57 protein-coding genes and 1 riboswitch are annotated in these 42,878 nt (G+C 32.3%); of the genes, 56 read left to right on the forward strand and 1 reads right to left on the reverse strand.

Going from position 1 to position 42,878, the window contains the following annotated elements; genetic code table 11:
• The first annotated feature begins 424 nt into the window (after positions 1-424).
• From rpsJ to V7Q02_RS11175, 49 genes are all read left to right on the forward strand, one after another.
• On the forward strand, positions 425-736 hold the full coding sequence (rpsJ, locus tag V7Q02_RS10935; protein WP_431732549.1) for a 30S ribosomal protein S10: 312 nt from the start codon (positions 425-427) through the stop codon (positions 734-736).
• Between the two features lie 90 nt (positions 737-826).
• Positions 827-1,456, forward strand: coding sequence for a 50S ribosomal protein L3 (rplC, locus tag V7Q02_RS10940; protein ID WP_333861057.1), 630 nt, complete (start codon positions 827-829; stop codon positions 1,454-1,456).
• 24 nt (positions 1,457-1,480) lie between these two features.
• The gene (gene rplD / locus V7Q02_RS10945) at positions 1,481-2,101 is read left to right on the forward strand and encodes a 50S ribosomal protein L4 (protein ID WP_333861058.1); all 621 of its coding nucleotides are present in this window, start codon (positions 1,481-1,483) and stop codon (positions 2,099-2,101) included.
• Positions 2,101-2,397 (forward strand): 50S ribosomal protein L23, encoded by a 297-nt coding sequence (gene rplW / locus V7Q02_RS10950; protein ID WP_333861059.1) that lies wholly within the window; start codon positions 2,101-2,103, stop codon positions 2,395-2,397. The genes rplD and rplW overlap by 1 nt, the downstream gene beginning before the upstream one ends.
• Before the next feature lie 58 nt (positions 2,398-2,455).
• On the forward strand, positions 2,456-3,289 hold the full coding sequence (gene rplB / locus V7Q02_RS10955; RefSeq protein ID WP_333861060.1) for a 50S ribosomal protein L2: 834 nt from the start codon (positions 2,456-2,458) through the stop codon (positions 3,287-3,289).
• A 136-nt stretch (positions 3,290-3,425) separates the two neighbouring features.
• Positions 3,426-3,713 carry a 30S ribosomal protein S19 gene (gene rpsS, locus V7Q02_RS10960; protein ID WP_333861061.1) on the forward strand — a complete coding sequence of 96 codons (288 nt, stop codon included), beginning with the start codon at positions 3,426-3,428 and terminating at the stop codon, positions 3,711-3,713.
• Positions 3,714-3,736: 23 nt separating this feature from the next.
• Positions 3,737-4,072 carry a 50S ribosomal protein L22 gene (rplV, locus tag V7Q02_RS10965; protein WP_333861062.1) on the forward strand — a complete coding sequence of 112 codons (336 nt, stop codon included), beginning with the start codon at positions 3,737-3,739 and terminating at the stop codon, positions 4,070-4,072.
• A gap of 15 nt (positions 4,073-4,087) precedes the next feature.
• On the forward strand, positions 4,088-4,759 hold the full coding sequence (gene rpsC / locus V7Q02_RS10970; protein ID WP_333861063.1) for a 30S ribosomal protein S3: 672 nt from the start codon (positions 4,088-4,090) through the stop codon (positions 4,757-4,759).
• Between the two features lie 17 nt (positions 4,760-4,776).
• Positions 4,777-5,220, forward strand: a complete 444-nt coding sequence (gene rplP, locus V7Q02_RS10975) for a 50S ribosomal protein L16 (protein WP_333861064.1) — start codon at positions 4,777-4,779, stop codon at positions 5,218-5,220.
• Positions 5,210-5,425 (forward strand): 50S ribosomal protein L29, encoded by a 216-nt coding sequence (gene rpmC / locus V7Q02_RS10980; protein ID WP_333861106.1) that lies wholly within the window; start codon positions 5,210-5,212, stop codon positions 5,423-5,425. Before rplP ends, rpmC begins: the two co-directional genes overlap by 11 nt.
• Positions 5,426-5,444: 19 nt before the next feature.
• Positions 5,445-5,699 (forward strand): 30S ribosomal protein S17, encoded by a 255-nt coding sequence (gene rpsQ, locus V7Q02_RS10985; RefSeq protein ID WP_333861065.1) that lies wholly within the window; start codon positions 5,445-5,447, stop codon positions 5,697-5,699.
• 25 nt (positions 5,700-5,724) lie between these two features.
• Positions 5,725-6,093, forward strand: coding sequence for a 50S ribosomal protein L14 (rplN, locus tag V7Q02_RS10990; protein WP_011988813.1), 369 nt, complete (start codon positions 5,725-5,727; stop codon positions 6,091-6,093).
• Between the two features lie 18 nt (positions 6,094-6,111).
• Positions 6,112-6,429: a 50S ribosomal protein L24 gene (gene rplX, locus V7Q02_RS10995; protein ID WP_333861066.1), complete on the forward strand. Its 318-nt coding sequence runs from the start codon at positions 6,112-6,114 to the stop codon at positions 6,427-6,429.
• Between the two features lie 23 nt (positions 6,430-6,452).
• Complete coding sequence (rplE, locus tag V7Q02_RS11000) at positions 6,453-6,998, forward strand: 50S ribosomal protein L5 (protein WP_333861067.1); 546 nt, start codon at positions 6,453-6,455, stop codon at positions 6,996-6,998.
• 12 nt (positions 6,999-7,010) lie between these two features.
• Positions 7,011-7,196 (forward strand): type Z 30S ribosomal protein S14, encoded by a 186-nt coding sequence (locus tag V7Q02_RS11005; RefSeq protein WP_011988816.1) that lies wholly within the window; start codon positions 7,011-7,013, stop codon positions 7,194-7,196.
• A 32-nt stretch (positions 7,197-7,228) separates the two neighbouring features.
• Entirely contained in the window at positions 7,229-7,627 is a 399-nt protein-coding gene (gene rpsH, locus V7Q02_RS11010) for a 30S ribosomal protein S8 (RefSeq protein ID WP_333861068.1), read from the forward strand.
• Positions 7,628-7,703: 76 nt separating this feature from the next.
• Positions 7,704-8,246 (forward strand): 50S ribosomal protein L6, encoded by a 543-nt coding sequence (gene rplF, locus V7Q02_RS11015; protein ID WP_333861069.1) that lies wholly within the window; start codon positions 7,704-7,706, stop codon positions 8,244-8,246.
• An 18-nt stretch (positions 8,247-8,264) separates the two neighbouring features.
• Complete coding sequence (rplR, locus tag V7Q02_RS11020; protein ID WP_333861070.1) at positions 8,265-8,624, forward strand: 50S ribosomal protein L18; 360 nt, start codon at positions 8,265-8,267, stop codon at positions 8,622-8,624.
• A 17-nt stretch (positions 8,625-8,641) separates the two neighbouring features.
• A complete protein-coding gene (gene rpsE, locus V7Q02_RS11025; RefSeq protein WP_333861071.1) occupies positions 8,642-9,139 on the forward strand; it encodes a 30S ribosomal protein S5 in 498 nt (165 codons plus the stop codon).
• A gap of 12 nt (positions 9,140-9,151) precedes the next feature.
• Positions 9,152-9,331, forward strand: coding sequence for a 50S ribosomal protein L30 (rpmD, locus tag V7Q02_RS11030; RefSeq protein ID WP_333861072.1), 180 nt, complete (start codon positions 9,152-9,154; stop codon positions 9,329-9,331).
• A 23-nt stretch (positions 9,332-9,354) separates the two neighbouring features.
• A complete protein-coding gene (gene rplO / locus V7Q02_RS11035) occupies positions 9,355-9,795 on the forward strand; it encodes a 50S ribosomal protein L15 (RefSeq protein ID WP_333861073.1) in 441 nt (146 codons plus the stop codon).
• Between the two features lies 1 nt (position 9,796).
• The gene (gene secY, locus V7Q02_RS11040) at positions 9,797-11,077 is read left to right on the forward strand and encodes a preprotein translocase subunit SecY (protein ID WP_333861075.1); all 1,281 of its coding nucleotides are present in this window, start codon (positions 9,797-9,799) and stop codon (positions 11,075-11,077) included.
• Positions 11,078-11,098: 21 nt separating this feature from the next.
• Complete coding sequence (locus V7Q02_RS11045) at positions 11,099-11,752, forward strand: adenylate kinase (protein ID WP_333861076.1); 654 nt, start codon at positions 11,099-11,101, stop codon at positions 11,750-11,752.
• Positions 11,749-12,498 carry a type I methionyl aminopeptidase gene (gene map, locus V7Q02_RS11050; protein ID WP_333861077.1) on the forward strand — a complete coding sequence of 250 codons (750 nt, stop codon included), beginning with the start codon at positions 11,749-11,751 and terminating at the stop codon, positions 12,496-12,498. The genes V7Q02_RS11045 and map overlap by 4 nt, the downstream gene beginning before the upstream one ends.
• Before the next feature lie 101 nt (positions 12,499-12,599).
• Entirely contained in the window at positions 12,600-12,818 is a 219-nt protein-coding gene (infA, locus tag V7Q02_RS11055) for a translation initiation factor IF-1 (protein WP_011988826.1), read from the forward strand.
• An 18-nt stretch (positions 12,819-12,836) separates the two neighbouring features.
• Positions 12,837-12,950, forward strand: coding sequence for a 50S ribosomal protein L36 (gene rpmJ, locus V7Q02_RS11060; protein ID WP_011988827.1), 114 nt, complete (start codon positions 12,837-12,839; stop codon positions 12,948-12,950).
• 186 nt (positions 12,951-13,136) lie between these two features.
• Complete coding sequence (gene rpsM / locus V7Q02_RS11065) at positions 13,137-13,508, forward strand: 30S ribosomal protein S13 (protein WP_011988828.1); 372 nt, start codon at positions 13,137-13,139, stop codon at positions 13,506-13,508.
• A gap of 23 nt (positions 13,509-13,531) precedes the next feature.
• Positions 13,532-13,930, forward strand: coding sequence for a 30S ribosomal protein S11 (rpsK, locus tag V7Q02_RS11070; RefSeq protein WP_011988829.1), 399 nt, complete (start codon positions 13,532-13,534; stop codon positions 13,928-13,930).
• Positions 13,931-13,952: 22 nt separating this feature from the next.
• The gene (gene rpsD / locus V7Q02_RS11075) at positions 13,953-14,573 is read left to right on the forward strand and encodes a 30S ribosomal protein S4 (protein ID WP_333861078.1); all 621 of its coding nucleotides are present in this window, start codon (positions 13,953-13,955) and stop codon (positions 14,571-14,573) included.
• Positions 14,574-14,638: 65 nt separating this feature from the next.
• Positions 14,639-15,586: a DNA-directed RNA polymerase subunit alpha gene (locus V7Q02_RS11080; protein WP_333861079.1), complete on the forward strand. Its 948-nt coding sequence runs from the start codon at positions 14,639-14,641 to the stop codon at positions 15,584-15,586.
• Between the two features lie 46 nt (positions 15,587-15,632).
• Entirely contained in the window at positions 15,633-15,974 is a 342-nt protein-coding gene (rplQ, locus tag V7Q02_RS11085) for a 50S ribosomal protein L17 (protein WP_333861081.1), read from the forward strand.
• 118 nt (positions 15,975-16,092) lie between these two features.
• On the forward strand, positions 16,093-16,938 hold the full coding sequence (locus V7Q02_RS11090; RefSeq protein ID WP_333861083.1) for an energy-coupling factor transporter ATPase: 846 nt from the start codon (positions 16,093-16,095) through the stop codon (positions 16,936-16,938).
• Positions 16,923-17,777 carry an energy-coupling factor transporter ATPase gene (locus V7Q02_RS11095; RefSeq protein ID WP_333861084.1) on the forward strand — a complete coding sequence of 285 codons (855 nt, stop codon included), beginning with the start codon at positions 16,923-16,925 and terminating at the stop codon, positions 17,775-17,777. Before V7Q02_RS11090 ends, V7Q02_RS11095 begins: the two co-directional genes overlap by 16 nt.
• A gap of 12 nt (positions 17,778-17,789) precedes the next feature.
• Positions 17,790-18,602, forward strand: coding sequence for an energy-coupling factor transporter transmembrane component T family protein (locus V7Q02_RS11100; RefSeq protein ID WP_333861085.1), 813 nt, complete (start codon positions 17,790-17,792; stop codon positions 18,600-18,602).
• Entirely contained in the window at positions 18,599-19,333 is a 735-nt protein-coding gene (gene truA, locus V7Q02_RS11105; RefSeq protein ID WP_333861086.1) for a tRNA pseudouridine(38-40) synthase TruA, read from the forward strand. The genes V7Q02_RS11100 and truA overlap by 4 nt, the downstream gene beginning before the upstream one ends.
• Before the next feature lie 179 nt (positions 19,334-19,512).
• A complete protein-coding gene (gene rplM, locus V7Q02_RS11110) occupies positions 19,513-19,947 on the forward strand; it encodes a 50S ribosomal protein L13 (protein ID WP_333861087.1) in 435 nt (144 codons plus the stop codon).
• Positions 19,948-19,971: 24 nt separating this feature from the next.
• Positions 19,972-20,364 carry a 30S ribosomal protein S9 gene (rpsI, locus tag V7Q02_RS11115; RefSeq protein WP_011988838.1) on the forward strand — a complete coding sequence of 131 codons (393 nt, stop codon included), beginning with the start codon at positions 19,972-19,974 and terminating at the stop codon, positions 20,362-20,364.
• Positions 20,365-20,727: 363 nt separating this feature from the next.
• Entirely contained in the window at positions 20,728-21,363 is a 636-nt protein-coding gene (gene cwlD / locus V7Q02_RS11120) for an N-acetylmuramoyl-L-alanine amidase CwlD (protein WP_333861107.1), read from the forward strand.
• Positions 21,364-21,542: 179 nt separating this feature from the next.
• Positions 21,543-22,520, forward strand: a complete 978-nt coding sequence (locus V7Q02_RS11125; protein ID WP_333861088.1) for a GntR family transcriptional regulator — start codon at positions 21,543-21,545, stop codon at positions 22,518-22,520.
• A 94-nt stretch (positions 22,521-22,614) separates the two neighbouring features.
• Positions 22,615-23,904, forward strand: coding sequence for a methylaspartate mutase subunit E (locus V7Q02_RS11130; protein ID WP_333861090.1), 1,290 nt, complete (start codon positions 22,615-22,617; stop codon positions 23,902-23,904).
• A 40-nt stretch (positions 23,905-23,944) separates the two neighbouring features.
• Entirely contained in the window at positions 23,945-24,787 is an 843-nt protein-coding gene (locus V7Q02_RS11135; RefSeq protein ID WP_333861092.1) for a fumarate hydratase, read from the forward strand.
• 51 nt (positions 24,788-24,838) lie between these two features.
• Positions 24,839-25,405, forward strand: a complete 567-nt coding sequence (locus V7Q02_RS11140; protein WP_333861093.1) for a Fe-S-containing hydro-lyase — start codon at positions 24,839-24,841, stop codon at positions 25,403-25,405.
• Between the two features lie 176 nt (positions 25,406-25,581).
• A complete protein-coding gene (citX, locus tag V7Q02_RS11145) occupies positions 25,582-26,277 on the forward strand; it encodes a citrate lyase holo-[acyl-carrier protein] synthase (RefSeq protein ID WP_333861094.1) in 696 nt (231 codons plus the stop codon).
• 96 nt (positions 26,278-26,373) lie between these two features.
• Positions 26,374-27,081 (forward strand): tetratricopeptide repeat protein, encoded by a 708-nt coding sequence (locus tag V7Q02_RS11150; protein ID WP_333861095.1) that lies wholly within the window; start codon positions 26,374-26,376, stop codon positions 27,079-27,081.
• Positions 27,082-27,209: 128 nt separating this feature from the next.
• Positions 27,210-28,826 carry a phosphoenolpyruvate--protein phosphotransferase gene (gene ptsP / locus V7Q02_RS11155; protein WP_333861096.1) on the forward strand — a complete coding sequence of 539 codons (1,617 nt, stop codon included), beginning with the start codon at positions 27,210-27,212 and terminating at the stop codon, positions 28,824-28,826.
• A gap of 104 nt (positions 28,827-28,930) precedes the next feature.
• Positions 28,931-29,707 carry a DUF4652 domain-containing protein gene (locus tag V7Q02_RS11160; protein ID WP_333861097.1) on the forward strand — a complete coding sequence of 259 codons (777 nt, stop codon included), beginning with the start codon at positions 28,931-28,933 and terminating at the stop codon, positions 29,705-29,707.
• Positions 29,700-30,923 (forward strand): tetratricopeptide repeat protein, encoded by a 1,224-nt coding sequence (locus V7Q02_RS11165; protein WP_333861098.1) that lies wholly within the window; start codon positions 29,700-29,702, stop codon positions 30,921-30,923. Before V7Q02_RS11160 ends, V7Q02_RS11165 begins: the two co-directional genes overlap by 8 nt.
• An 86-nt stretch (positions 30,924-31,009) precedes the next feature.
• Entirely contained in the window at positions 31,010-31,327 is a 318-nt protein-coding gene (trxA, locus tag V7Q02_RS11170; protein ID WP_333861099.1) for a thioredoxin, read from the forward strand.
• Between the two features lie 57 nt (positions 31,328-31,384).
• Positions 31,385-32,239 (forward strand): NAD(P)/FAD-dependent oxidoreductase, encoded by an 855-nt coding sequence (locus V7Q02_RS11175; protein ID WP_333861100.1) that lies wholly within the window; start codon positions 31,385-31,387, stop codon positions 32,237-32,239.
• Between the two features lie 96 nt (positions 32,240-32,335).
• Here the strand turns inward: V7Q02_RS11175 and V7Q02_RS11180 are convergent, their stop codons facing one another.
• On the reverse strand, positions 32,336-32,800 hold the full coding sequence (locus V7Q02_RS11180; protein ID WP_333861108.1) for a cell wall hydrolase: 465 nt from the start codon (positions 32,798-32,800) through the stop codon (positions 32,336-32,338).
• 61 nt (positions 32,801-32,861) lie between these two features.
• Positions 32,862-32,996, reverse strand: a riboswitch (cyclic di-AMP (ydaO/yuaA leader).
• Positions 32,997-33,132: 136 nt separating this feature from the next.
• On the opposite strand from V7Q02_RS11180, the gene cdaA reads away from it, so the two are divergent.
• The 7 genes from cdaA to V7Q02_RS11215 form a co-directional block, all read left to right on the forward strand.
• Entirely contained in the window at positions 33,133-33,984 is an 852-nt protein-coding gene (gene cdaA, locus V7Q02_RS11185) for a diadenylate cyclase CdaA (protein WP_333861101.1), read from the forward strand.
• The gene (locus tag V7Q02_RS11190) at positions 33,951-35,201 is read left to right on the forward strand and encodes a CdaR family protein (protein ID WP_333861102.1); all 1,251 of its coding nucleotides are present in this window, start codon (positions 33,951-33,953) and stop codon (positions 35,199-35,201) included. The genes cdaA and V7Q02_RS11190 overlap by 34 nt, the downstream gene beginning before the upstream one ends.
• On the forward strand, positions 35,185-36,786 hold the full coding sequence (locus V7Q02_RS11195; RefSeq protein WP_333861103.1) for an NAD(P)/FAD-dependent oxidoreductase: 1,602 nt from the start codon (positions 35,185-35,187) through the stop codon (positions 36,784-36,786). The genes V7Q02_RS11190 and V7Q02_RS11195 overlap by 17 nt, the downstream gene beginning before the upstream one ends.
• Before the next feature lie 634 nt (positions 36,787-37,420).
• On the forward strand, positions 37,421-38,770 hold the full coding sequence (gene glmM / locus V7Q02_RS11200) for a phosphoglucosamine mutase (protein ID WP_333861104.1): 1,350 nt from the start codon (positions 37,421-37,423) through the stop codon (positions 38,768-38,770).
• 629 nt (positions 38,771-39,399) lie between these two features.
• On the forward strand, positions 39,400-41,226 hold the full coding sequence (gene glmS / locus V7Q02_RS11205) for a glutamine--fructose-6-phosphate transaminase (isomerizing) (protein ID WP_333861109.1): 1,827 nt from the start codon (positions 39,400-39,402) through the stop codon (positions 41,224-41,226).
• 304 nt (positions 41,227-41,530) lie between these two features.
• Complete coding sequence (locus tag V7Q02_RS11210) at positions 41,531-41,947, forward strand: transposase (protein WP_333861105.1); 417 nt, start codon at positions 41,531-41,533, stop codon at positions 41,945-41,947.
• Between the two features lie 316 nt (positions 41,948-42,263).
• On the forward strand, positions 42,264-42,878 hold a 615-nt coding region (locus V7Q02_RS11215), incomplete at its 3' end, for a reverse transcriptase domain-containing protein (protein ID WP_333861110.1).

The following is a 42,878-nucleotide window of genomic DNA, read 5'->3' on the forward strand; positions in this document are numbered from 1 at the left end:
AGAAGGCGGCAGAACAGTTGGTTCAGGTGTTGTTACTACAGTATCTGAATAATTAAGCATATGAAAATTCAAAAGTGTAGATGTGTTTTCATGAAAAGGAAAGAGGCAGCTCTTTCCTTAATTCAACAAATTAATTTTTGATTAATACAATTTGTTTACCTATTTAAAAGTATAAATTTTTACTTGTCAGAAATAAGAATTTAGTGTATACTTAAGAAGTTGTGAGGTTATAACAGCGATGAGGCGAGAGGTTGCCGGGCTTCCGGGTAATTCTTGACTGAGTATGCCAAAGTCTTGAACTAGGCGACGGTTATTTTATAACCTGTTATTTGCGTGAAAATACATGAAACGCCTGGAACAGTTTATAGAATATATCCGCTGTTGTACGTAAGAAGTATAGCGTGCATGAAAAGGAGGGAAAAAAATAATGGCAAAACAAAAAATAAGAATAAGGCTGAAAGCTTTCGATCATACCATACTTGATCAATCATCTGAAAAGATAGTTGAAACTGCCAAGTCTACAGGAGCAAAGGTAGCAGGACCTGTGCCGTTACCTACAGAAAAAGATGTGGTTACAATTCTAAGAGCCCCACATAAATATAAAGATTCAAGGGAGCAATTTGAGATAAGAACTCATAAGAGACTTATAGATATAATAAGTCCATCCCCAAAAACTGTTGATGCTTTAATGAGACTGGATTTACCGGCAGGTGTCGATATTGAGATAAAATTATAAAAATGTTGTTATTGTAATAAATTATTATTACTAACTATTATGACCGTTTATTTTAAACGATCCGCTAATATGTTTAGGAGGTGTATGTAAATGAAAAAAGCTATATTAGGTAAAAAGTTGGGCATGACCCAGATATTTAATGAAAATGGTAAAGTGATTCCTGTCACAGTAATTGAGGCAGGTCCTTGTGTAGTGGTACAAAAGAAGACTGAGGAAAAAGACGGTTATAAATCTATACAGATTGGTTTTGGGGATATAAGAGAAAAACTTGTAAATAAACCATTAAAAGGTCATTTTGCAAAATCGGGAGTTTCACTGAAAAGATTTTTAAAAGAATTTAAACTCGATAATATAGATGAATATGAAATAGGGCAAGAAATAAAAGCAGATATTTTTGCAGAAGGAGATAGGATTGATGTATCTGGTATCTCCAAAGGTAAGGGATTCCAAGGAGTAATAAGAAGATGGAATGCTCAAAGAGGTCCTATGTCCCATGGTTCAAAATTTCATAGGGCTGTTGGTTCTATGGGAGCTTCTTCTGATCCATCAAGGACTTTTAAAAATAAGAAAATGCCAGGACATATGGGAAATAAAAATACTACTGTATTAAATTTACAGGTTGCAAAAGTTATTCCTGAAAAAAATATTATTTTAATAAAGGGTGGAGTACCAGGCCCAAACAAGAGTTTTGTATCAATAAAAGATACGGTTAAGGCTTAATTTTATTAGAAAGGAGGATACAGAATGCCTATAGTAGGATTATTTAATAAAGAAGGTCAAAAAATTACAGATTTTGAGTTGTCAGACAAAGTATTTGGAGTTGAAGTAAATCAATATGTTATGCACCAAGTAGTTGTAGCGTTACTTGCCAATAAGAGACAGGGAACACAGTCAGCAAAAACTAGAGCTGAAGTTTCCGGAGGTGGAATCAAGCCTTGGAGACAAAAGGGTACTGGTAGAGCAAGACAGGGTTCTATAAGATCACCTCAATGGATTCATGGTGGTGTAGTTTTTGCAGTTAAGCCTAGAAGTTATAGGATTTCAGTTCCTAAATCGGCAAAAAGATTAGCTATGAAATCTGCTCTATCAAGTAAAGTTGAAGAAAATGAGATGATAGTTCTTGAAAATTTAGAGATGAATGCTCCAAAAACAAAAGAAATGGTAAAAATATTAGACGCTTTTAAAGCAAAAAAAACATTAATTGTTACAGCAGAATCAAACCAAAATGTATATAAGTCAGCAAGGAATATACAGGGAGTATCAGTAATTCCTGTTAATAATTTAAACGTATATGATTTATTAAAGTTTGATAAGCTTATAATAACTAAGGATGCTGTATCAAAAATTGAGGAGGTGTATGCATAATGAAATATACCAATTATGATATCATAAGAAGGCCTGTTATAACGGAAAAAAGTATGGCCGCTATGAATGAAAAAAAATACACCTTTATAGTTGATATACGTGCCAATAAGTCAATGATAAAGAGAGCTATTGAGGATGTATTTGGAGTAACTGTTGAAACTGTAAATACATCAAGATATAAAGGAAAGAAAAAAAGAGTGGGTGTCCATATAGGAAAAAGACCAGATTATAAAAAAGCTATTGTTAAACTTACAGAGGAAAGTAATACAATAGAATTTTTTGAAGGAATACAATAATAGATAAAGCAGTTATTGGAGAAGTCCAGATAAGCGAAAAAAGGAGGGAATACCGATTATGGCAGTTAAGGGATTTAAACCTACCACACCTTCAAGAAGACATATGACTGTAAATACATTTGAAGAAATAACTACAGATACACCAGAGAAGTCACTTCTTGTAGCTTTAAAAAGAAGTGGTGGTAGAAATGCTCACGGTAAAATAACAGTTCGTCATATAGGTGGCGGAGCAAAACGAAAATATAGAATAATAGATTTTAAAAGAAATAAAGATGGAATACCAGCAAAGGTATCAACTATAGAATATGATCCTAACAGATCAGCATTTATAGCTCTTGTGACGTATGCAGATGGTGAAAAAAGATATATAATAGCTCCAGTTGGGTTAAAGGTTGGCGATGTTATAGTATCAGGTGCAGAGTCAGATATAAAGGTAGGAAATTGTCTTCCAATTGTTAATATACCTGTAGGTACGACAATTCACAATATAGAATTACAGGCAGGAAAGGGAGGCCAACTTGTGAGATCTGCAGGGACATCAGCTCAGCTTATGGCCAAAGAAGGTAAATATGCTACATTGAGACTTCCAAGTGGTGAAGTGAGATATGTAAGAATAGAATGTAGAGCAACAATAGGAACAGTTTCAAATTTAACACATGAAATAATTAACATAGGTAAAGCAGGTAGAAAAAGACATATGGGAATAAGACCTACAGTTAGAGGTTCAGTAATGAATCCTAATGACCATCCACATGGTGGTGGAGAAGGAAAATCACCGGTAGGACATCCGGGGCCACTTACTCCATGGGGTAAACCTGCATTAGGATTAAAGACCAGGAAGAACAAGAAGTATTCAGATAAATTCATAATTAAGAGAAGGAATAAAAAGTAATTTGAAGAGAATATATATTCTCTTCGTTGGTTTAAGTGAAAAGATTGAATTTATACTATTATAATAGAGATAAATTATTTTTATGTGAATTTAGTAAGGTTTTATATTGATATATTTCATGAAAGGAGGCTAAAAAGTGAGTAGATCAGTAAAAAAAGGACCGTTTGTCCAAGAATCACTTTTAAAGAAGATAAATGAGTTAAATAAAAAAGGTGAGAAAAAAGTTATAAAAACTTGGTCACGAAGTTCAACTATATTTCCTCAGATGATAGGTCATACTATAGCAGTGCATGATGGAAGGAAACATGTTCCTGTATATATATCAGAAGATATGGTAGGACACAAATTGGGAGAGTTTGCATTAACTAGAACATATAGGGGACACGTTGATAAAACTGAAAAAACAACTCGTGTTTCTAGATAGTTTGAAAGGAGGGAATAGGTAAGATGGAAGCTAAAGCTATAGCTAAATATGTAAGAATGTCCTCAATGAAAGTAGGAGTTGTACTTAATTTGGTGAGAGGTAAAAATGTAAATGAAGCTTTTGCCATATTGAAATATACTCCAAGAGATGCGGCTGTAGTAGTTAATAAACTTTTAAAGTCAGCAGTTGCTAATGCAGAAAATAATTTGGATTTAAATAGAGATACTTTGTATATTTCAGAAGCATATGCTTGTGAGGGACCTACATTAAAAAGATTTCAACCACATGCTCAAGGAAGGGCTTTTAGAATTAATAAAAGAAGTAGTCATATAACTTTAATAGTTAAGGAAAGAGAGTAAGAAGGAGGGAAACAGATGGGACAAAAAGTACATCCGCACGGCTTAAGGGTTGGTATAATTAAAGAATGGGATGCCAAATGGTATGCAGATAAAAAAAATTTTGCAGATAATCTAATTGAAGATAATAAGATTAGAAAATTTGTAAAGAAAAGAGGCGCTGTAGCTGGAATTTCAAAGATTCAAATTGAAAGGGCAGCTAAAAGAATTAAATTAAATATATTTACAGCTAAGCCTGGAATGATAATAGGAAAAGGCGGCCAAGGAATTGAAGCTTTGAAAACAGAATTGAAAAAAATAGTTCCAGACAAGGTTATACTTATAAATATAGTTGAGGTAAAGGTAGCGGAGGCTGATGCTCAACTTATGGCAGAAAATATAGCATTGCAACTTGAAAAAAGGATTTCTTTTAGAAGAGCAATGAAACAGACAATACAAAGGGCAATGAAATCAGGAGTTAAAGGAGTTAAAACTACATGTTCAGGAAGACTTGGCGGTGCTGAAATAGCAAGATCAGAATCTTACCATGAAGGAACAATTCCACTACAGACTTTGAGAGCCGATATAGATTATGGGTTTGCAGAAGCGGATACCACATACGGTAAAATAGGAGTAAAGGTGTGGGTATATAAAGGAGAAGTGCTTCCAGTAAAAAAACCTATTGAGAATAAGGAAGAAGCTAAAGCATAGGGAAGGAGGAATAACATATGTTAATGCCTAAGAAAGTGAAGCATCGTAAGGTACAACGAGGTAGAATGAAAGGCAAAGCTACAAGGGGTAATTCTATAGCATATGGAGATTACGCTATACAGGCTACAGAATGTGCATGGATAACAAATAATCAGATAGAATCAGCCAGAATAGCTATAAATAGATATATTAAAAGGGGAGGAAAACTTTGGATAAAAATTTTTCCTGATAAGCCTGTTACAGAAAAACCTGCAGAAACACGTATGGGTTCTGGTAAGGGTTCACCGGAATATTGGGTAGCAGTTGTTAAACCAGGCAGAATACTGTTTGAATTATCAGGTGTGCCAGAGGAGACAGCCAGAGAAGCAATGAGACTTGCATCACACAAATTACCTATAAAAACTAAATTCGTGACAAAAAGAGATTTTGAAGAAGTGGGTGGTGAAAGCGATGAAGGCTAAAGAATTACAGGAACTAAGAAAAGGTAGTAGCCCTCAAGACTTACAGGCAAAGGTACAAGATCTTAAATCGGAATTATTTAATTTAAGGTTTCAATTGGCAACAGGCCAGTTGGAGAATCCGATGAGAATAAGAGAAGTTAAAAAATCTATAGCCCAAATTAAGACCATCCTTAGAGAAGAAGAGCTAAGGGCGTTTGAACAATAGTTTGAAAGGAGGTTTATTCGTGGAAAGAGGATATAGAAAGACAAGAATAGGAACAGTTACTTCTGATAAGATGGATAAAACTATAGTGGTGGCAGTTGAGAATAAAGTTCGTCATCCACTATATGGTAAAATAATTAAAAAGACTAGTAAATTTAAAGCCCATGATGAAAATAATGAAGCAAGAAATAATGATAAAGTATTAATAATGGAAACTAGACCTTTATCAAAAGATAAAAGATGGAGGCTTGTAGAAATAGTAGAAAAAGCTAAATAGTATAGCTGAAAGGAGGGTGTTTTTAATGATTCAGCAACAGACATTATTGAAAGTTGCAGATAATTCTGGCGCCAAGGAAATTATGTGTATAAGAGTTTTAGGTGGATCTAAGAGAAAATGGGGAAACATTGGTGATATAATAGTTGCTAGCGTTAAAAGTGCAACACCAGGCGGTGTTGTTAAAAAAGGAGAAGTTGTAAAAGCTGTTATTGTTAGATCTGCAAGAGGCTTAAGAAGAACAGATGGTTCATATATAAAATTTGATGAGAATGCTGCTGTTATAATAAAGGAAGATAAACAACCGAGAGGAACGCGTATCTTTGGACCGGTTGCAAGAGAACTAAGGGATAAAGATTTTACAAAAATATTATCATTAGCACCTGAAGTTCTATAAAGTAAGGAGGTGGCTGCAATGGCAAAAGTACATGTTAGAAAAAAGGATACCGTAATGGTTATTTCAGGAAAAGATAAAGGTAAAACAGGAGAAGTTTTAACTGTAATTCCTAAAGTGGGCAAAATTGTGGTTAAGGACATTAATATAGTGTCAAAACATCAAAAGCCCAATAAGCAAAACATGGAAGGCGGCATAATTCGTAAGGAAGCTGCAATATATAGTTCAAAAGTAATGCTGTATTGTGAAAAGTGTAAAAATGTGACTAGGATAAGTCATAAAATATTAGAAGACGGAACAAAAGTTAGAGTATGTAAAAAGTGCGGAGAAACACTATAAATCTTTGAAAGGAGGCCCAAAGGATGAGTTTAAGATTACAGGAAAAGTATAAAAAAGAAGTAGTTCCAGCATTGATGGAGAAATTTGGCTATAAAAATGTAATGCAAGCACCAAAACTTGAGAAGATAGTTATAAATATGGGTGTGGGAGAAGCTAAAGATAATCCAAAAGTCTTAGAATCAGCGGTTAGTGATTTAACTATAATTACAGGGCAGAAGCCAGTGCTCACTAGAGCCAAGAAATCTATAGCAAATTTTAAATTAAGAGAAAATATGGCCATAGGGTGTAAAGTCACTTTGAGAAAGCAATATATGTACGAATTTGCAGATAAACTAATGAATGTTGCATTACCAAGAGTTAGGGATTTTTCGGGAGTATCCGATAAATCTTTTGATGGTAGAGGAAATTATTCATTAGGAATTAAAGAACAATTAATATTTCCCGAGATAGAATATGATAAGATAGATAAAGTTAGAGGTATGGATATAGTTTTTGTTACTACTGCCAATACTGATGAGGAAGCAAAAGAGTTATTGAGATTATTTGGAATGCCATTTGCTCAAAAATAAGGAGGGAAAAATGTGGCACGTAAAGCTTTAATAGAAAAATGGAAAAAGACACCTAAATATGCAACTAAAGCTTATACAAGATGTAGAATATGTGGAAGACCTCATGCTGTATTAAAAAAATATGGCATATGTCGTATATGTTTTAGAGAATTAGCATATAAAGGTGAGATACCTGGTTGTAAAAAAGCAAGTTGGTAATTATTAGTTATTGATGAAAGGAGGCACAATCAATGGTAATGACTGATCCTATAGCAGATTTACTTACACGTATAAGAAATGCCAATGTTGTTAGACATGAAATAGTAGAAGTACCTTCTTCAACTATTAAAAAGGCAGTATTAAACATAATGCTTCAGGAAGGGTATATAAAAAATTTAGAGGAATATAAAGATGGTTCTGTTAATATGATAAGACTTTCAATGAAATATGGTAAAAACAAAGAGAGAGTTATAACTGGACTTAAAAGGATATCTAAGCCTGGATTAAGAGTTTATTGCAGAAAAGAAGAAATTCCTAAAGTTTTAAATGGACTGGGAATTGCAATAATATCCACTTCTAAAGGAATTGTTACAGATAGAGAGGCGAGAAAGTTAGGAGTGGGCGGAGAAGTACTTTGCTACATATGGTAGTTGTAGGTATATTATAAAATTTATAAAAGATATAAAGTATATTTATTGCTAAACGAGGAGTACAGGAGGTGTAATTATGTCAAGAATAGGAAAACTTCCAATAGCTATTCCAGCTGGGGTTACTTTTACTGTGACACCAGATAATGTGGTTACTGTAAAAGGAAGCAAGGGTCAGCTTGTGAAAGCTATGGCAAAAGATATTAATATTGCTGTTGAAAATAATTCAGTAATAGTTACGAGAAATGATGATGAAAAGAGATCTAGATCCCTTCATGGATTAACTAGAGCATTAATAAATAATATGGTTGTGGGCGTAACAGAAGGATATTCAAAAACATTGGAGCTGATTGGCGTAGGATATAGGGCTCAATTGCAGGGGAAAAAATTAGTTATGAATTTAGGATTTTCTCATCCAGTTGAGATAGAAGCGGTTGAAGGAGTAACTTTTGAAACGCCAGCTGCTACAAAAGTTGTAGTAAAGGGCATTGATAAGGAACTGGTTGGAAATGTCGCAGCAGATATAAGATCTTGGAGAAAACCTGAACCTTATAAAGGAAAAGGGATCAAATATGATAATGAAGTTATAAGACGTAAAGAAGGAAAAACAGGTAAGAAGTAGTAGAAAGGAGTGAGTTTCATGTTTAAAAAATATGATAAGAAAAAGCTGAGAAAAAAACGTCATCTAAGAGTTCGTAGGAAAATTTTTGGAACTAGTGAGGTACCAAGACTTTCAGTATATAGAAGTGAAAAAAATATATATGCTCAGATAATAGATGATATAAAGGGAATAACTCTAGTTTCTGCTTCAAGTATAGATAAGAATTTTGAAGGTAATGGAAGTAATAAGGAAGCAGCAAAAGTTGTTGGTAAAATTATAGCTGACAGAGCTATTGAAAAAGGAATTAAAAAAGTAGTTTTTGATAGAGGCGGATATATATATCACGGGAGAGTACAAAATCTTGCAGAAGCAGCAAGAGAAGGTGGATTACAGTTCTAAAATAAGGAGGGAAATAAATGAGGATCGATCCTAGCACTTTAAATCTTAAAGAAAAAGTTGTATTTATAAACAGAGTTGCTAAGGTTGTTAAAGGTGGTAGAAATTTTAGATTCAGCGCCCTAGTTGTAGTTGGAGATGAGAATGGCCATGTAGGTGTAGGAACTGGAAAGTCTATAGAAATACCTGAAGCAATTAGAAAAGGAATAGAAGATGCAAAGAAGAATTTAATTGAGGTTCCAATAGTTGGAACTACAGTACCGCATAATATAACTGGTCAGTTTGGAACAGGAAAAGTATTTATAATGACAGCTCCTGAGGGAACTGGAATTATAGCAGGAGGCCCTTCAAGAGCAGTTCTTGAACTTTCAGGATTGAAGGACGTTAGAGCAAAGTCTGTTGGCTCTAATAATCCAAGAAATATGGTAAATGCTACCATTGATGGTTTGTCAAAACTAAAGACAGCAGAACATATAGCTAGTCTTAGAGGTAAAACTGTCGAAGAGATTTTAGGTTAGGAGGGAATATCTTTGGCTAAACTTAAAATAACTTTGAAAAAAAGTTTAATAGGAAGAAAGAAAGATCATATTGCCACTGTTAATGCTCTAGGACTGAGAAAAATAGGAAAAGTTGTAGAACATGAGGATAACCCTCAAATAAAAGGCATGATTAAAAAAGTTAGCTATCTTTTAGAAGTAGAAGAAGTATAGTACAAGGGAGGTGTAAGTTTAATATGAAACTTCATGAGTTAAAACCAGCAGAAGGATCCAGAAAGTCGCGTAAAAGAGTTGGTAGAGGTACTGGATCAGGACTTGGAAGAAATGCTGGAAAAGGTGAAAAAGGACAAAAAGCTAGAGCTGGTGGGGGAGTAAGAATAGGATTTGAAGGCGGACAAATGCCACTTTATAGAAGAGTTCCAAAAAGAGGATTTACTAATATATTTGCAAAGCAGTATTCTGAATTAAATGTTGAAAGATTAAATATATTCGAAGATGGAACAGAGATTACACCAGAATTATTGCTGGAGAAAAGGATGATTAGAAAATCTAAAGATGGTTTAAAAATACTTGGAAATGGTGAATTGCAAAAAAAGCTTACAGTAAAAGCAGTTAAATTTACAAAAACTGCAGCACAGAAAATAGAAGCAGCTGGAGGAAAAGTAGAGGTGATATAATATGCTATCAACCTTGCGTGGTGCTTGGAAGGTTCCAGAACTAAGGAAGAGAATATTGTTTACATTATTTATGGTGATAATTTTCAGGGTAGGAAATTTTATTGCTGTTCCGGGGATAGATACTTCCAAGTTGACAGAATTAACTGGTAGTGGTTCATTACTAGGATTTTACGATCTCTTATCAGGAGGTGCATTTAGCAGATTCAGTATATTTGCTATGGGAGTTATTCCATTCATTAATTCTTCCATCATAATGCAGCTTCTTACTGTTGCAGTACCTCGTTTAGAGCAATTGTCTAAAGAGGGAGAAGAGGGAAGAAAGAAAATACAAGAATATACTAGGTATGCCTCCATACCTCTTGGAGTAATTCAGGGATTTAGTATATATGCTTTAATAAGTAGAGCAGGTGCTCTTGTGGAACCTGGAAATAAATTAAGTATATTTATGATAATATTTACAGTGACTACAGCATCAACTTTTCTTATGTGGCTTGGAGATAAAATAACAGAACATGGTATAGGCAATGGAATCTCGCTCATAATATTTGTGAATATTATTTCCAGGTTTCCATCTGCGGTATCAGGAATGTTAAAGCTTCAAGAAGTAGAAATAGTTAATTTTGTGGAGACAATAGGATTTATAGCAGTGATAATATTATTATTTGTGGCAGTAGTGGCTATGAGTTTATCGGAACGAAGGATTCCCATACAGTATGCAGGTAAAACTAATGCAGGAAGAATGTATAAAGGACAGTCAACACATATTCCTATTAATGTAAATGGTGCAGCTGTTATTGGAATTATATTTGCTATATCTGTCATGCAATTTCCAACGACCATAGGTCAATTTTGGCCTAATTCTGCTTTTAATCAATTTGTAACGGCAAGTTCATTTAGTCCATTTAAGGAGAGTAATTGGCAATATCCAGTATTTTATTTTCTGTTAACCATTTTCTTTACATGGTTTTATACAGAAGTGACAATGAAACCGGAAGAAATGGCTGAGAATATGAATAAGTCCTCTGGATTTATTCCAGGAATAAGACCTGGAGAACCCACAGCTATATTTATAGAGAGGGTTCTAGCACGAGTGGCGGTTTTAGGAGGAGCATTTGCTGGAATAATAGCGATATCTCCTATATTAGCTGAAACTTATACTAATTTTAAAGGTATATATTTTGGTGGAACAGGATTGCTTATTATAGTAAATGTTGCTATTGAAACGGTAAGACAATTGAAGTCACAGCTACTGGTACGTCATTATCATGGATTTTTGAATTAAAAAAGTTTGGGGATGGTATAGATGAAAATAATTTTATTAGGTCCTCCAGGAGCAGGAAAGGGAACTCAAGCCAAATTTATCAGTGAAGAGTATTCCATACCTCATATATCTACAGGTGATATTTTTAGAAAAAATATTTCAGATAAGACTCCTCTGGGAATTGAAGCCAAGGAATATTTGGATAAGGGCCAGTTAGTGCCTGATGAAGTTACTATAAACATAGTTAAGGACAGATTGAGTGAAGATGATTGTAAAAGTGGATTTTTATTAGATGGCTTTCCGAGAACTGTGTATCAAGCTGAAGCTTTGGATTCTTTTTTGAATGAAAATGATAATAAAATAGACGTGGTTTTACTTATAGATGTTCCTAAAGAATTAATTTTTGATAGAATGACAGGGAGGAGAATTTGCCCATCTTGCGGTGCAAGTTACCATGTGAAATTTAATCCTCCTAAACTGAAAGGCAAGTGTGATGTATGTAATAATGACATTATACAAAGAAAAGATGATACAGAATCTACTGTTAAGGATAGATTGGATGTATATGAAAAGCAAACGGAGCCTTTAATTAGCTATTATAAAGAACAAGGTGTAATTTCAACTATAGATGGAAGTGGAGAAATAGAGCAGGTTTTTCAAAGAGCAAAAAGTGTTCTGGGAGCTGTTTGTAAATGATAATAATTAAAACGGACAGGGAAATTGAGCTTATGAGATGTGCGGGTAGACTTGTAGGTGAGGTACTGTTAGAAGTTGAAAATGCAGTAAAACCAGGAATAACTACTAAAGAATTGGACAGAATTGCAGAGAAGTATATAATAAAACATAATGGGAGACCATCATTTAAAGGATACTATGGCTTTCCTGCTTCTATATGCACTTCTGTTAATGAGGAAGTAGTTCATGGAATTCCATCTAAAAGCAAAATTTTAAGAGAAGGCGATATAATAAGTGTTGATTGTGGAGCAGTATTGGATGGATATCATGGAGATGCAGCAAGAACCTTTGCGGTTGGCAAAATTTCACCTGAAGCAGAAAAGTTAATTGAAGTGACACAAAAAAGTTTTTTTAAAGGTGTTGAAAAGGCAGTATTAGGAAATAGATTAACTGATATATCTGTTGCTGTTCAGGAATATGTGGAAAGCTTTGGATTTTCTGTAGTTAGAGATTATGTAGGTCATGGTATTGGCAGTAACATGCATGAAGAACCTGAAATACCTAATTATGGTAGACCGGGCAGAGGACCGAAACTTGTGAGAGGTATGACATTGGCTATAGAACCTATGGTGAATGTAGGAAGGTATAATGTAAACATACAATCTAATAATTGGACTGTTGTTACTATGGACAGAAGTTTATCAGCTCATTATGAAAATACCATAGTTATTTTGGATAATGGTCCAGAGCTATTGACTTTAATATAGAATATTGACTTTAATTAAAGTGTTAATATGCTGTTGGTTGATATTAAATTTGAAGTGAAAAGTTTTTGAAGCCAACAATAATAAGGAGGTTTGATTACCTTATGTCAAAAGACGACGTTATTGAAATGCAAGGTACGGTTTTAGAAGCTTTACCTAATGCAATGTTTGAAGTAGAATTGGAAAGCGGACATAAAATATTAGCACATATATCTGGCAAATTAAGAATGAATTTTATAAGGATATTACCAGGCGATAAAGTTACAGTAGAACTTTCTCCTTATGATTTAACTCGTGGGAGAATAACCTGGAGAGCAAAGTAATTTTAAGGAGGGTTAGCTATGAAAGTGAGGCCGTCAGTTAAGCCTATATGTGAGAAATGTAAAATTATAAAAAGAAAAGGAAGAGTAATGGTTATCTGTGAAAATCCTAGACATAAGCAGAAACAAGGTTAGGCTATTACAAATTTTGGATAGATATTTAATAATTTTTTAGATGAAATTACGTTTTTACAATTTATAAAGTGAATATGTTTTAAAGTGCGGCTGCAACAGGATAGTAGATATTCTGTTGGCTTTAAAACTTTATATAATAAACAAACTTAATGCTACAGATTATATAATCAGGAGGTGTAAATTTTAATGGCAAGAATAGCAGGTATTGACCTACCAAAAGAAAAAAGAGTTGAAATAGGTTTAACCTATATATATGGCATAGGATTGCCTACTTCTCAAAAAATCTTGAAGGAAACAGGAGTTAATTCAGATACCAGAGTTAAAGATTTGACAGAAGAAGAAGTTAATCTTTTAAGAAATTATATAAAAAATCTTAAAATCGAGGGTGACTTAAGAAGAGAAGTGGCACTTAATATAAAGAGACTAATAGAAATAGGATCATATAGAGGTATAAGGCATAGGAAAGGTCTTCCAGTTAGAGGACAAAAAACAAAAACTAATGCGAGAACTAGAAAAGGACCTAAAAAACTTGTAGGAGCTAAGAAAAAATCTAAATAATTTATTTATAAGGAGGGAAAAAGATGGCAGCTGGAAGAGTTAAAAGAACAACTAGAAGGAAAAAGGAAAGAAAGAATGTTGAACATGGTTGTGCACATATTAGATCAACATTTAATAACTCAATAGTTACAATTACAGACGCTGCTGGAAATACTTTATCCTGGGCTAGTGCAGGCGGCTTAGGCTTTAGAGGCTCTAGGAAAAGTACTCCATTTGCAGCACAAATGGCAGCTGAAACATCAGCTAAAGCAGCTATGGAACATGGACTAAAAAGTATTGAAGTATATGTCAAGGGACCGGGTTCTGGCAGAGAGGCGGCAATAAGATCACTTCAAGCAGCAGGACTTGAAGTTACTTTAATTAAAGATGTTACTCCAATACCACACAATGGATGTAGACCACCAAAGAGAAGAAGAGTTTAGTTAATAGGAGGTGTAAAATTTAATGGCAAAATATACTGGAGCGGTATGTAGACTCTGCAGAAGAGAAGGTTTAAAATTATTTCTTAAAGGAGATAGATGTTATACAGATAAATGTGGATTTTCGAGAAGAGGCTATGCACCGGGGCAACATGGACAGGGAAGAAAAAAAATATCCAATTATGGTTTACAATTAAGAGAAAAACAGAAATCCAAAAGAATATACGGCTTATTAGAAAAGCAGTTTAGAAAATATTATGATAAAGCTGACAGAAAAAAAGGTATAACAGGTGAAAATTTGTTGGTTCTATTGGAAACAAGACTTGACAATGTAGTTTATAAATTAGGCTATGGCCAGTCAAGAACAGAGGCTAGACAATTGGTAACTCATGGACATTTCAAGGTTAACGGAAGAAAGGTGAATATTCCTTCTTTCAAAGTATCAGTAAATGATACTATAACTGTAAAAGATTCTAGTAAATCATCAGAAAAATTTAAAACTTTTGCAGAGAATCCAAAAACTTTACCAAGTTGGTTAGAAGGAAATGTGGAAAATTTTGAAGGAAGAGTTATTAGAGAACCTATGAGAGAAGAAATAGATGTTCCGGTTAACGAAACATTGATTGTAGAGTTGTATAGTAAGTAATTAATTATGGAATCAGTTGCCCTCAGGAGATACATTATTAGATAAATAGAAGGAGGGTTATATTCATGTTAGAAATAGAAAAACCCAAAATAGAATGTGTTGAAACTAGTGAAGATTGTAATTATGGTAAGTTTGTAGTAGAGCCTTTGGAAAGAGGTTACGGTATTACTCTTGGAAATGCTCTTAGAAGAATTCTCCTTTCTTCCCTTCCAGGAGTTGCTGCCAGCCATGTTAAAATAGATGGCGTACTTCATGAATTTTCGACTGTTCGTGGAGTAAAAGAAGATGTCTCAGAGTTAATTTTAAATATAAAAGAACTGGCCTTAAAAATGAATGGCGATGGTACTAAAACTATATATATAGATGTACAGGGACCAGGAGAGGTTGTTGCAGGAGATATAAAAACTGATGGTGATGTTGAAATAGTCAATAAAGAGCTACATATAGCTACTTTAGATGAAAACAGCAGGTTATACATGGAAATAACTGTTAATGGAGGAAGAGGATATGTTTCTCAAAGGAGAAATAAATTTGAAGATATGCCTATAGGCACAATTCCGGTAGATTCTATATATACTCCTATTAGAAGAGTAAATTTCAATGTGGAGAATACAAGAGTCGGCCAAATAACAGATTATGATAAGTTATCTCTGGAAGTCTGGACTAATGGTACTATATTGCCAGATGAAGCTGTAAGTTTATCAGCTAAGATTCTTATAGAACATTTTAAATTATTCATGACTCTTACAGATCATGCTAATAATGTTGAAATAATGGTAGAAAAAGAAGAAGATAAAAAAGAAAAGGTTCTTGAAATGGCTATAGAAGAATTGGATCTTTCTGTAAGAAGTTACAATTGTTTAAAGAGAGCTGGAATAAACACAGTACAAGAATTAACCGAGAGAACTATGGATGATATGATGAAAGTTAGAAATTTGGGTAAAAAATCTCTGGAAGAAGTTGAGCAAAAGCTGGATACACTGGGATTATCACTAAAACAAAACGAAGATTAATAATTATATAGAACGGAATATATACATGTAGTAAGGAGGGATATAAATGGCACAAAATCGTAAGTTAGGACTTCCATCTGATCACAGAAGAGCTATGTTAAGAAATCTAGTTACTAGTTTTTTAAAGCACGGAAAAGTACAGACAACGGTAACGAGAGCAAAGGAAGCTAGAAGCTTAGCTGAGAAGATGATTACTCTTGCGAAGAGAGGAGATCTTCATTCTAGAAGACAGGTACTTTCTTTTGTAACTGAGGAGGAAGTTGTAAAAAATTTATTTACAAATATAGCTCCTAAATATGCAGAAAGAAATGGTGGTTATACCAGAATGTATAAGATAGGACCAAGAAGAGGAGACGGAGCAGAGTTAGCTATATTAGAGTTAGTATAAAATTTAAGGGTTAAGTAAAGCTAGCTTAACCCTGTTTTTGTATAGAATAAAGGCAGTTTTACTGGGGAATTTAAAACTTAAGTGGATTCTATCTTGTTAAATTAAAGAGGTGTTTTCTATGGATAAAAGTATGATATTATGCAAAGATGTAAGTTATAAATATGAAGATACTGAGAATGGAAGTTCAAAATTAGCTGTAGATCATGTTACTTTTGAAGTAAAAAAAGGGGAATTTCTTGTAATTCTTGGAAGGAATGGCTCAGGAAAATCTACCATAGCTAAACACATGAATGTTCTTTTGATTCCCACAGGTGGAAAAGTTTATGTAGAAGGTCTTGATACGTGTGATGAAAAGAACATATGGAATATAAGGAATAAAGCAGGAATGGTTTTTCAAAATCCAGATAATCAAATAGTTGCTACTATTGTAGAAGAGGATGTAGCTTTTGGACCAGAGAATTTAGGAGTTCTTCCTGAAGAAATAAGGTTAAGGGTTGATGATTGTTTAAAGAGAGTAAATATGCAAGAATATAAAAGATATGCGCCACATTTACTTTCAGGTGGTCAAAAGCAGCGGGTGGCTATAGCGGGGGTGCTTGCTATGCGGCCGGATTGTATAATATTTGATGAATCTACTGCTATGTTGGATCCTTCAGGCCGACGGGAAGTAATGAATACTATAAAAGAAATCAATGGTAAATACAATATGACGGTAATTTTAATTACACATTATATGGAAGAGGCAGTAGAAGCAGATAGAATAATTGTAATGGATGAGGGAAAAATTATAATGGAGGGTACTCCAAGAAGAATATTCAGCAAGGTACGTGAAATGAAAGATATGGGACTTGATGTACCGCAGATGACAGAATTGGCCTATGAACTTAAAGCTAATGGAGTGGATATAAGATCTGATATATTAACTATAGATGAGATGGTGAGTGAATTATGTCGATTAAAATAGAAAATTTGACTCATATATATATGAAAAATTCGCCTTTTGAAAAGAAAGCACTAGATGATGTAAATATTGAAATTGAAGATGGGGAGTTTGTTGCTCTAATAGGACATACGGGTTCAGGAAAATCAACATTAATACAGCACATAAATGGGCTGTTGAAGCCAAATTCAGGAAGGATAATAGTAGATGGAGTAGACATAACTGAAAAGAAAATTAATTTAAATTTTATAAGAAAAAAAGTAGGACTTGTATTTCAATATCCGGAATATCAACTATTTGAAGAAACTATAGAAAAAGACATTGCTTTTGGTCCTAGAAATTTGGGATTAAACGATGATGACATAAATAATAGAGTAAAAAGAGCCATGGATATGGTTGGCCTAAAATATGATGAATATAAAGATAGATCCCCTTTTGATTTAAGTGGAGGGCAAAAAAGAAGAGTAGCTATAGCAGGTGTAGTTGCTATGGAACCTAGAGTTCTTATATTAGATGAGCCTACGGCAGGTCTTGATCCCAAAGGTAGAGATGATATTCTGGGAGAAATAAAAAACTTGCAAAAAGAGTATAAATTGACGATAATATTGGTTTCTCACAGTATGGAAGATGTAGCTAAACTTGCAGATAGAATAATTGTAATGCATAACGGAAAGTGTATAATCGATGGGACTCCGGCACAAGTGTTTAAAGAAATTAATACTTTAGAGAGTGTGGGACTTGCAGTACCACAGGTAACTTATATGGCAAAAAAACTTAGGGATAAAGGAATAAATATATCAGAAGACATATTTACTATAGAACAGGCAAAAGAAGAAATACTTAGATTATTAAATAAAGGTTAGGGGAGCTATGAAATGATTAAAGACATTACAATAGGCCAATATGTACCTGGTGATTCTTTTATACATAAATTAGATCCAAGAGTTAAGATATTAATATCTTTAATATACATTGTGGATTTATTTATAATAAATAGTTTTAGAGGATATATATTTATAGTAGTATTTACTTTGGTTTCAATACTTGTATCTAGGGTGCAATTTACATATATATATAAAGGGCTTAGACCTATATTTATATTAGTTCTTATAACTGCAATATTAAATATATTTATGACTGGAGGAGCTAATCCCCCTTTGTTCAAGTGGAAATTCTTAGTAGTGTATAGAGAAGGGCTTATTATGGCTGCATTTATGGCATTAAGGCTTGTGTTTTTAATTATAGGAACGTCACTACTAACATTAACTACTTCTCCTATTGAATTAACTGATGGAATAGAAAAACTCTTAAAGCCAGTAAGCAAAATAGGAGTACCTTCTCACGAATTAGCTATGATGATGACTATAGCATTGAGATTTATACCTACTTTAATGGATGAAACAGATAAAATAATGAAAGCACAAATTGCAAGAGGGGCAGATTTAGAATCAGGGAATCTCATACAGAAAGCTAAAAATTTAGTTCCTATTTTAGTTCCGCTTTTTATAAGTTCTTTTAGAAGAGCTGATGAATTAGCTATGGCCATGGAAGCCAGATGTTACAGAGGAGGGGATGGTCGAACTAGAATGAAAGAATTAAAATTGAGTAATAAAGATTTTATAGCTTCTTTGTGTACTTTAGCATTAGTCTGTATTTCTATATTGAGTAGAATATGGTGGGGAAAGTGAAAAACATAAAATTAGTTATAGAATACGATGGTACAAATTATTCTGGTTGGCAGAGGCAAGATAATGCAATTACTGTTCAACAGAGGTTAGAGGAAGCAATTAAAAAAGTTACAGGTGAATTTTCAAAAATTATAGGTTCCAGCAGAACAGATGCAGGTGTGCATGCCAGGGGATTTGTATGTAATTTTTTTACTAATAGTAAGGTACCTGCTTCAAATATAAAAATGGTATTGAACACAGCGTTACCAGAAGATATAGCTGTATTAGATTCAAAGGAAATGGATAATAGTTTTCATTCTAGATATTTTACAACAGGTAAAGAATATAGTTATACTATAGTAACAGGGGATAGACCACCAGTTATTGGACGGCAATATGTGTATTATTTTAAAAGAAAGTTAGATATAGAGAAAATAAAAAATTCATGTGGGTATTTTATAGGAACTCATGATTTTTCTGCATTTCAAAAAAAGGGGAGTTCAGTGAAATCTCCTATCAGAACTATACAAAAACTGACTGTCTCGAAAAAAGAGAATTTGATTAGATTCAATATTGTTGGAGATGGATTCTTGTATAATATGGTTAGGATAATAGTAGGTACCCTTTTGGAAGTTGGACTTGGGAGATTTAGCGTGGAGTATGTAAAAGATATATTAGAGTCTAAGGATAGATCAAATGCCGGAAAGCCTGTACCTGCCAAAGGACTCTGCTTGGAAAAAGTATTTTATTAGATTGACACGCCAGGAGCATTGTATTATAATATAAATGTTTGTATTTTGAGTATAGAGGATTCATTAGCCCCGGATCTTTATATAGAGAATGAATATATTCAAGTTTTATAAATTTGATTTGTGTAAAAGGATAGATAAGAGAGGAGTTGAAAACCGTTAATTTGTGTAACGGGAAAGCCATGAAATCATATATAGCAAAAGCTGAACAGATTGAAAGAAAATGGTATGTTGTTGATGCTGCCGGAAAACCCCTCGGAAGAGTGGCAAGTCAGGTTGCTTCAGTGTTAAGAGGTAAACATAAGCCTATATTTACACCACATGTAGATACAGGTGACTTTGTAATAGTAATAAATTCCGAAAAGGTACTTCTAACTGGTAAAAAATTAGATCAAAAGATGCTGAGACATCATTCATTATATCCAGGTGGGTTAAAGGAAACTCCCTATAGAGAAGCTTTAAACAAAAAACCAGAGTTTGTATTTGAAGAGGCTGTGAGAAGAATGCTTCCAAAAGGAGTATTGGGAAGAAAAATGTTGAAGAAATTAAAAGTATACAGAGGTGCTGAGCACAATAATGAAGCTCAAAAGCCGGTAGTATTAGAGTTAAAATATTAGGTTAAAGCTGAAAGGAGGATAAAAATGGCTAAAGTTCAATATTTTGGTACGGGTAGAAGAAAAAAATCAATAGCAAGAGTTAGACTTGTTCCAGGTGAAGGCAAGATAACTATAAATAAGAGAAGTATAGAGGAATATTTTGGATTGGAGACATTAAGGGTTATAGTTAATCAACCCCTAGTTTTAACTTCAACAAATGGGAAATTTGATGTACTGGTAAATGTTCATGGAGGAGGATTTACTGGTCAGGCAGGAGCTATAAGACATGGAATATCAAGAGCTCTTTTAAAAGCAGATGAAAATTTGAGACTGGAACTTAAAAAAGCTGGATTTTTAACAAGGGATCCAAGAATGAAGGAAAGAAAGAAGTATGGATTGAAAAAAGCAAGAAGGGCACCACAGTTCTCAAAGAGATAAGTTTGCATATTAATAGGAAATCTTTATTTTTTGTTAGTGGTATGGAACAAAGATATTGTATATTAAAAGGATGTTTTCAAAGGGGGAAGTTCCCTAGGAGACATCCTTTTTTGTGGTATATTATAGAAATAATTCGGCAAATAAAGTAATATAATAAGCCTGTATCATTTTGATCCTGGCTTGTTATTTTTTAGTATATAAATTTGAATTATAAAAATAGATTAATAACTTTTAAGTCATTAGGCAAAAATATATGTGTTGAAATAATTATAGGGAGTGAGTTTTTTGAAGAGAAAAAATATAAATTTTGTATTCAATATTATTTTAACATTAGTAGTTATTTTTGTATTAAATAATATATGTATACCATTAGGATTAGACAGTAACATTGTTAAAGCTGTGGATAAAAAAAATATTACAGTACTGTTGGATCCAGGACATGGTGGAATAGACAGTGGAGCCGTGTCAAAGGATGGTATAATGGAAAAGGACATAAATTTAAAAATAAGTAACAAACTTAAGGACAAATTACTAAAAAAAGGATATAAAGTAGTTATGACACGATATGACGATAAAGGTCTTTATACAGATGACGGCAGAATAAGAAAGAAAAAGATAGAAGATCTGGATAATAGATGTAAGTTAAAAGAGGATTCTAAGTGCAATATGTTTATAAGCATACATTTAAATATGTTTCCTCAATCTAAGTATTACGGTGCTCAAGTGTGGTATTCTAAAAATGAAAATAGCAGGAAACTTGCTGCTATTCTTCAAAAAAATTTGGTTAATGATTTAGATAATAACAATAACAGAAAAGAAAAAGCAGCATTTGATTCTTATAAAGTATTAAGATGCAAAGATCATATGCCTTCAGTATTAATAGAATGTGGTTTTTTATCCAATGCCGGAGAAAAGGATAAATTATTAAAAAATGAATATCAAGATAAAATAGCAGAATGTATAGAAAAGTCTATTAATGAATACTATTCTTTAAATTAAGGGCTGAAGATGTTCCCTTGTAATTCTGAAAAATAATACTGCAGTACTTAAATATGGGTAACTGCAGTTATTAAATTATATGGATTATAATAGTATTTAAAGAATATTGATATTTATCTTGTGCTATGCTAACATTTAGGTAAAGAAGTGGGTTTATATAATAGTTCATTAGTTTTGAGGTGAGTAACATAGACATTAAAATAAATAAAGACAGCAGTGTTCCTCTATACTTACAGATAAAAAAACAAATAATAAATTTATTAAAAGAGAATATTCTAAAAGTGGGTGATAAGATGCCTACAGAAAGGGAATTGTCTGACAAGCTTGGAGTAAGTAGAAATACTATAAGTACAGCCTATAATGAATTAGAGCAGGAAAGTATTTTAAGATCCTATCAGGGAAGAGGAACTTTTGTTGAAGGAGAATTAAATATTTGGAAGATTCAAAATATAAAACAAAAAATAATGAAGTTTATAGATCTTGGATTTGAAGAAGCAGTGAAAATGGGAATGGATGTGGATGAATTTTTAGAAGTTGTAGCTCAAAGAGTGAGAGAAAAAAAAGACTTTATGAGTAAAATAACTGCAATGTATGTGGAGTGTAATATTGAACAAGCTGAAATATTTGGAAAACAGCTTATGGAAAATACGGATATGAATATAATTTCCATTACACTTGATGATATAAGCAGAGGCGGTAGTGAAATTAACAAGATTATAGAAAAAAGTCAGGTTATAATAACTACATTTAATCATGTAAATGAAGTGACTATGTTGACTAAGAAATTTCAAAAAGAAATAATAGGAGTTTCAATAAATGTAGACTTAGAAACTATAGTTAAGATTGCAAGATATCCTGAACAAACTAGATTTGCATTTATTTGCATATCAAATGAGTTTATGTTTAAGGCTAGAGGAGCACTTGAAAAGGCAGGACTTTACAATATAAATATGCAGTTTACCAATACCATGAATAAGCAGGAACTTTTAAAGATAATAAATAATTCAGATGTATTAATAGTATCACCTGGAAGATATAAGGATGTCAAGCTATTTAATGTAAATCATAAACATATAATGAAATTTATGTATAATGTAGATGATAATTCTATAACGGATTTAAAATCAAAAATAATTGAGCTTAAGTACAATAAATGATAATTTTAGGGTGCTTTTTTACCAAGCAAAGGATTTACTAAAATTAATAGGTCATAGGATTATAATAAGTTTGGAAATATAGAGGGGAATGAATATGAGTTTAAGGAATAAAAAATGGCCAGAAGAATATTTTTTTAAAACTAGAAATAAAATATTAAATTATAATATTAAGAATGCTGTAAATTATTTAAGAAAGGTGCCGGATTATAAAAATTTATCCAAAAGACTTGTGGCAGCAAAGGAGAGTTTTATAACTTTAATACAACCAGAAATAACTGATATTGTAGAAGAACAGCCCGGATTGTTAAGATATTTACAGGATGAAGGTAACCCAGACTTATTCTTAGTCAATATTAAAGGTGATGTGGCTGAAAACGAAAATAATGGTTCCTTAAATTTAAAACGTTTTATTGAAAAATGGAGGGGAATATGTGAATCCATTAATGTCTCTATTGAAGGCACATATAATACTTCTCATTATAGATTTCTAACAGAAATAGTTTTTTTAAGTGGCATCACATCTGTTGGAGGAGGGGCAATATCTCATAATATGATTGAACGATCAAATTTGCCTATAGAAGAATATATTCTAGATTGGCAGTATTGTGATAGGGTGGTTGGATTTTATGAAGAACAGGGCATATCAATAAATAAGGAGATCTTGGGGGTAGCCAGCTACAATACTTTAATCCCGCCCAGTATTTCAAATGCAGTATCTATAATAGAAGGATTACTTGCAGCAGAACAGGGTGTTAAGAATATAACTGTAGGGATAACACAAGGGGGAAATCTAATTCAGGATATAGCATCCATAAAAGCTTTAGAAGAACAGATAGGGGAGTATATGAAAGATTATGGGTATAAGGATGTTTATATAACTACGTCATTTCGTCAAAGTATGCTGGAATCTTCAGAAGATGAGGGAAAAAACTTTGGAATTACATCTGTAGGAACTGTTACAGCAGTTTTAGCAGGAGCCACAAAAGTTGTAATAAAAACATCTAAATTGAGTAAAGAAGTTAATAGTTCAATAATACGTACTGCAAAAATGCCCATAAATATTCTGGAAGGACAAAGACTTGCCATGTCTAAGGAATTGGAGACAGAAGTAGTTATAATTAAGGCAGAAGTAAAGTGTATATTGGATAAGGTTTTGGAATTGGGAAAGGGAGATTTAGCTGTAGGATTGGTAAAAGCTCTTCAAAATGGAGTTATAGATATTCCAGGAGTGTCTTATGGACATAACAAAGATAGAGTGGTTTCTGACAGAGACAGTACAGGGGCCATAAGGTATATGAAATTCGGTAATATTCCCTTTACACAAGAACTAAAAAATTTTAATAAGAAAAGGATGCAAAGTAAAAATATCAAAAATAAATTTTAAAGTAATTTATCAGTATATTAAGGAGGAATAGTGTTAAAATATGAGAGAAATACATATATCTGATATAGTAAAAGCTGTAAGAAAACTCTGTATAGATGCTAACTATTATCTTCCAGAGGATGTTAAAGATAAAATAAAAAAGTGTGCAAAAGAAGAAAAGTGGCCTATAGCAAAGAACATTTTGAATAAGATACTTGAGAATGTGGACTTATGCAGCAGTGAAAGTCTGCCTATGTGTCAAGATACTGGAATGGCCTGTGTATTTATAGAAATAGGACAGGATGTTCATGTGACAGGTGGAAGTATAGAAGATGCTGTAAATGAAGGGGTTAGACAGGGATATGTAGAAGGTTACTTAAGAAAATCCGTAGTTTGTGATCCCTTGAATCGGATAAATACCAAGGATAATACACCAGCTATAATATATTATAAAATAGTTCCAGGAGATAGGTTTAATATAAAAGTTGCTCCAAAAGGATTTGGATCAGAAAATATGAGTAAGATTAAAATGTTAAAACCAGCGGATGGAATAGAAGGAGTTAAGAATTTTATAGTAGATGTAGTGAAAGAGGCTGGTGCCAATCCCTGTCCTCCTATAGTAGTTGGTGTAGGCATAGGAGGTACTTTTGACAAGGCGGCATATCTTGCTAAAAAATCACTTTTAAGGTCTCTTTATTTAAAAAATCAAAATGAATTTTATAGGGATTTGGAAGAGGAGCTTTTAGTTAAAATAAATTCTCTTGGAATAGGGCCTCAAGGATTTGGAGGTAAAACCACAGCCTTAGCAGTAAATATAGAAACTTACCCTACACATATAGCAGGTTTGCCTGTGGCAGTGAATATAAATTGTCATGTTACAAGACATAAAGAAATAGAATTATAATATTTAATGATGATGGGAGTTGAAAATTCGTTTAATTAACGATAAGTATAAATGGAAAAAAATATTGTGTGTCCTTTAACAGAGGAAAAAGTCAAAGATTTAAAAATGGGGGATAGTGTTTTAATATCTGGAACCATATATACAGCTAGAGATGCTGCTCACAAAAGATTGGCAAAATTGATAGAGGAAGGTAGTGAACTTCCTATAGATATAAAAGATTCCGTGATATATTATGCAGGGCCCACTCCTGCAAAGCCAGGCAGTATTATAGGATCTGTAGGCCCAACTACTAGTTATAGGATGGATTCTTTTACACCTATGCTATTAGATAAGGGATTAAGGGGAATGATAGGAAAGGGTCTTAGATCAAAGGAAGTTGTAGAGTCTATAAAAAAGAATAAAGGTATTTATTTTGCAGCTATAGGAGGTGTTGCAGCAACCATAGCAAAATGTATAAAAAAAGTAGAGATAGTGGCCTATGAAGATTTGGATTCAGAGGCTATAAGAAAATTAGAAGTGGAAAATTTTCCCGTAATCGTGGTAATAGACTCAGAAGGAAATAATTTATATGAGATGGGACAAAAAAATTATTTGAAGTCTGTTATTTCGGAAATTTAAAAATTCAATGTACCCGAAAGATACAATGGAATCTTAAAAAAATTCTGCCTATTTACGACATAAAGCTTGTAGAGATTCAACGAAAAAAGTATAATTATGAGTATACTACCAAAGTCTTAAAATTTAGAAAGGGAGGTTAAGGGTATATAAGAATTAACAATTCTTATTAGTATGTTATGGGTATTAATTTTACTGTAAATGATTCTAATGCTAAAGGTGGCATAAATAAGGGGCAAAATGACGATAATATAAATAAGAGTGAAGTTACTAGTGATATGGAAGGAGAACTTATTAAATCCATATATGTAAATTGTATTTCAGAAAATTATAATGGAATAGATGCAATTATAGATAAAAAATATACTAGGGATGATATTATTAAAGATAAGAAAGAAAGAGAGTGTAGGAGAAGGTGGCTCATAAAGGATTATTTGGCTCCATTGCTCTCCATGAAAGTCAACTATCCTGGAATCTGTAAGAATAATTGTGTAAGTTTTAGAATAATGAAGATATTTTGTAAATTGGTAATTGATGAATTTAAAAATAGAATAATGTATAAAGATTTGCAGGTAACAAGTGAAGGACCCATACTAACTTTGGTTATCAATGGGGATGTCTGTAATATAAAAAGAAAGGTTATTGGCATAGAAGAAAATCATATCTTAGGGAAATATATTGATATAGAAGTATATAATAGTGATGGAACTAAAATTAATAGAAAGAATCTTGGGTTTAAACCTAAAAAATGCTATATGTGTGATAATGAACTCTTAGATTGTATAAATGATAAAAGGCATAATGTAGATGAAATGAAGCAGTGTATAAAAGATGAACTTGAAAAGTATCTGAAAAATAATGAGTTTAAAAATTAAATTCCATAGAAAATTTAATTTTTAAAGCAAATGATTTAGTCTTTCAAGTAAATATTTCTGAAGGGCTAAATTAAAGCTGTTTAGGAGGAAATGTAAATGGCTTTTAACAGGGAAAAAAGTATAAATTCCAATTCATCTAGTAAAAATATACTAAAGATAAAAGTTATAATATTCAGTATTTTATGTGTTGTAGCGGTGCTACTATTAGCCAAAGTTTACTATGATAATACATACAAAAACAGTAATAAGCATTCACAAGATGTTACTATGGAGGATTTAATTATAAAAAAGGCAGATACAAGTGAAAGTGAAAATGACAGAAAATTGGAACAAAAATATAAAGAGGCGGAATACTTTTTTAGTAATAAGCAGTATGGGGATACTATAGCTAAAGCAGATGAAATAATTAATGAGGATAATACCTTTTACAAGGCTTATAATATAAAGGGCATAGCGCTGTGTTATAACAGTAATTATGAAGAAGGAATGAAAAATATAGATAAGTCTCTTCAATTAAACTCTGATTTTGGATATGCAAGGTTTAATAAAGCCCTTGCCTATGAACTTTATGGGAATTATGAAGAGGCTCTTAATTGGTATGATAAGGCTTTGAAAGTAGAAAATTATATATGGAGTTATTATGGTAAAGCAAGTATATATGGAAGACGTGGAGATGTTTCAAATACAGTAAGGTTTTTAAAAATAGCTGTAGATATGTCACCGGATATCAAAGAAATAGCTAGAGAAGAGGAGGATTTTAATCCTGTGAAGGACTCACGAGAATTCCAAGATGTAGTGAAATAGCATATCTATTTTATATGGCTTGTGTTAATTTGTAATTAATAGTAAGGGATATAGTAATAATTAAGTTTGTATATTTTAAATCCTAGATAAAAATTTATTTAAATAACATAATCTCAGGAGGAGAATAAATGAAGAAAGGGATAGCGGCTTCTAAAGGTTATGCAATAGGTAGGATAGTTATAAAGGAAGAAAATGGGTTGCAAGTTGAGAGTACATATGTATCAGATGTATTGAAAGAAAAGGCCAGATTTGAAAAAGCATTAAAATTATCTAAAAAACAGCTTGAAAAGATAAAGGAAAAAACCAAACATCAGCTTGGAAACAGGAAAGCAGAAGTATTTGAGAGTCATATTATGCTCTTGGAGGATATAGAATTTGCAGGCGCAATAGAATTAAAGATAGAAAATGAGGGCATAAATGCAGAAAAGGCTGTTTACGATATAGTAAATTTGTATATGGAAACTTTTAAACTTATGAAAGATGAATATATAAGAGAGAGATCCATGGATATAAAAGATGTGGGTGACAGAATACTCTCAAATCTCACTGGAAACGTAACATCTTTTGGAAACTTAGTCAGTAATACAGTAATTGCAGCTCATGATTTAACACCATCAGATACAGTTCAGTTAGATAAAGATAAAGTGATAGCATTCATTACGGACTTTGGTGGAAAGACTTCTCATAGTGTTATTATGGCCAAGGCTTTTGAGATACCGGCAGTGGTGGGTATGAAAGATATAACAAGCTCTGTTAAGAATGGAGATTTGGTTATTGTAGATGGAGTGGAAGGTATAGTTATTGTAAACCCTAGCAAAAAGTTGGTAGAAAAATATAAAATTAAAATCGAAAAATATAATGCAGAAAAAGAGAAACTAAAGAGTATGATAAATTTAAAAGCAGTTACAAAATCAGGCAAGCAAATAAAACTTTTAGGAAACATAGAAAGGTGTGAGGATGTAGAGCAGGTTATAAAAAATGGCGGGGATGGCATAGGTCTTTTCAGAACTGAATTTTTATATATGGATAGGGATACTATGCCACAGGAAGATGAGCAATTTGAAGCATATAAATATGTCCTTGAAAGAATGGAAGATAGTCCTGTAGTCATAAGAACATTGGATATAGGTGGAGATAAAAAACTACATTATTTTCCTATGGGAGAAGAATCTAATCCTTTCCTGGGATATAGATCCATAAGAATATGTCTGGATAGAAAAGATATATTTAAAGTTCAGCTTAGGGCACTTTTGAGGGCATCAGTTTTTGGAAATTTAAAAATAATGTTTCCCATGATAAGTTCGGTAGAAGAGTTTCTACAAGCAAAGGAAGTATTAAAGGAATGTATGAAGGAACTTATTTTAGAAAAAAAGAAATTTGATAAAGACATACAAGTTGGAATGATGGTAGAAGTACCTGCTGCGGCCATAAATGCAGATGAAATGGCCAAATATGCAGATTTTTTTAGTATTGGAACCAATGATTTAATACAATACACATTAGCTGTAGACAGAGTAAATGAAAAAGTAGCCTATCTTTATAATCCAATGCACCCTGCAGTATTAACTCTTATAAAGACTACCATAGAAGCTGCACATAAAAATAAAAAGTTATGTGCTATGTGTGGGGAAATGGCGTCAGATGAGAGTGCTATCAAATATCTGGTAGAATGTGGCCTGGATGAATTCTCCATGAATCCTCAATCTATATTAAAGGTGAAGCAATTTATCAAAAGTTATTGTTAAAAACAGAATAGGTATAGTTTTTAGTAGGAAAATATTATGATATAATTTAGTTAAGATATATGATAGGAATAATACCAGAGACCATATAAAAGGGGGATTGCACAATGAAATTTAAAAAAGTGAATTTTCTGATATGCTTAGCCTTAATGATTTTAACAGTATCTTTTACAGCTTGTTCTTCCGATAAAAACACTTCTTCTACTAAAGTAAATACAAATACTTCTTCTGATAATAATGATAAAAAAGTAAATTCAGATACAGAAAATGATAACACCAAGGATAAAAGTGATGAACAGACAACACAAGATAATAGTTTTTCATCAAGTACTACTAAAAATGCAAGTGGAATAAGTTTTACAAAAGAACAATTGGGTAGTAAAACGGAAATAACATTTAACACTGAATGGAAAAATTCAGAGGATGGAAGTTATAGTGCTTGCATAGAGGGTAAAGGCAGTGAAGCCTTAGAAGAAGGTGTAGGTAAAATAATAATAAAAAGTGGACAAAATCTTTATAGTTATGAAATAAAGGATAATACTAAAATATCACCTAAATATATAGAATGGGCGGATGAAAAAAATATACTGGTAGTGGTAGCATCCTCTCATGGCACACTGGCAAAGGGTGGAGATTTGTATATGCTTAATGTAAATACAGGGGAAACTTCACTTTTAATAAAGGATTCCAGTAAAAAGAAACAGATAATGTCTGCACAAAAAGAAGGAGATAACATAAATTTAAAGGTAAATATTTATGATGATGATGCATATAATGAATCTCATGTAGAAGATTGGGTTATCAATTCTTTTAATACAAGTTTAAAGGGTAAAATGGAAGTTAAAAATTCTGATGGGAAAGTAGTATATAAAATAAATGAATAAATCACAGAAAATATATAATAAAGCATTAAGTAAATATAATAATGGATATATAGATGCTGCCATAAAGTTATGTGAGGAAAGTATATCTATAGACATAAAAAATAAAGCATCCATTAATCTTAAAGGGCTTTTGTTGTATTTAAAAGGTGATTTGGATAAATCACAAAAGCTCTGGAAAATGAATTATCAGGTTAATGGGGATGAAATTGCTGAAAAATACCTTGAGAGTTCAAAGAAGGATAGTAATAAAATAGAATATTATAAAGAAGCCTTAGTATTGGTTGAAAAATTTAAAATAGATGAGGCATTGGTGCTATTAGAAAAATGTGCTGAAAGTGATTTTAATTATATTAATGTGAATAATTACAGTGCACTATGTTATATGAAAAAAGGACAATATGCCAAGGCTTTGGAGAAGATAAATAATGTGCTTAAAATAGATGTGAAAAATACAGAGGCTAAAGAAAATATAAAATTGCTTGAAAGTATAAATGTAATAGATAAAAAAAACAATATAAGAAAGATATGTTATATTTCTTTTGCAGGTATTTTGATAGCATGTGGTATATTTTTCATTTTCAATAAATCAGGTGTAAGTTTTACAAAATTTTTTAATACAGGAATTATGAAAGCACAAAATATAAATCATGCGGATAATAAAAATGTTAAAAGTGTCAGTAGAAAAACCGATAAAAATATAAAGAAAACTTTTCCTCTTGCAGACATGGAAAATTACATAAAGAATAAGGATTATGATTCTATGTATATACAAGTCATGAATTGGAGGAACTATAAACTGGATTCTAATGAGGCAAATTTGATATCTGAAGCATATAAGCTTTTAACAACAGAAGGGTGTGTTTATTTTTACAATTTAGGGTGTAACTATTTAAAGAATGAAGATTATAATAATGCGAAGTCCTATTTAAAAAAGTCTTATGAATTTGGAACAGGAAATGAATTATATCCTCATATAATTTATATGCTTGGAACTTCTTTTGATTTGTCGGGAGATTCAAAAGGATCACTGAAATATTATGAAGAGTATGATGACAATTTTTCTGATGGAAGTTATGAAGAAACGGTGTTGTATAGGCTTGCTGTCATATATAAGGAATCGAATATAACAAAATCTAAAAATTATGCAAAGAAATTGGTGGACACTTATCCTGAATCTATTTATAATAATTCACAAATAAATAATTTAATAAATTAAAGACTAAAAAAAGTTGACGTGAGAAATAATATAATATACAATATAATTAAAAGATATACCCCTGTGGGGTATAAGGAGGGTGAAAAATGGTAGAGGAAATAAAAGATATAAATTTTTCGGAATCTGTTAAGGAATCGTCAACTCCAGTGGTAGTTGATTTTTGGGCTTCATGGTGTGGTCCTTGCAAAATGCTTTCACCTGTTATGGAAGAGGTTGCTACTGAATTAGAAGGAAAAGCCAAATTTTTCAAGATAAATGTAGATGAAAATCCTGTTACAGCAGCTCAGTTTAAGGTTGGAAGTATTCCAACTGTGATGGTGTTCAAAGATGGAAGTGTAGTGGAACAGTTTGTAGGTTTTAGACCTAAAGATACAATAAAAGATGTTTTAGAGAAACACATATAATATAAGTGTTTTATCCGATAATAATTGAAATAAAGATGTATTGGGAGGTGAAAATAATTGGAACATAGGTATGATATGGCTATAATAGGTAGTGGTCCTGCCGGAATTTCTGCAGCAATCAATGCCAAGATAAGAAATAAGGATATTATTATTTTTGGCAATGAAGAACTCAGTGATAAATTGATTAAAGCTCCTAAAATCAGCAATTATATTGGATTTCCTAATATAACTGGATTAGAATTGAAAAGCAAGTTACAAAACCACCTGGATGTTATGGGAATAAATATAACATTTGAAAAAATAAATTCCGTATATGCTATGGGGAACTATTTTGCTCTTGCAGTTAATGAAAAGATGTATGAGGCAAAAACAGTTGTGCTGGCTACAGGTGTAGAATACACAAAGCCATTAAAAGGAGAACAGGAATTTTTAGGTAGAGGAGTAGGCTATTGTGCTACTTGTGATGCACCTCTTTATAAAGATAAAGTCGTTACTGTTATTGGCTACAATAAAGAAGCAGAAAAAGAAGCTAATTATGTAAGTGAACTTGCAAGCAAAGTATATTATATACCTGTATATAGAGAAAATTTTGATTTAAAAGATAACATAGAAGTGATACAGGATAAAGTTTTAGAGATATATGGTACAGACAAAGTAGAAAGAGTTATTCTAAAATACAAATCAATAAGTACAGATGGGGTTTTTGTATTAAAAGGCAGTATTGCACCGGATCAATTGATGCCAGGACTTATTTTAGAAGCAGGACATGTAAAAGTAGATGTAAATATGAAAACAAATATAGAAGGATGTTTTGCTGCAGGAGATTGTACAGGCAAACCATATCAGTATATGAAAGCTGTGGGACAGGGACAAATAGCTGCACTTAACGCTGTTTCATATCTGGATAGGTAGATGGAGCATTCTTCATTAGCAGGTTCCACAGGCTCCATCTGAACTTAAGAAGGGCTGTGAAGAACAATTTAACAATTGTTCTTCACAGCCCTTTCTTTAATTCACTATAAAGAATACATGGTTTCCTATATACTTAATATTTTTCTTATTAATATTTTTCATCCATTCTGATGTAGCTATCTTTGGATTATAAAAGAAAGTAGATTTTCCTGTGGGATCAACTCCTTTTAATGCCTGTGCTACTGCTGTGTAGCTATTTTGATCTGGAGTTACATTTATATCTCCATTTTTTACACAAGAGAAAGCTCCTTTTTGTTTTATGACACCCTCTACTGTTTTTGGAAATTTAGGATATTGTACTCTGTTTAATATTACAGATGCTACGGCTACTTGGCCCTCAAAGGGTTCAGAATTGCTTTCAGCATAAACTACTTTAGCCATTAAGTTCACATCATCTTGAGTTATGTATATCTTTTGGTTAGAGTAATTAAATACCTGAACGATCTCCTCTTGCTGATTAAATAACATAGAATTATCATTAGCAGTTTCCTCTGCACTTATTTTTACAGAGGGAGTTAATAGTAATAACGAAAAAATTATAAAACAAAAAAATTTTTTCAAAATATATCCTCCTTATTACCGACGGGGTTAGCTGACGGGTTCGGAAAAGGCATAACCTACGTAATAAATTACGATTCACCCCAAAGTAGTACTGGTTTCCCCGTGTTTTTTTATAAAACTTAGGCTAATGATATTGTACCCACTTAATAAAATAAAATACTAAAAAACATACTTTATTAAAAATTTATTAAAATAATTACTGTATAGATATAAGCAATGTTAAATGGTATATAATTAATATAGATATCAGTAATAACAGGATGGTGAAATTAGTGGAGCTATTGCAGCTAACGGTTAATTCAGTGAAAAATATAAGTATAACTTCTATTATGGATATATTGGTGGTGGCATACATACTCTATAAAGTGTATATGCTTATAAGAGAAACTAGAGCAGAGCAACTTTTAAAGGGAATTATGCTTATAATATTTCTTATACCTATAAGCAGCTTTTTCAATTTAGTCATGCTTAATTGGATACTTACAAAAACTTTAACTATAGGAGTTTTATCTATTGTAATCATATTTCAGCCAGAAATTCGCAGGGCACTTGAACATCTGGGGAGGACGGCATTTAATGACAAGCATATATTGGCAGACGAACAAATAATGGAAAAGGTAATAACAGAAATTATAACCTCTGTAGAAAATTTATCTCAAAGTAAAACTGGAGCCATTATTGTAATAGAGCAGGTCACAGGTCTTGGGGATGTAATAAATACAGGAACTAAACTGGATGCAGTGGTATCTTCTGCACTTTTAGAGAATATATTTGTGGTAAATACTCCTCTCCATGATGGGGCAACTATAATAAGAAATGATCGCATAGTGTCATCAGGATGTTTTCTGCCCCTTACGAATAACAACCAATTAAATAAAAAATTAGGTACAAGACATAGAGCAGCAATTGGAATATCAGAAAACTCTGATGCCTTAGTTATAGTAGTATCAGAGGAAACTGGCATAATTTCCTTTGTGGCAAATGGAAAGCTTATGAGAAATTATACAAAAGATAGATTAAAAAAAGTTCTCACTGCTATAATGAAGAAAAGATTTCAAAGTAAGGCTACATGGAGGGAGAAGGTGATTGAGTGGAAGAAAAAATTAAAGAAAATCAAATTCTAATAAAAATATGTTGTGTTGTTGCAGCATTTATTTTATGGCTATACATATACAATATAGAAAATCCTATAGTAGAAAGAAAAATTACAGTGCCTGTAACTATAGTCAACAAAAGTATACTTGCTCAATCAAAACTTGTACAAGTTGGAGAAAAGGAACTCAGTGTATCTCTTCTTGTAAAGGGAAATGCATCTGATCTATACTCTATGAAAGCTGATGATTTTGAATTGCAGTCGGATCTAAGTTCTTATGTTATGAAAAAAGGGGAAAATACTATACCTGTATCAGTGAAAAAAAGTCCTGATGACATAACTATTATCAATAATGAAAATCTATGGGTAAAACTTCAATTGGATGAATTAAAGCAAAAAACCTTTTCTATAAAATTAGTATCCCAAGGCAAAGTTAAAGAAGGATATTATGCCTTAGAACCTGTACTTGAAATACAGCAGGCAGAAGTCAGCGGCGCGGAAGATGTAATAAATAAAGTAAAAACAGTTGTAGGAAATTATGATTTAAAATCTGCATCTTCAGATATAAATACATCATTAGCATTACAGGCCAAGGATATATCAGATAATATATTAAAAAATGTAGCTGTTTTTCCATCTTCTGTTAAGGTTACTATACCTGTTGTTAAAATAAAAACTGTTTCAATAAATGTTAAATATAAAAATAGCACTTCTGATACCAGTAAGTCAGTAACAGTGGAACCAGAAAAGGTTGATATAGTAGGAAAAGAAAGTGTTATTAAAGATATAAATGGAATAGATACGGAATCTATTGATTTAAGTAAAATTGAAGGCGAAGAAAATCTTCAGGCAAAATTGATAGTACCTCAAGGAGTGAAACTGGTTTCTGGTACTGGAGTGGTAAAGTTAAAAATTAATTCCAGTGAATTGAATAATTCTAGTAAAACCTCTCAGAAGGAGATGAATCTAAATATACAGATTAAGAATTTAAATGATGCGTATACAGCACAATTAAGCTCTAGTAGTGTATCTGTAGTAGTTTCTGGTTCGGAAAATATTATAAATAATTTAAATGAAAATAGTATATCCTGTTATGTAGATGCTACTTCTCTAAAAGAAGGAGAACAAACGGCAGGTGTAGTTGTATCTCTTCCAGAGGGAGTGTCTTTAGTATCTCAAGATATACAAAATGTTAAGTTACAAGTGAATAAAAAAACATCGGAGGAACAAAATGCCAATAGTAATTAATAATTTAAATATAAGTCTGGATGAAGGTTATGACCAGTTAAAATTGAAAGTTGCTAAAAAGTTGAAGATAAACAGCAGGCATATTAAAGATTTTAAGATAATTAAAGAGTCCATAGATGCCAGAAAGAAAAATGATATAAAGCTTAATTATTCTGTAAAAATAATTTGTGATAATGAAAGGAAAATAGTATCAAGGTCCGGGGGCAGAAACATAAAAATAGAAGAAGAAAATTTAGAAAATGAATTACTTTGTGGTACAAAAAAAATGGAAAACAGACCCATAATTGTGGGAATGGGACCTGCAGGGATGTTTGCAGGTCTTTTACTGGCTGAAATGGGATATAAGCCTTTAATAATAGAAAGAGGGGAAAGAATTGAGGATAGGACTTTAACTGTAAATAAGTTTTGGAATACTGGAAAATTAAATTTTGAATCCAATGTACAATTCGGAGAAGGAGGAGCGGGTACTTTTTCTGATGGAAAACTGACTACCAGGATAAAGGATAAAAAATGTGGGTTTATTTTAGACACTTTTGTGAAATATGGAGCTCCAGAGGAAATAATATATAGTGGTAAGCCTCACATAGGAACGGATAATTTAAAAGTAGTGGTTAAAAATATAAGAAATAGAATAGTAGAATTAGGAGGAGAGATACTATTTAAAAATAAATTGGAGGATTTAATTATAGAACATAAAAGACTGAGAGCTGTAGTTATAAATGGAAATAAAGTCTGTTGTGATAATTTAATATTGGCTATTGGGCATAGTTCCAGGGACACGTATGAAATGCTTTATAAAAGAGATGTATTTATGGAACCCAAGGCATTTGCCATAGGGGTTAGGGTGGAGCATTCTCAGCACATGATAGACGTAAATCAATATGGAAAATTTGCAGGTCATCCTAAACTAAAGGCTTCAGATTATAGGTTAGTGTATAAAAGTAAAGAAGGAAGAGGTGTGTATAGTTTTTGTATGTGTCCTGGAGGAGAAGTAGTGGCTGCAGCCTCTGAAGAGGGTAGGCTTGTAACTAATGGTATGAGTTATTATAACAGGGCCTCAGGTAACGCAAATTCTGCGGTAGTTGTAACTGTGGGAGAAAAGGATTTTCAAGGAAATTCTCCACTTAAGGGTATAGAATTTCAAAGGCATTATGAGAAGTTGGCTTATAATATAGGAGGAGGAAATTATGCTGCACCAGTACAATTGATTAAAGATTTTTTAAGGGATAAAGTAACTCATAAACTTGGAAAGGTAAAATCAACTTATAAACCGGTATGTGAATTTAAAGATTTAAATTTGTGTCTTCCTGAAAAGGTAGCTTTATCATTAAAGGAAGGATTCATTAATTTTGAGAAAAAGATAAAGGGATTCTCAGAAGGAGAGGGAATTATGATAGGAGTTGAAACCAGAACATCTGCACCAGTAAAAATAACTAGAAATGGTAATTTAGAGAGTATATCTACAGAAGGATTATATCCTTGTGGTGAAGGCGCTGGCTTTGCAGGAGGCATAGTGTCGGCCGCAGTAGATGGATTAAAAGTAGCTGAAAATATAATAAGGATATACAAAAGTCCCGTCAAGTAACACAGATAGACTTTAAAGAAAGTTAAACATTCAAATGCATAGTATTAGTAAATTTTTAAGTTCAAAATTAAAAAAATTATTTTAATAATGGTATTTTGTATTCCATTTATTTATAAAACGTGATATACTAAAGAAAATAGATTGTTTACATATTAACAATATAAATTGTCTATAATACCAGTATAAGTATGGTATCTGAAGTGTTATAAAATATGTGTTGCAATTAAATGTAATTTGATATAAATTATGGAGAATAATTTTTATAATTTAAGGGTATATATACTATATGGCTTGAAATTATGATGTATTTTCTTAAAATAGATTGTTTATATATTAACAATTTTCTAAGTTAAACTTTAATTTTATATCTGTAAAGATTTTATGAATTTTAAATGGATTTTTAATTAATATGCTGCCTATATAATAAAATTTTTAATAAATAAGTCTTGCATAAGAATCCCATCAAATTGTTCTATTTTACTCTGTGATAAAATAGAACAGTCTGATGGGATTTTTATATGGCTGTAAACCAATAGATTTAAATTACATTGTAGAAATATTTTTAATATAATATAATATAATATGGGTATTTTAATTAAAGAAAATTAACTTTTAATAAGCGAGGTATTTTAATATGCATAGAATGTTTGGGACCGATGGGGTAAGAGGAATCGCCAATAAGGAGTTAACTCCAGAATTAGCATATAAATTAGGAAAGGCAGGAGCATATGTACTAACAAGTAAATGTCATAAGCCTAAAATACTTGTAGGAATGGACACTAGAATATCTGGAGATATGCTTGAGAGTGCTCTGGTTTCTGGTATCCTTTCTATAGGAGCGGAAGCTATTTGTGTTGGAATAGTACCTACTCCTGCAGTAGCCTATTTAACTAGAAAATATAAAGCAGATGCAGGAGTTGTTATATCAGCATCCCATAACCCTGTAGAATATAATGGAATAAAGTTTTTTAATGGCAAAGGATATAAACTATCAGATGAGTTGGAAGACAAAATACAATATGTCATTGAAAGTAATTTTAAGGATGTATCTATCCCTATAGGATCAAAAGTAGGCAGGAAAATTGTAGAAACGGGAGAGGCTAGAAAAGCTTATGTAGAATTTGCCAAATCTACCATAGATACGGATTTAAAAGGATTAAAAGTAGTATTAGATTGTGCAAATGGAGCGTCTTATATAACTTCTGTAAAAGCTTTTGAAGAATTAGGAGTAAAAGTAAAGATTGTAAATAATGAACCTGATGGAATAAATATAAATCACAATTGTGGTTCAACACATCCAGAAAATCTTATAAAAACTGTATTAGAGGAAGATTATGATATGGGACTTGCCTTTGATGGAGATGCAGACAGATGTTTGGCGGTAGATGAAAAAGGAAATCTCATAAATGGAGATTTTATTATGGCTATAATAGCAAAACATCTAAAGAATGAGGGGAAGTTATATAAAGATGTGGTTGTATCTACTGTTATGAGTAATATTGGTTTTGATATAGCATTAAAAGAAGAAGGAATAAATACAGTAAAAACTCAGGTTGGAGATAGATATGTACTGGAGGAGATGAAAAAAGGAGGGTACAAACTAGGGGGAGAGCAATCTGGGCATATAATTATGCTGGATTACAATACAACAGGAGATGGATTGATTACTGCCCTTCAAATGGCTTGTATAGTGAAAAAAAGTGGAAGAAAGTTGTCTGATATTGCCTCTATGATGAAGAATCTTCCTCAGACTCTTGTAAACGCAAAAGTTCCTGATAATAAGAAGAACACATACATGGAATATGAAGAAATAGTATCAGAGATTAAAAAAATAGAAAAGAGACTGCATGGATGTGGAAGAGTTTTAATAAGACCTTCGGGAACAGAACCCCTGGTTAGAGTTATGCTAGAGGGAGAAGTACAAAGTGAAATAGATGAAATGGCTCATAATTTGGCCAAACTAATTGAAATTAAATTAAATTAGTGGTGTAAAATACATTGTCAAAAAATTTGACAGTGTGTTTTTTATTTATGTACATTTTGTAAATTAGGAAGATTCATAAAGAGTAAATTATAAGTTGACAAAAAATAAGTGAAGAGAATATAATAAGTTAACAGCTTAAATGCTGTAATATTTTTGAAGGAAGGTGTGTATTTTATTATAATATTTGAGCATAAAAAGCGCCAGAACTCAGAGAATTATTTATAAGTTAAAACATATATAATTATCTTAAAAGTATAACTTGCTTTGAGTTGACGAGGATGGGGAGTATCGAATCTTCGGCGGGTGCCCCACGGTATCGCACTACCGTTAACAGCTGATAAAACCAGAAAGTGATTTTTGATACAACATCAGCTTGGTGTTAAAACCTTTAGCAAATTAGAGTGGTATAACTTACTCTAAATAGTACAGTTACCTGTTTTTAATTTTTAATAGTAATCAGGGTTTTTTGATTATTATTTATGTATTTAATATTTATGGGTTTATTAAAAGCTGTGCTTAAGTTTATCCAAATGTCACAATTAACTGATTCCACCTTCTTCAAAGTGGGTGATAGGCATTATTATGCATATGGATAAATGATTCTATTAAATATGAAAGGAAGATTAAATATGTGCGGAATAGTTGGCTTTGTTGGAAAAAAAGATGCATCACCTGTTTTGATTGAAGGATTAAGTAAACTTGAGTATAGAGGATATGACTCTGCAGGTGTTGCTATAATAGATAATAACCACATAAATGTAATGAAGTGTAAAGGAAGACTTAAAAATCTTGAAAAAAAATTGTCAGGACATCCCCTAAAAGGTATAGTTGGAATTGGACATACCAGGTGGGCAACTCACGGCAAACCATCAGATCTAAATGCACATCCTCATAATAGTCAGGATGGAATAATAAGTGTAGTTCATAATGGAATAATAGAAAATTATGCACAACTTAGAGAGTGGCTTATTTCTAAGGGATATAAATTTGTATCTGAAACAGATACTGAAGTTATACCACAGCTTGTGAATTATTTTTATGATGGAGATTTAACTTGTGCAGTTATGAAAGCTGTGTCTAAGCTGAAAGGAAGCTATGCACTGGGAGTTATTTGTTCAAAAGAGCCAGGAAAACTTGTGGCAGTGAGAAAAGACAGTCCCCTTATAGTAGGACTTGGAGAGGGTGAGTACTATATAGCTTCTGATATACCTGCTATATTGAACCACACTAGGGAAATATATCTTTTAAATGATAATGAATTTGTGGTTATAACTGAAAGTGGCGTAAAGCTCTTATCAGAGGATGGTAGTGAGGTAAAAAAAGATATATATCATGTTACATGGAATGCAAATGCTGCTGAAAAGGGTGGATTTGAACATTTTATGATGAAAGAAATTCATGAACAGCCCAAGGCTATCAGAGATACAATGATATCCAGGATCATGATGGATAAACCTATAGCTTTGGACGATATAAAGATAACAAAAGATGAAATTCAAAATATAAATAAAATATATATAGTAGCTTGTGGAACTGCCTATCATGCAGGAATAGTGGGAAAATATGCAATTGAAAAATTAGCTGGAATACCAGTGGAAGTGGATATTGCTTCTGAATTTAGATATAGGGAACCTATAATAAATGAAAAGACACTTATGATAGTTATAAGTCAGTCAGGAGAAACCGCAGATACACTGGCAGCTTTAAGGGAAGCAAAGTGCCATGGAGCTCGGGTGATTGCCATAACTAATGTAGTTGGAAGTTCTGTATCCCGGGAAGCGGATGATGTTTTATATACATGGGCAGGCCCTGAAATAGCAGTTGCCTCCACAAAAGCTTATGTAACTCAACTTATTGCAGTTTATATAATAGCACTTTTCTTTGCTCAGAATAAAAATACTATTAGTAAGGAAGAGATAGATGAAATAAAAAGAGAAATGCTGAGACTTCCTATAAAGGCAGAAAAAGTTTTAGGAAATAAAAAGGTAATCCATGATTTTGCAGCAAAGATCTTTAAAGAGGAAGATTTGTTCTTTTTAGGAAGAGGACTTGATTATGCAGTTGCTTTGGAAGGCTCTTTAAAGCTAAAGGAAATATCTTATATTCACTCGGAAGCTTATGCAGGAGGAGAACTAAAGCACGGACCTATAGCTCTTATTGAAGATGGAACTGTAGTTATTGCAGGGGTTACACAGAAAAAATTAGCAGAGAAAATGATAAGTAATATTAAAGAAGTAACTACCAGGGGGGCTAAGGTTTTAGCTTTTACATGGGAAGGAAATACCGATATTGAGGAAACTGTGGATTCTGTAATATATCTTCCAAAGGTAATGGACATATTATCCCCAGTGATTTCAGTAATTCCACTGCAGCTTTTAGCCTATTATATATCCATACAAAAAGGATGCGACGTGGACAAACCGAGAAATTTGGCCAAGTCAGTTACGGTGGAGTAGAGATAATGGATTAAGCAAAGTCTGTTGTAGTTTTGAAATAAAGTTTGATATTTTGAAATAAAATTTCACTAAAATTTCTAAAGATAGAGATAAAGATACTATACGTGAGATGTGTAGTATTTAAGACAAAGCTAAATATAATAGAGTAAGCCGCACAGTCTCAAATTTTGTGAGAATGTGTGGCTTTTTTATATAAAGGATGTTGATTATATGGCAAAAAGAACTAGGAAACTAAGAGCTTATCCGTAAATAGTTTCTGGTATGATACGATAATAAAGAAAAAGGGATAGGGAGAGATCTGCAAATGATACAAAAGCAATCATGGGAGATAACAGATGAGTTTTGGGAAGAAGTAAAAAATCTAATACCAGAGAAACAAAGAGATCCGAATAAAGAATATAAACGAGCTGCTGGTGCTGGAAGAAAGCCAATGGAATCAAGAAAAATATTAGAAGCAATTTTTTATGTACTTCGAACAGGTATACAGTGGAAAGCACTACCAAAAGAAAAGTTTGGAGCATCCAGTTCAATTCACAGATATTTTATGGCATGGTGCAAAGCTGGAGTATTCGAAAACAGACAGAAAATTAGTCCAAATGCATTTATTGAATTAAATGATGGAATAATAGATGTTATTTATAATGAATGTGATGAATACAGCCTTTGGAATGGATATAGATTAAGTGCCATTGATAGAACTACACTATATAATTTACAATAACACATAGCTAATCCTGAAAAAACTTTTAAATAGCTGGTAAAGTCATCAAGAAAAATTTTTAATGATGTATCTTGAAGAAAACCCTAAGAAAAGGAATAAAATCTATAAGGAAATCATGAAGAAAGTTTCAATGAGCACTATTCCTATAAGGCTCAATAGGCGAAATCCTCGCATCAAAAGAATTATAAGGGGAAAATATAGAAGAAATAAAAAACGCAGTTTATAGACTTTAAAATTTGAAAGATGACAAATAGGACTTTACATAATAACAATCTTTCTGAGGACACATTATCTGTACTCAGGGGCAGGAGAAATAATAGGAACAAAATTAGAAAGAATAGCAGAAATATCAGCAAATACAAGAAAGTCAGAATTTACTTCACTGTATCATCATATTAATGATGAGATGCTTAAGCAGTGTCACAGAGAACTGGATGGGAATAAGGCAGTAGGCATTAATAAAGTTACAAAAGCAGAATATGAAGTCAATTTAGAAGGAAATATATCAAATTTATTAAAAAGGCTAAAGAATAAGTCATATAAGCCATTACCATCATTAAGAGTATTTATACCGAAAGGTAATGGTAAAAGGTGCCCATTAGGAATTGCATCCTATGAAGATAAGATAGTACAACTTGCTGTGAAGAAAATATTGGAGGCAATTTATGAGCCAAGATTTCTAAGAAATATGTATGGGCTCCGTCCAAGACGTGGCTGTCATGATGCTATCAAGGAAATTCATAGCAGAATGTATAGTGGAAAGATAAACTACGTTGTTGATGCGGATATCAAAGGGTTCTTTGACCATATGAATCATGATTGGATAATGAAATTTTTAGGAGTGTACATAAAAGACCCCAATAGCTTATGGCTGATTAGGAAATACTTGAAAGCTGGTGTTATTACCGATGGAGTATTCCAAGAAAGCGTA

This window comes from Clostridium sp., assembly GCF_036781005.1.
In the GTDB taxonomy this organism is placed as follows: Bacteria; Bacillota; Clostridia; order Clostridiales; family Clostridiaceae; genus Clostridium_B.

Excerpts from the sequence above, each read along its gene's own strand:
- rplC (WP_333861057.1), top strand. The coding sequence starts at position 827 with ATGAAAAAAGCTATATTAGGTAAAAAGTTGGGCATGACCCAGATATTT.
- rplD (WP_333861058.1), top strand. The coding sequence starts at position 1,481 with ATGCCTATAGTAGGATTATTTAATAAAGAAGGTCAAAAAATTACAGAT.
- rplW (WP_333861059.1), top strand. The coding sequence starts at position 2,101 with ATGAAATATACCAATTATGATATCATAAGAAGGCCTGTTATAACGGAA.
- rplB (WP_333861060.1), top strand. The coding sequence starts at position 2,456 with ATGGCAGTTAAGGGATTTAAACCTACCACACCTTCAAGAAGACATATG.
- rplV (WP_333861062.1), top strand. The coding sequence starts at position 3,737 with ATGGAAGCTAAAGCTATAGCTAAATATGTAAGAATGTCCTCAATGAAA.
- rpsC (WP_333861063.1), top strand. The coding sequence starts at position 4,088 with ATGGGACAAAAAGTACATCCGCACGGCTTAAGGGTTGGTATAATTAAA.
- rplP (WP_333861064.1), top strand. The coding sequence starts at position 4,777 with ATGTTAATGCCTAAGAAAGTGAAGCATCGTAAGGTACAACGAGGTAGA.
- rpmC (WP_333861106.1), top strand. The coding sequence starts at position 5,210 with ATGAAGGCTAAAGAATTACAGGAACTAAGAAAAGGTAGTAGCCCTCAA.
- rplN (WP_011988813.1), top strand. The coding sequence starts at position 5,725 with ATGATTCAGCAACAGACATTATTGAAAGTTGCAGATAATTCTGGCGCC.
- rplX (WP_333861066.1), top strand. The coding sequence starts at position 6,112 with ATGGCAAAAGTACATGTTAGAAAAAAGGATACCGTAATGGTTATTTCA.
- rplE (WP_333861067.1), top strand. The coding sequence starts at position 6,453 with ATGAGTTTAAGATTACAGGAAAAGTATAAAAAAGAAGTAGTTCCAGCA.
- rpsH (WP_333861068.1), top strand. The coding sequence starts at position 7,229 with ATGGTAATGACTGATCCTATAGCAGATTTACTTACACGTATAAGAAAT.
- rplF (WP_333861069.1), top strand. The coding sequence starts at position 7,704 with ATGTCAAGAATAGGAAAACTTCCAATAGCTATTCCAGCTGGGGTTACT.
- rplR (WP_333861070.1), top strand. The coding sequence starts at position 8,265 with ATGTTTAAAAAATATGATAAGAAAAAGCTGAGAAAAAAACGTCATCTA.
- rpsE (WP_333861071.1), top strand. The coding sequence starts at position 8,642 with ATGAGGATCGATCCTAGCACTTTAAATCTTAAAGAAAAAGTTGTATTT.
- rplO (WP_333861073.1), top strand. The coding sequence starts at position 9,355 with ATGAAACTTCATGAGTTAAAACCAGCAGAAGGATCCAGAAAGTCGCGT.
- secY (WP_333861075.1), top strand. The coding sequence starts at position 9,797 with ATGCTATCAACCTTGCGTGGTGCTTGGAAGGTTCCAGAACTAAGGAAG.
- V7Q02_RS11045 (WP_333861076.1), top strand. The coding sequence starts at position 11,099 with ATGAAAATAATTTTATTAGGTCCTCCAGGAGCAGGAAAGGGAACTCAA.
- map (WP_333861077.1), top strand. The coding sequence starts at position 11,749 with ATGATAATAATTAAAACGGACAGGGAAATTGAGCTTATGAGATGTGCG.
- infA (WP_011988826.1), top strand. The coding sequence starts at position 12,600 with ATGTCAAAAGACGACGTTATTGAAATGCAAGGTACGGTTTTAGAAGCT.
- rpmJ (WP_011988827.1), top strand. The coding sequence starts at position 12,837 with ATGAAAGTGAGGCCGTCAGTTAAGCCTATATGTGAGAAATGTAAAATT.
- rpsM (WP_011988828.1), top strand. The coding sequence starts at position 13,137 with ATGGCAAGAATAGCAGGTATTGACCTACCAAAAGAAAAAAGAGTTGAA.
- rpsK (WP_011988829.1), top strand. The coding sequence starts at position 13,532 with ATGGCAGCTGGAAGAGTTAAAAGAACAACTAGAAGGAAAAAGGAAAGA.
- rpsD (WP_333861078.1), top strand. The coding sequence starts at position 13,953 with ATGGCAAAATATACTGGAGCGGTATGTAGACTCTGCAGAAGAGAAGGT.
- V7Q02_RS11080 (WP_333861079.1), top strand. The coding sequence starts at position 14,639 with ATGTTAGAAATAGAAAAACCCAAAATAGAATGTGTTGAAACTAGTGAA.
- rplQ (WP_333861081.1), top strand. The coding sequence starts at position 15,633 with ATGGCACAAAATCGTAAGTTAGGACTTCCATCTGATCACAGAAGAGCT.
- V7Q02_RS11090 (WP_333861083.1), top strand. The coding sequence starts at position 16,093 with ATGGATAAAAGTATGATATTATGCAAAGATGTAAGTTATAAATATGAA.
- V7Q02_RS11095 (WP_333861084.1), top strand. The coding sequence starts at position 16,923 with ATGTCGATTAAAATAGAAAATTTGACTCATATATATATGAAAAATTCG.
- V7Q02_RS11100 (WP_333861085.1), top strand. The coding sequence starts at position 17,790 with ATGATTAAAGACATTACAATAGGCCAATATGTACCTGGTGATTCTTTT.
- rplM (WP_333861087.1), top strand. The coding sequence starts at position 19,513 with ATGAAATCATATATAGCAAAAGCTGAACAGATTGAAAGAAAATGGTAT.
- rpsI (WP_011988838.1), top strand. The coding sequence starts at position 19,972 with ATGGCTAAAGTTCAATATTTTGGTACGGGTAGAAGAAAAAAATCAATA.
- V7Q02_RS11130 (WP_333861090.1), top strand. The coding sequence starts at position 22,615 with ATGAGTTTAAGGAATAAAAAATGGCCAGAAGAATATTTTTTTAAAACT.
- V7Q02_RS11135 (WP_333861092.1), top strand. The coding sequence starts at position 23,945 with ATGAGAGAAATACATATATCTGATATAGTAAAAGCTGTAAGAAAACTC.
- V7Q02_RS11140 (WP_333861093.1), top strand. The coding sequence starts at position 24,839 with ATGGAAAAAAATATTGTGTGTCCTTTAACAGAGGAAAAAGTCAAAGAT.
- citX (WP_333861094.1), top strand. The coding sequence starts at position 25,582 with ATGGGTATTAATTTTACTGTAAATGATTCTAATGCTAAAGGTGGCATA.
- V7Q02_RS11150 (WP_333861095.1), top strand. The coding sequence starts at position 26,374 with ATGGCTTTTAACAGGGAAAAAAGTATAAATTCCAATTCATCTAGTAAA.
- ptsP (WP_333861096.1), top strand. The coding sequence starts at position 27,210 with ATGAAGAAAGGGATAGCGGCTTCTAAAGGTTATGCAATAGGTAGGATA.
- V7Q02_RS11160 (WP_333861097.1), top strand. The coding sequence starts at position 28,931 with ATGAAATTTAAAAAAGTGAATTTTCTGATATGCTTAGCCTTAATGATT.
- V7Q02_RS11165 (WP_333861098.1), top strand. The coding sequence starts at position 29,700 with ATGAATAAATCACAGAAAATATATAATAAAGCATTAAGTAAATATAAT.
- trxA (WP_333861099.1), top strand. The coding sequence starts at position 31,010 with ATGGTAGAGGAAATAAAAGATATAAATTTTTCGGAATCTGTTAAGGAA.
- V7Q02_RS11195 (WP_333861103.1), top strand. The coding sequence starts at position 35,185 with ATGCCAATAGTAATTAATAATTTAAATATAAGTCTGGATGAAGGTTAT.
- glmM (WP_333861104.1), top strand. The coding sequence starts at position 37,421 with ATGCATAGAATGTTTGGGACCGATGGGGTAAGAGGAATCGCCAATAAG.
- glmS (WP_333861109.1), top strand. The coding sequence starts at position 39,400 with ATGTGCGGAATAGTTGGCTTTGTTGGAAAAAAAGATGCATCACCTGTT.
- V7Q02_RS11210 (WP_333861105.1), top strand. The coding sequence starts at position 41,531 with ATGATACAAAAGCAATCATGGGAGATAACAGATGAGTTTTGGGAAGAA.